The organism is Stenotrophomonas chelatiphaga (assembly GCF_001431535.1).
GTDB classification, from domain to species: domain Bacteria; phylum Pseudomonadota; class Gammaproteobacteria; order Xanthomonadales; family Xanthomonadaceae; genus Stenotrophomonas; species Stenotrophomonas chelatiphaga.
Genome location: NZ_LDJK01000008.1, coordinates 1 through 57022 on the forward strand (window position 1 = coordinate 1; position 57022 = coordinate 57022).

A 57022-nucleotide genomic window follows, 5' to 3' on the forward strand; every position below is an offset into this window, starting at 1 on the left:
GGGGGCGGGGCGGCGATAGAATGCAGGTCACTCCCAACAAGGATGTTGAAGCCATGGTGCGTGCGTCACTTGTCTCTCTTGCCCTGATCCTGCTGCACCCGCAAGCCCATGCAGAAACCACATGGCGGGGTACCAGTGACGTATCGAAGGTGAGTGGCTCGGGCGATGTACTGACGCCTGGGGGTTCACGACTGACCCTGTCATCGGATCAGGAAGGCAAGGAAGCGTTCTTCGGTTCGATCGCCTCGCTGGACGCCGCACCGTACCGCGGCCAGGACGTGGTCCTTTCGGGAATCCTTGAAGTGGAAGAGGGCGCTGGCACTGCCGCGCTGTGGATACGTGCCGATGAGGCCCGCCAGCCCGTTGCCTTCGACAGCACCCGACACACACCCGTGAACCTGCAGCATCGCGCGCAGTCGCGTGAGGTGCGGCTGTACGTCCCACGCACCGCGACCCACCTGAGGTTGGGCGTCACCATGACCGGTGTCGGGCGCATCAAAGCAGCGTCGCTGCGGCTGCAGGCCGAGGTTCCAGCCCATAGCGATGTGTCGGCCTACGACGTGCTGGACGCTGCCATCTCACAGATTGAGACCAAGGCCCTCAACCGGTCCCGGGTGGACTGGAAAGCCGAGCGCGCCCGGTTGCTCACTGAAGATCTGAAGGACCTCCCCGCGCAGGAAGCGCACCCGCGTATCCGCATCGCGCTCTCCAGCCTGGCCGACCGGCACAGCGGGCACCTGACCCGGAGCGGGATGGAAGCGCTTCGGACAAGCGCCAATCCCAGCCAACCGGTGCAGGCAAGCGTGTCGGACAACGTGGGCTATCTGCGGATGCCGGGCCTGAGCGGCACCGATCCCGAAGCCACCCGCCAGTTTTCTGCCAGCGTCTGTCGCAGGCTAGAGGACATGGCCAGCGAGGCAGTGCACGGCGTGATCGTGGACCTGCGCGTGAACAGCGGCGGAAACATGTGGCCGATGGTCAGTGGCCTGCTGCCATTGCTGGGAGAAGGAAACATCGGCGCGTTTCGTGATGCCGACGGGAAGGTCAGCCCGTGGAAGGCCAGGGCGGTGGGCGGCTGCACGGCGGACATGGCCACGACGCCGGTGGCCGTCCTGATCAGCCGCAGCACTGCAAGTTCGGGGGAGGCCGTCGCCACGGCGTTCAGAGGCCGACCTGGAACCCGGTTCTTTGGGCAGCCTACGGCCGGTCTCGCCACGGGAAACGCGCGGGTCCCGCTGCCCGATGGCAGCGCATTGATGCTGACGCAGAGCAACTTCCTCGACCGTACCGGCCAGCTCGTGCCGGACCGGCTGACGCCGGACGTCCTGGTCGAGAAGGGCCAGGATCCCCTCGCGCTCGCCCGTTCTTGGCTGGTTCCAGCACCGGAGTGAGTTGACCGCGCTAGACCGACCGCAGGTCCGTGTGGGCAGGCGCCAACCCGGCGTTGGAAAGCGCCTGGCGGTTGCTGCACTGTCCGCACTCCATGACCAGCCCACCGGAAAGGTGATGAACGGCACCGTCATTGACCGTGGTCACGTGCCCGCATCGCCGGCAGCGGGCGGTAATGGAATCCACGACTTCCTCGTCCATCTCTGGTATCCGGACCATATCGAAGGACAGGATCTGGAACGCACCTGTGTTTGTCATGATTGATCCTGATGACGCATCGTTTCGTGACTGTGTGAGCTCGGACGTTAGGCCTGCCCGCGTTCAGTGGCGGACGCTGCCACGTGAGGGTCGCGCAAAATACCCACCAGCGACGACTTCGCACGCAGCACATGCCACGTGCACCCGGAATAGACGAGCCGAAGCGCAGGGTTGTTGGCAGACGCCCTAGCCGGACCTGCCATGAGCGATTTCCCTGCATCCCGGGCGGCCACGCCGCCGCCCCCCGCTACCACGCGCGCCGCTCTTCTGTATCCGCTGCGCCTGACCATCAACGGCGAGCCGCATACGCTCGAAGTCGAATCCACGGTCAGCCTGCTGGACCTGCTGCGTGACCGCCTGCAGCTGACCGGCACCAAGAAAGGGTGCGATCACGGCCAGTGCGGCGCCTGTACGGTCCTGGTGGAGGGGCGCCGCATCAACAGTTGCCTGACCCTGGCGGTCATGCAGGAAGGTGCGGAGATCACAACGGTCGAAGGACTGGCGAACGGGGATGAGCTGCATCCGCTGCAACAGGCTTTCATCGCCAAGGACGCCCTGCAGTGTGGCTACTGCACGCCCGGCCAGCTGTGCTCGGCGCAGGGGCTGATCAATGAAGGCCAGGCCTGCACCCGTGACCAGGTGCGCGAACTGATGAGTGGCAACATCTGCCGCTGCGGGGCCTACCCGCAGATCACCGACGCGGTGATGGCGGTGCTGGACGAATCCCAGGGCCCGGCTGCAACACCCGAAGCATCCCCCGCGCACTGGACACCCGGCACGGTGCCGGCATGATTCCCGCCACCTACGAACGCGCCGCGTCGCTGCAGCACGCCTTGCAGCAGCTTGCCAGTGCCTCCGCACGCCCCATCCAGCCGATCGCCGGCGGCACCAACCTGCTCGACCTGATGAAGCTGCAGCTGACGCAGCCCAGCGGACTGCTGGACATCAACGCGCTGCCGCTGGACACCATCACCGGCACCGAAGAGGGCGGCCTGCAGCTCGGCGCCACTGCCCGCAATGCCGATACGGCGTACCACCCGTTGGTGGAACGCGAGTATCCGCTACTCTCGGCGGCGATCCTGGCGGCGGCATCGCCACAGATCCGCAACATGGCCAGCAATGGCGGCAACCTGCTCCAGCGCACGCGCTGTACCTACTTCTACGACCGTGCCACGCCCTGCAACAAGCGCGAGCCGGGCAGTGGCTGTTCGGCCGTGGGTGGGCTGACCAAATACCACGCGATCCTTGGCGCCAGCGAACACTGCATCGCCACGCACCCGTCCGATATGTGCGTCGCCCTCGCGGCGCTGGACGCCACGGTGCATGTGGCCAGCCTGCGTGGCACCCGCGCGATCCCGTTCAGCGCGTTCCATCGCCTGCCGGGTGACCAACCCGAGCAGGACAGCACGCTGGCGGCGGACGAGCTGATCACCCACCTGACCCTGCCACCGGCCGGACGGTTTGCCGCGCATAGTGCCTACCTGAAGATCCGCGAGCGCCTGTCCTATGCGTTCGCGCTGGTGTCTGTCGCCGCCGCGCTGGAGATCGGGCCTGACGGACGCATTGTCGATGCGCGCCTTGCCTTGGGCAGCGTGGCGCACAAGCCGTGGCGCAGCACCGAGGCCGAACAGCGGCTGATCGGCAGCCTGCCGGATGCTGCGGCCTTCGATTCAGCGGCCGAGCGGCTGCTGGAAGGCGCGCAGTCGCAGGGTCAGAACGCCTTCAAGATCCCGCTTGCACGCCGCGCCGTGGTGCGCGCCCTGCAGGCTGCCACCGAGGGCACCATCGACAATCGTGGCGGACGCCGCGGCCAACCGGAGCATGCCGCATGAGCGCCTACCCCAAGCAACCGCAGGTTCCCGTCGCAGAGCCGGGAACCGGCCACGTACCGACCGGCACCGGAACGCCACGCATCGATGGCCGGGCCAAGGTGACCGGCCAGGCGCGCTACGCCGCAGAGTGGCCCGCAACGGACCTGGTGTACGGCGTGGTGGTAAACAGCAGCATCGCCAAGGGGCGCATCCTTGGATTTGACCTGGACGCTGCGCAGGCGGTGCCGGGCGTGTTGAAGGTGCTGACCCACCTGAATCGCCCGCACATGCGCGGTGCCGGCATCTTCTACAAGGACATGACGGCCCCCGCAGGGTCGCCGTTCCGGCCGTTGTACGATGCGCAGGTCCGCTATAGCGGCCAGCCGGTGGCGCTGGTCCTGGCCGAGACCTTCGAAGCGGCCCGTCATGCGGCGGGGCTGGTGGAGGTACGCTATAAGACCGAGGCGCATGAAACCAACCTGGTCGCCTCCGTCGAACGGGCACGCGAGCCGCGCAAGATGAAAGCGGGATTCTCCGCACCGCCCAAAGACAAAGGCGAGCCGAACCAGGCCTTCGCACAGGCCGCGCACCGTATCTCGGCCGACTTCTACAGCGGCGTCGAACACCACAACCCGATGGAGCTGTTCGCCAGCACGGTGATCCGCGACGATGATGGCCACCTGACCATCCACGACAAAACCCAGGGCTCGCAGAACAGCCGCTGGTATGTCTCACATGTGTTCGGCCTGCCCAAGCGCAAAGTGACGGTGCGCAACGCCTACGTGGGCGGCGCTTTCGGTTCCGGGCTTCGCCCGCAGTACCAGCTCCCGCTGGCAGTGATGGGCGCGCTGGCGCTGGAGCGCTCGGTGCGGGTGGTCCTGACCCGCCAGCAGATGTTCACCTTCGGTCACCGTCCGGAAACCGTGCAGCGGGTGAAGCTCGCCGCCGATGCCGATGGCACGCTGCGCTCCATCTGGCACGAGGCGGTGGCCGAGACGTCACGGATCGAGGATTACGTGGAGGTGGTGGTCAACTGGAGCGGCCAGCTGTATGCGTGCGACAACGTGCACGTGGGCTACAAGGTCGTCGACCTCGACCAGTACACGCCGATCGACATGCGCGCCCCGGGCGCGTCGCACGGCATGCATGCGCTGGAAGTGGCGATGGACGAGCTGGCCAACGAGGTCGGCATCGACCCGCTGGCCTTGCGGCTGAAGAACTACGCCGAGACCAATCCCGCAGATGGCAAGCCGTTTTCCACCAAGGCCCTGCGCGAGTGCTACCGCCGCGGCGCAGAGCGCTTTGGCTGGGCCGATCGCGCCCCCCTGCCGCGGGCCCGCCGCGAAGGCAACGAATGGGTCGGTTGGGGCATGGCCACCGGCCAGTGGGATGCGATGCAGATGTTCGCGCGCGCCCATGCCGAGCTGCACGCCGATGGCCGGCTGGTGGTCAGCAGCGCCGCCACCGACATCGGCACCGGCACCTATACGGTGATGAGCATGATCGCCGCCGAGGCCTTGGGCCTGCCGCTGGAACAGGTCACCTTCCAGCTGGGCGATTCCACGCTGCCGGTGGCCCCTATCGAGGGCGGCTCATCGCATGTCAGCACGGTGGGCTCGGCCGTGGACGGGGCCTGCGCCAAGCTGCGCCGGCAGCTGCTCGCGCTCGCTGCCGGCACGCAATATTCCGCGTTCAACCGTGCCGGGCTGGATGACGTGGTATTTGCCAACGGCACCCTGGCCCTGCGCGATGATCCGGCAAGCGCCATCGCGCTGACCACGCTGCTGGCCGACGCCGGCAAGGCCAGCATCGAAGCCAAGTACCTGCTGCTGCCCAATGTGTTGAAGCAGCGCCGCTATACCCGCGCCACGCACAGCGCCGTCTTCGTGGAGGTGCGGGTGGACGAGGAACTCGGCACGGTGCGGGTGATGCGCGTGGTCAGCGCCATTGCTGCCGGCCGCATCCTCAATCCCACCACCGCCCGCAGCCAGATCATCGGCGGGGTAGTGTGGGGCATCGGCGCGGCACTGCACGAGCACACCGAATCCGACCACCGCTTCGGCCGCTTCATGAACCACGATCTGGCGCAGTACCATGTCTCGGTGAATGCCGATATTCATGACGTGGACGTGCTGTTCGTGGAAGAAGACGACCGCGTGGTGAGCAGCCTTGGCGCGAAGGGTGTAGGGGAGATCGGCCTGGTGGGTGTGTCGGCGGCGATCTGCAATGCCATCCATCACGCCACCGGCAAGCGCATCCGCAGTACGCCGATCACCCCGGACAAGGTGATGGCGTAGGCTACGCTGGGGGGGCTGCAGGGGTAGGGCGCCGGAAGCGCGCTACTCCTTGGCCCCCTGCGTGTAACTCACCTTGCCATCCTGCTCGATGAACCGAAGCTCCGGATGGCCCTGGTAGGTCGTCAACATAGCGACCGATCCGTTCTGATGGATGACAAACAGCGACGCCCCGGCCTTCTCATTGGCCACCACCTTGAAGACTTCGCTGCCGTCGCCTGCACCATCCAGCGTCAGCACCGCCTCATCGCCGGTGTCGACCGTGAGGTAGCCACCGCGCTCATTGCCGTCTGGACCATTCAGCAGGATGCCGGCTGCAGCTGCCACGCGTTCTTCGCGCTTGCCGAGGACCATCGGCCCGTTCACCGGCGCGCCGATCTCCACGCGGGACACCCCCGATGCGTCCCTGACGATCAGGCCACGGGCTTCCAGGATGCGGGATGGATCATTCGCCTGACGCGCTTCATGCAGGGCGAAGAGCGAGATGGCCACCGCCGTCAGCGAGATGGCGATGTTGAGCAGGAGTCCTTTCATGTCTATCTCCATGAATGTAAAGCGCGTTCGCTCAATGATCCACGATAAGCGATGCTTCAAGCAAACCGGACCGATCCTCAGGCCAAGGGCATTGACTACGCTTGCGTCTGGTCCAATAGTCACCTCGGCCAGAACGCAATGGAGGGCGCATGACCGCAGGTGCAAGCCGGTTCCCGTTCCAGCGCTTGGGTTTGGCGGTAGCGCTGTATGTGCTGGCATCAAGCGCCGTTGCCAAGCCGCCCGCCGAAGCGGCGTTTGATGCCTGGCTGGCGGCGTTCAACAGCAACGAAAAGGCCAGGCTTCAAGCGTTCAACGAACAGCACTTCGCCGACGCGGATCTCAACCTTGATTACCTGCTCGACAGCCGCGAGGAAACCGGCGGTCTCGACGTTGTAGCGGTTGAGCGGAATGAGCCCGGTGTCTTCGTGGCCATGACACGGGAGCGCAGTTTCCCGGCCTACCGGCGGGTCACGATCACCGCTGGCGAGGCTGGCGACATGAAGCTGTCCGAGATCAAGCAGGAGCCGCAGCCGATGCCGGAGGATGAGGCGCTGAAGGCGCTGGATTCATTTGCCACGCACCTTGCGGAGGCCGACCGCTTCTCGGGCGCACTTGTCATCGAACGAAATGGCAAACGGCTGTATGGAAAGGCATTCGGGCTGGCAGATCGCGAGGCCGGCGTGCCCGTGCGGCTCGACACCCCGTTCCTGTTCGCCTCACAAGGCAAGATGTTCACTGCGGTTGCGGTCTTGCAGATGATCGACGCCGGCAAGCTGCAGTTCGATGATCCCATCGGGAAATACCTGCCGGACTATCCAAACAAGGAGATGGCGAAGGTCACCGTCCGGCAGCTGCTCACCCACCAGGGCGGCACCGGCGATATCGGCGTCCTCCTGCCGGAGGAGGGTGGCAATCGTGCCTGGGTCCGCACCATCGACGATCTCATGAAGCTCAACGGTGATCGCGGTCCGTCGTTCGCGCCCGGCGCGGCCTTCGACTACTCCAACTATGGCTTCCTGCTGCTCGGCGCCTTGGTGGAAAAGGTCAGCGGACAGAGCTACTACGACTATGTGGACAAGCACCTCTTCCGTCCTGCCGGCATGGCTGCCACCCACTATCCAGACAAGGAACACTTGTCGGGCATCGCGAGCGGCTACAGCCAGGGGAGTGACGGAATGCTGGTGCCAAGCGTCAGCCAGCTTCCCTGGCGGGGATCGCCCGCCGGCGGTGGGGTTACCACCGTCGAAGACCAACTGCGCTTCGTGGACGCGTTGAAGGCCGGCCTCCTGATCCCATTGCCACTGTTGCAGGAGGCGATCAAGCAGCAGACCGACTGGTATGGCTATGGCTTCATTTCATCCGGCCCGGAGGAGTTCCCGCATTGGGGCCATGGCGGGGGCGCCGCCGGCACCAGCGCGGCGCTTTCTGTCTACCCGAGCAACAACATGAGCATGGCCTGCCTGAGCAACCGCGACCCGCCCGTCTGCGACCGACTGCTCATCAATCTGCATTGGCATCTGTCTCCGCCCGCTGATGAGGACCGCGGCAATGCGCAGATCTCCGATTGAGTGGATGCTTCTGGTCGCCGGTCTCCTCGGCGCGATCGGTTTGGCGAGTTCGGATTTCCAGCCCAGCAGGGGACTGCAGTTCGCCGCCGGCGTCATCGCGGTGCTGACAGCCTTCTGGGCCGTGTGGGCGCAGCCCAGACCCGACGTGGTTTACTCGCCTCTTCAAGGCAGGCGCAGGCAAGTGCGTTCGCTGTATTCCCCTTCATGGGTGGTATTCCCAGCGGCGTTGTTGGCCGGATGGGTCTTCACCGCCCATGGGGCGGGCATGATGCTGGCGTCCGTCGTCGGGGTCGATCACACCCGGAACGGGACCGTGATGTACAGCGCAAGGCATGAGCCTCCTGCTCGCTCGCGCCGGCCTCCCTGCACGGTCCTCTCCGTTGTGGTGGAGACAGGGCGCGGCCCGGTGCACGTCCGGCATTGCGACGCGTCTCTGGGGGGCCGCATCCTACCCACCGGCATGGATGTCACGTACCGCACACGCGAGTCGGCGCTCGGGTTGTTCGTGGATCGTGAGCCCGCGCTGCCGCAACTGGATGCGGCTCTGGAGATGGCTGATCGAGCAGAGCAGCAAGCAGCCCGCGCCGCCGGACGACGCTAGCTCTTGCGAGCCGGATCCGGCTGCTTGCCGGCCTGAGTCCTCAGCCAGAAGGGCAGGGCCATGGCAGGAAATGACGCAACAGCGACATTGTTGCCGTGATGGGATGGGCAAAGAATGCACGCACATTCCCCCTCTACGGCAGCACCATGGCATCCCGCATCTTCCCTGGACGTGTTCTGTGTGCCGCGTGGGCTGCATCCCTGGTGCTGGCAGGTTGTGCAGGGCCGCCGTCCCGAACGACGCGACCCGCTGAGCAGGCGCCGGCTGCATCTTCCACACAAGAGGCGGCAATCCCCGCCTATCGTGCACGGCCTGGCCGCACCCGCGCCGTGATTGCGGTGGTGGGGGAGAACAGCGGCGTGGAGGTCAGCGACTTCCTGGTGCCCTTCGCGATCCTGTCCCGTGCCGGCACCCTGGATGTTTCCGCGGTCACTCTCGAGGCGGGGCCGCTTTCCACCTTCACCGACCTTGGCAGTCCCGGGTTCCGGATCGAAACGGATACCACGGTGGCGCAGTTCGATGCCGTCCATCCGGACGGGGCCGACTACGTCATCGTGCCCGCGCAAGCCGCCACGCCGCGCCTCATCGCGTGGCTGAAGCAGCAGTCCCGGCAAGAGGCGACCATCGTCACCATCTGCAACGGTGCCCTTGTCGCCGCGAAGATGGGGACCTTCGATGGGCGACGCGCCACAGCGCATTGGTCGAGCGGTGCGACGCGGAAAAAGCAGTATCCCGCGATTCACTGGACCCCGAACCAACGCTATGTGGCCGATGGCAACTGGGTGTCGACTGCGGGCGTCAGCGCCGCCATCCCTGCCTCCATCGCGCTGGTGGAGGCCATCAGCGGGCGCGAGAAGGCGCAGCACATTGCACGCGCGGTGGGGGCAACGGCGTGGTCGGCTCAGCATGACAGCGATGCCTTTTCGCCTCGATTGGGCACGACAGCGCTGCCACTGGCAAAAGTCCTCTACACCAATCGATGGCTGCACGGTCGCGACCCTATCGACGTGATGGGGGCGACGGGAATGGACGAGGGCACGCTGGCGTTGACGATCGATGCGTACTCGACCACCGGCCGCAGCCAGGCCTATCTGGTGTCGGCCACGGGCGAACCCTTTGTGACGCGTCACGGACTTCGCGTCCTGCCTGATCGCCGGCGCATGCCTGACAGTGCCGTCCCGTTGGTGACTGCCGCCGATCTGACGCCAGTGATGGCGCTGGATGCTGCGCTCAATGGCATCATGCAGCGATATGGCCGTGCAACGGCCAAGGGCGTCGCGCTGGCGTTCGAGTACCCCGACTTTCCGCGTTGAACGCACAGGACCCCATGTCCGACCCATCCGAAACGCGTCACGTCGTGCTGCTCGCCCACGAGAACATGAACGTGCTTGACCTCACCGGGCCCCTCCAGGCACTGCACACGGCCAACCAGTGCAGCCCGCTGGCCGGTGGCCGGCTGCGATATGAGATCACCGTTGCATCCGAACAGGGCGGACTGGTGGCCACCAGCGCCGGGCTGCAGGTGATGTCGGTGTCCCTGGCCAGCCTGGACGACGTCGCGATCGATACGCTGATGGCGCCAGGTGGCTGCCGCGGTGAGGTGTACGAGGCGTCGGCAGGGCTGGTGGCGTGGGTGGCGGCGCGGGGCCAGGCCGTCAGGCGACTGTGCTCGATCTGCACCGGCGCGTTCCTGCTGGCCGCTGCAGGTCAGTTGGAGGGGCGGCGCGCAGCAACGCACTGGGACTGGGCGACGCGGCTTTCGCGCCTGCACCCCAGCGTGCACGTGGATGCTGACCGGATCTTCGTGCGGGACGGCAATGTCTGGTCCTCAGCGGGTGTGACGGCAGGCATCGATCTGACGCTTGCGTTGATCGAGGATGATCACGGACACCGGCTGGCCATCGAGGTAGCGCGACAGCTGGTGGTGTTCGTCAAACGTTCGGGCGGGCAGTCGCAGTTCAGTGCGCCGCTGTCGGCGCAGTCCAGCACCGGTGGTGACTTCGCCGAGCTCCACGGCTGGATGGCGGCCCACCTGCACGAGGATCTGCGGGTAGAAGTGCTGGCCGACTGGATGAACATGTCCCCGCGCACCTTCGCCCGCGTCTACCGCAGCAGGTGCGGCGTCACGCCCGCAAAAGCGGTGGAGACGTTGAGGCTTGAAGCCGCGCGTCGCCTGCTCGAATCCGGCACGTTGCCGATCAAACGGGTTGCGGCGCTGACAGGGTTGTCCGACGAACAGACCCTGCGACGTGCGTTCCTGCGTGTGCTGGGTGTGGCACCGGCCGACTACCGTGAGCGCTTCCGCAGCAGTGCTCCCATGCGGCCGGCTTGAGCGCGGGATTCGCCCTGCGACTCGGTGCAGTAACCCAGCCCATCGCGGATCTGAAACCTGCGCCGGCTTGTTGGACGAGCCCGGCAGCCCTAGGATTGAGCCGCATCAAGGGGAGAGCCCGGCATACCGGGCTCTGCAGATAACGCGTATGACCGGACCCACGGTTCCGGCTGTCAGGTAGCCAATCCTCATGTTCTTCACACTCGGGCAATTCGCGATCATTGCAGGCCTTGCACTCGCATACATTGCGTTCGTTTTCGCGTTTTCCCGCTCCAGGCAGCGATTGCTTCGGCATGCTCCGACGCTTCTTGGGTGCGTCACGTTCTCAGTGGCCGCGCTCTTCGCTGCAAAGAATCTGCTGATGCTGTTAGGCACAACCAAAGAGGTCAAGGTGCTTCTAGGCCGGAACCAGACCTGGGAGTTCATCGTCAATCCAAGCGATGACCCGTTCTTTTATTTCCTCGGGTTGCTGCTCCAGTTTGGAACAACCTGTCTATGCCTTGTCCTGGCATACAGTGTCTGGTCCAACCGTCCAGTGGATGAGGCCTGACAGATAACTCAAACTGGCTTCGCCAAGCGACTCGACTCAAGCGTTGCCGTCCGCTTTTGGCCGTCAGCGGCCGCTGCCCGCGAAGGCGGCCAACTCCTCCGCCTGACCCTCGGGAAAGGATTCCTTGAGCAGATCAAGCAGCGCCGACACCCTTGAGCTGAGCAGCCGTCGCGACGGATACAGCGCCCATATCTCGATCGGCGGGGCCTTCGCATGTCCCCACGACACCAGTGCACCCTTCCTGAGGTCGTCGGCAACCAGCGAGAAGGGCAGCATCGCCGCGCCGGTGCATGCACGTACGGCATCGCGCACCATGGTCAATGCGCCCAGGCGCAGCACCGGATCCACTGCGATACGCATCTCGCCACGCGGCGTCACCAGGTCCCAGCCGGTGCCATCGCTGGACGGGCGCAACACCGCGGGCGCCGTCTCGCCCATCGCGGGCAGGGGCAGGTCCGGGTGCGCGACCACCACCAGGCGGTCCCTGATCAGCACCCGTCCCACCAGCCGCTCATCCGGGTCCGGATTGACCCTTATCACCAGGTCATAGCCTTCTTCCACCATATCCACGGCGCGGTCTTCAGTGGTCACATCGAGCCGCACCTGGGGGTAGCGCTTCACGAATTCGGCTGCAATCCTGCCCAGCGCCATCTGCGAGAACAGCATCGGTGCGCTCACGCGCAGCCGGCCACGGGGCGTGTCGCCGCCTGACGCGATGGACGTGGCTGCTTCTTCCAGTTCGGTAAGCAGCGTTTCCGTGCGCTTGAACAGCGCTCGACCTTCCTCGGTGAGCTTCAGCGTGTGCGAACCACGCTCGAACAGCCGCACGCCCAGGCTGGCCTCCAGCTCACCCACGCGCCGCGACAGGGTTGCCTTCGGGCGGTCCGCCGCGCGCGCAGCACGACCAAACCCGCCGTGTCGCGCCACCAGATTGAAGTCGGCCAGGGCCAGCAGGTCCATCTGTTCCACCAGCGAGACAGATGGTCCAAGTATAGAGTCTATCGGGCCGCAGGCGGATCACCAATCATGAGGCCTCACCCACCACCCGAAGTACCCCATGACCATTCTTGTTACCGGCGCCACTGGCACCATCGGCCGCCAGGTCGTCCAGCACCTCACCCAGCGCGGCGCGGCCATCCGCGCACTGGTCCGCAGCCCCGCGACCGCCAACCTGCCCGCATCCGTGGAGCTGGTGCAGGGCGACATGCTGGATGTGGATGCCCTCCGCCAGGCGCTCGAGGGGGTCTCCACACTGTTCCTGCTCAACGCCGTGGTCGCCGACGAATTCACCCAGGCGCTCATCACCCTCAACGTCGCCAGCGAGGCAGGAGTGAAGCGCGTGGTGTACCTGTCGGTGATCCACAGCGACCGCTACGTCAACGTGCCGCACTTCGCCGGCAAGTTCGGCGTGGAGCGCATGATCGAGCAGATGGGCTTCAGCGCCACGATCCTGCGCCCGGCCTATTTCATCGATAACGACCTCACCATCAAGGACGTGGTGCAGGGCTACGGGGTGTACCCCATGCCGATCGGCAGCAAGGGGCTGGCGATGATCGACACCCGCGACATCGCCGAGATTGCCGCCATTGAACTGCTCAACCGCGAACAGGCGCCGGACAACAGCGCGCTGACCCGACTCAACCTGGTGGGCCCCGAAACGCTCACCGGAGAACAGGTGGCTGCCATCTGGAGCGATGTGCTGAACCGTCCGATCGCCTATGGCGGCGACGACACGGCCGCCTTCGAGCAGAACCTGCGCCAGTTCATGCCGGCGTGGATGGCCTACGACATGCGGCAGATGGCCGAGCGTTTCATCAGCGACGGCATGATGCCGGGCGCGGGTGACGTGGATCGGTTGGTGCAGTTGCTGGGTCGGCCGTTGCGTACGTATGCCGCGTTTGCGGCAGAGCATGCGTCTGCGGGCTGAGGGCCTAGCCTTGGCAGCGGTTCAACCGCTGCCTCGCAGACCGTTCAGCCTTCGCGATCTGGAACATTCGCATGGCAGGCAGATGCTGCTTCGAAGCCTGGCCGGGCGCTGGGCTTATGACTGCTCCTACTCATTCCATCCTCAGCCACCCGACCAGCGCCGTAAATGCGGGCGAGGGCTGCCGGCGGTTTGGGTAGTAAAGGTGGTAGCCGGGGAAGGGTAGGCACCACTTGTCGAGCACGGCAACCAGTCTGCCCTCCGCGATATGCTCGGCGACCATCGGCTCGGGCGCATAGGCCAAACCCAGGCCGTCGATGGCCGCATTGATGACGTGGGTCATGCTGTTGAAGACCAACGGTCCATCGCCGCGCACGGTGAACTCCTTGCCCTTCTCCTCGAACTCCCATGCGTAAATTGCACCGTTTGGGCGATGCCGGATGTGTACGCAGCGGTGTTGCGTAATGTCTGCGGGCTTCTTGGGCTTCGGATGCTTCTCGAAGTAATCGGGCGATCCCACCACGACCAAGCGCCAATCGGGGCCAACCCTGACCGCAATCATGTCCTTGCTGAGCGCCTCGCCCAGCCGGATGCCGGCGTCGAAGCGCTGCTCCACCACGTTGGTAAAACCGTAATCCACGTAAAACTCAAGCGTGATGTCCGGGTACTCGGCCATGAATCCGGCAAGCCGTGGTCGGATGATGGTCTCCATCGAATCATCCGTGCAGGAGATCCGTAGCGTTCCCGCAGGCCGGTCACGCAGGTCTCCGAGCGCTTCGACGCTGGCACCGATAGCCGCGAAGTGCGGCGCGATGGAGCGCATAAGGCGCTCGCCCGCCTCAGTGGGAGAAACGTTGCGCGTGGTCCGGGCCAGCAGGCGAATGCCCAGACGCTCTTCCAGCAGCCGCATCGAATGGCTCAGCGCAGAGGGCGTTACCCCAAGGCGAACGGCGGCTTTGGTGAAGCTCTGCTCTTGGGCCACCACAAGAAAGGCTTGCAGGTCATTGGTCTTCACGGCGCTCATGGACCAATTGTGAGCTCAACTCAACAATGCATCAACTTTCAGCCGGCTTATCGCGGTGGCGGGCGGAACCTATCGTGGCGACCTCAGTCCCCCAACCGAGGCCGTCCTCGCATGAAATCCACCACGTTGCTGCTGGCGCTGCTTGCCAGCTGCGTACTACCGCTTCCCGCCATGGCTGCGGATGCGCCTCGGACAGCCCGTCCCACCGGGTCGGACAATTTCTACCGCAGCCCTACGGTCACGGGTAAGCGCGTCAGCTTCCGCAACCAGTATCAGATGGAGGTAGTGGGCACGCTGTACCAACCCGAGGGCCTGCCTCGCGGCAGCCGCGCCCCCGCCGTGGTGGTTGGCCACCCGATGGGCGCGGTGAAGGAGCAGAGCTCGCAGCTCTACGCGCAGAAGCTTGCCGAACAGGGCTTTGTTACGCTGGCGATCGATCTTTCTTTCTGGGGAGAGAGCGGCGGCGCCCCGCGGCATCTGGTGGCGCCGGAAATCTATTCAGACGACATCAGTGCCGCCGTAGACTTCCTGAGTACGCAGGCCTATGTGGACCCGGATCGGATTGGCGGCCTGGGTATCTGTGGCAGCGGCAGCTTTGTGATCAGCGCCGCCAAGATCGACCCGCGCATCAAGGCCATCGCCACGGTGAGCATGTACGACATGGGTGCGGCGGCACGGCAGGGGCTGAACAACGGGCAGTCGCTGGACCAGCGCAAGGCGGTGATCCAGTCCGCAACCGACCAGCGCCTGGCAGAGTTCAAGGGCGGGACGGCAGTGTACGTGCCAGGCACGGTCAACAAACTCGATGCTGACACCCCTGCCATCCAACGCGAGTTCTTCGACTTCTACCGCACTCCGCGCGGCGCCTACACGCCCAAGGGCGATACGGCAGAGCAGACGACCCAGCCGCTCTTCAGCAGCCTGGTCAAATTCATGAACTTCTATCCCTTCAATGACATCGAGACCATCTCACCCCGGCCGATGCTGTTCGTCTCCGGTGACGCCGCACATTCACGCGAGTTCAGCGAAGACGCATACCAAAGGGCGGGCCAGCCGAAGGAGCTCCACTGGGTGAAGGGTGCGGGTCACGTGGACCTGTATGACCGTACCAACCTGATTCCCTTCGAGAAACTGACGACGTTCTTCCAGCGCGGCCTGGCCGGGAAATGAGCCACACACACGCGATTGCAGATCGCGCCAACTGGGGCGGCGTGCTGTCGATGACGCTGTGTGTCTTCGCGTTGATCGCCTCGGAATTCATGCCGGTCAGCCTGCTGACTCCATTGGCGGCAGATCTGGGCGTGACCGAAGGGCTTGCCGGGTACGGCATCGCCATTTCGGGAGCCTTTGCGGTGCTGACCAGCCTGTCGATCTCCCGGTTGGGGGGCAACATGAACCGACGAACGATGCTGCTGATCCTCACCGCATTGATGGCAGTGTCGGGTGTGGTGGTAGCTTTGGCTCCGAACTATCCGGTCTACATGATGGGGCGTGCACTGATCGGCGTGGTGATCGGTGGGTTCTGGTCACTGTCTGCCGCAACGGCAATGCGGCTGGTTCCGGCTGCGAAGGTCCCGCGCGCCTTGGCGATATTCAACAGCGGCAATGCGCTTGCAACGGTGGTTGCGGCGCCACTGGGCAGCTACCTGGGCGACATGATCGGATGGCGAGGCGCTTTCCTGTGCCTTCTGCCGGTGGCTGCCATAGCTCTCGCATGGCAGTGGGTTTGTCTGCCCTCCATGCCCGCGGAAAGCGGGCCGTCTCAAAGCGGGCTGGTCGCGCTGTTCCGGCGGCGTGTGGTGGCACTTGGCATGCTTGCCTGCGGTGCCTTCTTCATGGGGCAATTTGCCCTGTTCACCTACGTGCGGCCGTTCCTGGAGCGGGTGACCAGTGGCGGAACGTCTGCTGTACCGCTGGTGCTGCTGGCCATCGGCCTGAGCGGCTTCGTGGGCACGCTCGTCATTGGCGTGTTCATCAGGCGTGGGCTTTACCGAACGCTGGTGGCCATTCCAGCCTTGATGGCGCTCATTGCTGTGGCCTTGGTTCCACTGGGGCCCCAGCTTTGGCCGACCGCCGCACTGCTCTCGGCTTGGGGCCTGCTGGCAACGGCCGCACCGGTGGGCTGGTGGAGCTGGCTGGCCCGCACTTTCACTGACAACGCAGAGGCCGGCGGCGGGCTGATGGTGGCGGTGGTGCAGTGCTCCATCGCACTTGGCTCGACCGTGGGCGGACTGCTGTTTGACAGTCTCGGCTTTGCCAGTACGTTCCTGGCCAGTGCTGGCCTGTTGCTGTGCGCCGCGCTGCTCGCTTATGCCACGGCGTCCGACCGTGCGACCACGTCGCGGGCGGTGGTCGCCGTGGCGGCCCGGGGCTGACAGATTGCTTTCGCAGACTAAGGAGAAGCTATGAACGTCTACTCAAACGCGGGTTCTGCCATCGAACTGGACTCCCGCCAGCAAGCCATCATTCCGATCAGCGCCTCCGCAGCTGCCGGCAACATGGATAGCCTTCGGGAGGCGCTGAATCAAGGCTTGGACGCGGGGCTGAGTCTGGCCGAAGCGCGAGAAATCCTCGTGCAGGTCTACGCCTATGCGGGCTTTCCGCGCAGCCTGAACGCGTTGACCGAACTGATGAAGGTGGCCGAGGCGCGCAGGAAGAGGGGCATCCAGGACGAAGCCGGCCGCGAGCCTGCCAGGCCGATCCCCCAGGGCGACGCATTGCTCGCTGCAGGCACCGCGAACCAGACCAAGCTGGCTGGTGGCCCGGTCTCAGGGCCATTATTCGATTTCGCACCGCAGGCAAACGATTATCTGCGTACGCACCTGTTTGGCGACATCTTCGAGCGCGACAACCTGGATTGGCAGAGCCGTGAGTTGGCCACGGTCAGCATGCTGGCAGCGATGTCCGGGGTGGAGCCTCAATTGCAGTCCCACATAGGCATGAGCATGAACATTGGGCTGCGCCCAGAGCATCTGTACCAGCTGGCGGATGTGCTCGAAGCACACGTCGGCGTGGAGGCTGCGGGACGTGTTCGCGTCGGCATTCACCGTCAGCTGGAAGTGGGGAAAAAATGATGCGCACGCGAAAGAGTTCTTTACTGTCATGCGCACCCGGGAGGATCAAGTGAACAAGATCATCGTCGCCACGTTGCTCAGTATGTTGGCGTGCTCCTTCAGTGTTGGAGCGGGGGAGACACAGATGACACGACTATCAAAGATCACCGTCGATGCAGACTATCTGCCCGCCTATCGAGATGCGTTGTCGGAAGAAGATCGCGCCTCAATGGCGCTTGAGCCAGGCGTGCTGTCGTTGTATGCGGTTTTTGACAAGGAAGATCCGACTCGACTGACGATCCTTGAAATCTATGCGAGTCGTGAGGCCTACGAGCAGCATGTAAAGAGTCCGCACTTCCTCAAGTACAAGAACGGGACGCTGCACATGGTCAAGTCCCTGGAGCTGGTTGATGTTGAACCTCTCCTGCCGGAGCTGAAGATCAAGTAGCAGTGAGCCTGGCTGGACGGACATGTGATATCCCAAGGACTCTCTTACGTGTACGGAATCCGCCGTCAGTGCGTCGGCCCGTCAGCTCTGCATTCACAGATGTGCTGACAGTGTTCGGAGCCCGCTTCTGGCCGGAAGCGGAAGCTGGCGTGTGCATGCAATCCGAGGCAGATATTGCTCAACCCGGCCGGGCGCTACAGGTTGTAGAAACGTCCGGATTGCCTGGCAGGTCGAGTACGGTAACTGTGCCGCCGAGCTGATGTGCACGCGGCAGTTGACAAGGTAGAACGATCGTTCTACTTTGGCGCCATGGATAAGACAACGACCGACACCCGACTGAAGATCCTGGACACGGCGGAGACGCTGATTTACCAGAACGGGATACATGCGACCGGCATGGATCTTCTGGTGAAGACCTCTGGCGTCGCGCGCAAGAGCATTTACCGACACTTTGAAAACAAGGACCAGGTTGCCGCAGCCGCGTTGAACGCGCGGGACGTGCGCTGGCTCAGTTGGTTCAGGCAGGAATGCGACAAGGCCGGCAGCCCGGAAGCGCGCATCCTGGGCATGTTCACGGTGCTCAAAGGTTGGTTCAAGTCCGAGGGCTATCGCGGATGTGCCTTCATCAACACGGCAGGCGAGGTCGGGGATTCCCACGACCCGATCCGCAGGATCGCCAAGCACCACAAGCAGAAACTGCTTGATTACACGCTGGAACTCACCGGGCAACTGAACATCGCGCAGCCGGCAGTGCTGGCGCAGCAGCTGCTGGTTCTGATGGAAGGTGCAATCACCGTATCGCGCGTGATGGGTGACTACGACGCCGCAGACACCGCAAGGGATGTTGCGCAGTTGTTGTTGAAGCACGCCACGCGCTAACGCCGCAGTAACCGAAATCCCGCCGCAGTACCCCGTTCATCCATCTCCATTGGAGGCCCCACCGTGTCCGCTGAAGCACCCCGTCCCCCCCTTCCCCCGTTCACTCTCGAATCTGCGATACAGAAAGTTCGTTTGGCAGAAGATGGCTGGAATTCCCGCGATGCCGACAAGGTGGCGCTTGCCTATTCGCTCGACACCCAGTGGCGAAACCGCGCCGAGTTCACCAATGGCCGCGAGGAAGCCCGGCAGTTCCTTGCCCGAAAGTGGAAGAAAGAGCTTGAGTATCGCCTGATCAAGGAGTTGTGGGCATTCACCGGAAACCGCATCGCCGTGCGCTACGCCTATGAATGGCGCGACGACTCTGGAAACTGGTTCCGCTCTTACGGAAACGAGAACTGGGAATTCGGTGCGGATGGTCTGATGGAGCGCCGCTTCTCGTGCATCAACGACATGCCCATCAAGGACAGCGAACGTAAGTTCCACTGGCCACTGGGGCGCCGCCCGGATGATCACCCGGGGCTGTCCGACCTGGGCATGTAAGTTGTGGAGCCAACGTGAGGAAGGCCTGATGTCCAGCTCCTAGTGCCGCCGTGCAGAGTGAGTACTCGCTCTGGACCCGCAACGTGGAGCTCAATGGCGTGCTGGATACCTGCAATGAGCTGGGTATCGGTTTCGTGCCGTGGGCACCGCTCGGAGAGGGCTTCCTCACCGGGAAGATCGACACGTCCACCACGTTTGATGAGAAGGCAGACTTCCGCGCGGGCTTCCCCAGGTTTTCCAAGGAATTCATGCCGCTCAACCTGCCCATCATCGCGTGGATCAAGCAGTACGGGGCAAAGAAGGGCGTTACGCCTTCCCAGGTCTCCCTGGCCTGGTTGCTGGCGAATGGACCCAATATCGTTCCCATCCCCGGCACCCGCAGCGTAGAGCATCTGCTGGAAAACTTGGGGGCAAGCCGCTTCCGGTTGAGCCAGGCCGATGTCCAGGAAATCGACACGTCGCTGTCCCGGTTCCCGGTATTCGGTGACCGCATGCGCGAAGCCCATATGAGCCAGATCGACTACACGATCTAAGGCCTATCGGCCCCGGCCGGCGTGCGCAGCGCCTTCGGACGGTTTGTTTCGGAATTGCGGCAGGGCGCAGCGCTGCGTTCTGCCGTTGATATCCCTAGCCGGATTTCACCTCTACCCGGAGCTGCACCCCAAGCGCGCGGGTCACCTGCAGCACCGACTCGAAGTGCAGCGGACGCGTGCCGTTCAATTGCCTTCGCATGAAGTCGGTGCCCACGCCACAAGCCTTGGCGACATCGTCCAGCCCATCCAGTTCCGCCACCAGCAGCAAGGCACGCGAGAACGTGGCCTCATCGCAGCCGTCCTTGCGCAGGCGCGCATCCAGGAACTCCGCACGCTGTGCGGCGCGGGCTTCGGGACTGTTGACCGCCGTTCCGGCGAAAGCGTCTTCGCTCATGGCTCGCCCCACATTTCTGCCATCGACGATTTGACCATCTCACGCCCGCAGACGATCAGGCCTTCCACCATCTGCCCGGTGATCTGGGCTTCCGGGTGCCCCTCGGGCTTGGCCACGTGTACCGCGTGCAGGATCTCCAGGACCGATCCCAGCGCCTGCAGGGTGCGGATCGGTACGCCGACCTTGCCGTGTCGCTTTAGTTCGGCATGGCTGTCCGGGCCGAGCAGCGGGGCATCGCTGCCGACGTCAGGTACCAGCCGCAGGTTGACGGTGTGCTCACTGCGCGCGCGCAGCTGTTCGGTCTCTTCGAGCCGATGCTCAAGCCGTTCGATGAAGTAGGGAGGGAACTCGCTGATCCGGTCGCCGATCAGGGCGTACAGGCGCTTGGCGCTGAGGGGGTAGTTGGTTTCCATCGGTCGTCCTTCGCATGGCTTGGGGCCACCTGCGCAGACGCGCAAGGTGGCGGGCGATGCGGGTTGGCATACCGGTGGTTTTACAAGGCAAAAATTCCGGCGGATCAGGATCCCCACACATCGCCCGCCATGGAACCTACGGGCAATGCTGTGCATTCTCCGCCGTGCCCAAGGGGGCAAAACAGAGCCAATTGCCTTCCAAAACCAAACAGGATGCCAATCCCGGCTGTTGCTCTTCGGCTTCAGCACGTCCAGCTTGCGATGGGGTGGGGGAGGCGTCCATGAGGATAGTTGCGAAGTTGGCGCTTGCGACGGGGCGGTAGCCACGGGAGATCGCCCCGTCAGACATGGCGTCACGCTACTATCAGCGGACAGCGAGCCCGCGCACGCAGCCAGCTCGTGCCGCCTACAGACAGACCGAGGAACCCCGCAATGGATATGCAGGTAAGTGACTGCAATGGCGCCGACGCCGACGCCGGCGCGAAGCCCGTAACAGGTGAGCTGACCTTTTCCTGGTTGTTCGAGCAAGTGCAGGGCTACGCGGCCCACAGCATCTATCCGAAGCCTTCACGGCTGGAAAAAGGCGGCACCTGGGTGGGCGTGGTGGCCACAGGACTGGGGCTGCTGACTGCCGCTTTGCCGGGCAGCCTGTTTCCCGCAGGCTCGCAGATACTGATTCTCATGGCGTGTCTTCTTATCGAGGTCACTGGCTTCCTGCTGTCCTTCGTGCTGATGCTCAAGAGAGAAGGTCGGCAGTACCTCAAACCTCGGCTGACCCATGCGGCCGAGATGGATGGTGATTTCGCGTACTGGGCTTATCTGGTTGATCAGCTCCGGACATTCCCGCGTCATGACCGCGAGCAGCGGCTTCGCTTTGCAAACAGCCTGCGTCACTCAATGACCGACCGGATGGGCCTGGTGTTCGGCGGGCTGCAGAAGCTTGGCTTCTTCCCCGTGCTGGTGGCCCTCTACCTGCAGCTTCGTGGCTGGCAATGGGGAGACTGGGCCGGCGCGTTCGACGTCAATCCGGCTGCTGCCATTCTGATTTTCTTGATGGTCCTGCTGTATGCCCTTGGCTGGGTTCTCGTAGGAATTCGTACCAGGCTGGAGACCTATGTGAATCTGCTCGAGGCGTCGCTGGCCGATCAGCCACCGAGTCACTGATCCCCAGCCGCCGCACCGGGGTGTAACACCGACACAGCGTTCCACGCCCAGCCATTCATTTCCAGACTCGCCGTAATACCCCCGGGCGTATAGTGGTCGCATCCTCACCGCAAGGATCGACGCTATGCAGAAGGGCTCGGATCTACTGGTCAAGGCACTGGAAAACGAGGGCGTAGACCGTATTTTCGGCGTGCCGGGCGAAGAGAATCTGGACTTCCTGGAGTCACTCCGGAACTCGAAGATTGAACTCGTCCTCACCCGTCATGAGCAGGCAGCCGCCTTCATGGCCGCCACCCACGGCCGGCTCACCGGCAGGCCCGGCGTATGCCTGGCAACGTTGGGACCGGGCGCACTGAACTTCTCCACCGGCGCGGCGTATGCCCACCTGGGTGCGTGGCCGATGATCCTCATCACCGGCCAGAAGGCGGTGATGAGTGCCAAGCAGGCGCGCTTCCAGATCGTGGATATCGTGGCGTCGATGAAACCGCTCACGAAAATGACGCGGCAGATCGTCAGCCCGGCCTCGATCCCCGCCATGGTGCGTGATGCCTTCCGTGTGGCAATGGAAGAGCGGCCCGGGCCGGTCCATCTGGAGCTGCCGGAGGATATCGCCGGCGAGGAAGTCGAGGATGTCCCGGTCATCCCCATCCACGCACTGGAGCGCCCTATTGCAGCGCCCGCCGCGCTGGATCGAGCAGAGGCGGCCATCCTGGCGGCCAAGCGCCCGCTTGTGATGATCGGCGCGGCCGGAAGCCGGCCATGGCTGACCGAGGCGCTGTCCGCATTCGTGGCGCGCACCCGGCTGCCATTCTTCAATACGCAGATGGGCAAGGGCGCCGTGACCGGTGGCTCCAACCTCTATATGGGCACGGCGGCGCTGTCCGAAGGGGATTATGTCCACGAAGCGGTGGCGCGCGCCGACCTGATCATCGCCATCGGCCATGACACGATTGAAAAGCCGCCCTTCCTGATGAAGAGCAGCGGCGGGCCGAAGGTCATCCATATCAGCTTCCAGTCGGCCACGGTCGAGCAGGTCTACCACCCGGATATCGAAGTACTGGGCGACATCGGCGCCTCGGTGGAGGCCCTGGCCGAGCGGCTGGAAGGCCGCTTGCCTGCCGACGAAGGCATGACCGAACTGCGGCAGAAGATCCTCGCCCGGCTCAATGATCGTGCCGACGAAGACCGTTTCCCGATCACCCCGCAACGGATCGTGCACGACGTGCGCCAGGCCGTGCCGGACGATGGCATCGTCTGCCTCGACAACGGCATGTACAAGATCTGGTTTGCCCGCAACTACCGCACGCATGTGGCCAACACGCTGCTGCTCGACAATGCGCTGGCCACCATGGGCGCCGGGCTGCCGTCGGCGATGATGGCGGCAATGCTCTACCCGCAGCGGCGGGTGCTGGCGGTGTGCGGCGATGGCGGCTTCATGATGAACTCGCAGGAGCTGGAAACCGCTGTGCGGCTGGGGCTGAACCTGGTCGTGGTGATCCTCAACGACAGTGCCTACGGCATGATCCGCTGGAAGCAGGCCGTTGATGGTTTCGAGGATTTCGGCATGCGCTTTGGCAATCCCGATTTCGTCAAGTATGCCGAGGCCTACGGCGCGAAGGGCAGCCGGGTGAGCGCCGTCGAGGAGCTGGTGCCGATGATCGAGGCCGCCTTCGCCGGCGGTGGCGTCCACGTGCTGGACGTGCCCATCGACTATTCCGAAAACACCCGCGTGCTGGTCGATGAACTGCGCAACCGCACGCCGGACGTGGGCTGCGCCTGAGCCTGCCCTGACCCTATGAAAGGAGCCCACCATGCTGACCGTCGTACAGGCCTTCGACCGCGCGCCCATCACGGAAATAGGATTCGACACCGCCGCAGCGCTGGAACAGAAGCTCAGCGCCGCCGAGCGGGTGTTCAAGGACCGCGACGGCTGGCTGCCGCCGCACGAGCGCATCGCGATCCTGCGCAGGCTGGCCGCCTTGATGGATGCCAAGCGTGACCACCTTGCGCTGCAGATCGCACGCGAGGGCGGCAAGCCATTGCCGGATGCCATCATCGAGACCACCCGTGCCATCGACGGCGTCCACAACGCCGCCGACGAACTACGCAACTTTGGCGGCCGCGAGATCCCGATGGGCCTTTCAGCAGCGGCGGTGGGGCGCTGGGCGTTCACCACCCGCGAGCCCATCGGCATCGTGGCGGCGATCTCCGCGTTCAACCACCCGCTCAACCTGATCGTGCACCAGGTCGCCCCGGCCATCGCCGTCGGTTGCCCGGTCATCATCAAACCGGCGTCGGCAACGCCGCTGTCGTGCCTGGATTTAGTGGCGATGGTGCATGAAGCCGGGTTGCCCGAGCCGTGGTGCCAGAGCTTCATGCCCGAAGGCAACGACCTGGCCGAGGCGCTGGCCACCGACAAGCGCGTTGCCTTCCTGAGCTTCATCGGATCGGCGAGGGTAGGGTGGTCGCTGCACAGCAAGCTGGCACACGGCGCCCGTTCGGCGCTGGAACACGGCGGGGTTGCGCCGGCCATCGTCGACCGCAACGCAGACCTGTCCAGGATCATCGAACCCATCGTCAAGGGTGGCTATTACCATGCCGGCCAGGTGTGCGTTTCCACCCAGCGCATCTTCGTCCATGACGATATTGCCGATGACTTCACCGAGGCGCTGGTCGCTCGTGTGGAACGGCTGCGCACCGGCGACCCGACCCTGAAAGACACCGACGTGGGCCCACTGATCCAGCCCCGCGAGGCGGACCGTGTCGCCGAATGGATCGATGAAGCAGTGAAGGGCGGTGCGAAGCTCGCCACGGGCGGCAAGCGGCTATCGGAGACGACGCTGCAGCCGACCGTGCTGCTGGATCCGGCCAGCGACGCACGGGTGACCACGCAGGAAGTCTTCGGGCCGGTGGTGGCGGTGTATCGCTACGCCGATCTGGACGAAGCCATCAGCCGGGCCAACTCGCTGCCCACCGCATTCCAGGCCAGTATTTTTACCCAGGACATCGATATCGCCCTGCGTGCGGCGAACCGGCTGGATGCTTCGGCGGTGATGATCAACGATGCCACTGCGTTCCGCACGGACTGGATGCCGTTTGCCGGCAGGCGCGAGTCCGGCTATGGCACCGGGGGCATTCCGTACACCATGCGCGACATGTCGCAGGAGAAAATGATCCTGATGCACAGAAGCTGAGCGGGCAGGGCGCGCCTTCACGCTGCCTCGACCTCCCCCGGCATCAACTGAACGTCGGTCATGGCTCTGGCGAAAACGCCGCTATAGTCCGAACACCCCAGACGACGGAGACAGTGAAATGTTCCTTACCAAACAGCATCTGACGACCGCACGTACGCTCGGTGTCGCACTCATCGCCGGCGTCAGCCTCAGCGCCTGCGCCACCTACAAAGACGATTTCGCACGCATCGATTCGCGCCTCGACCAGCTCGACGTCAAGGTGCAGGGCGCAGCCCAGAGCGCCGAATCGGCCAACCAGTCCGCGACCCAGGCCAACCAGCGCCTTGACCAGATCGAAGGCCGCGTGCAGCAGCTCGAACAGGCGCCCCGCCGCAAGCCGCGCGGTTGATCGCTTTGCTCACCTCACGGTGAATGGTTGAACCAGGGACCGGTGGCCCTCGCAGGCCACCGGCTTCCTTAGGGCATTGGAAGATGACTCGAAAGAACAGTCCCATCCGCAACAACTCCTCTTTCCGACTACGCCCCCTGTGTGGCGCGCTGGTCATCGCCCTGGCCTTCGCCAGCGTTGGCACGGTCAGTGCGAAGAACTCCGCTGCCCAGTCGGTAACCGCGGTTGATGAGCTTCCGGAAGGGCAGACGGTGTCCGATACCGTGATCGAACTGGCGGGCTGGGTTGTTGCTTCGAAGGACAGCCAAGGTTACCCGTTCGCGGTCATGGACAAGGCTGCTGCACAGGTGCTGGTGTTCGACGGCGAAGGCAAGCTCCGCGGCGCAGCCCCGGCACTGTTCGGCTCTGCGAAAGGTGATCACACCGCCCCCGGCGTTGCGGGCCTGGCGCTTCGCGAGATTCCAGGCCGGGACCGCACTACGCCCGCCGGTCGCTTCATAGGCGGCTACGGTCCGTCGATCGATGCCGGACGCGTGCTGTGGGTGGATTATGATTCCGGCGTTGCGTTGCATCCCATCGCCACGGGCGTGCCAGCGGAAAAGCGCGCTGAGCGGCTTGCTTCGGCTTCGCCGGATGACAACCGGGTCACGCATGGCTGCATCAACATCTCGCCTACGTTCTATGAGCAGATTGTCCGTACTACGTTCGAACGTGGCGGGGTGTTCTACGTGCTCCCGGACAAGGCCTCGATAGCGGAGACGTTCCCTGAGTTCGCGGAAAGTCGTGGTGCTGCTAAAGATGAAGGCGGGAAGAGCGAGCGCTCTGCACGCAAGTAAAGGGCAGGGCGGGCGGCAAGCCTTCAGCCTGCTTCTGCCCTCAAGCGGTCGCACGTTTCCTTTGCGCGCTGCATGCCCATGCCTTCCGGCGAGGCCGGATCGGGGTCACCCAGGGTGAACACTTCCATGCGGGCATCGTGTGCAGCACGCACCTTGGGTGCGGCCAGAACTGCGGCCATCAGCTGCGGCAATGCAACGTCGTCGCGCTGGGCAAGGAAGGCCTTGAGCTCGGCGGCAGTGTAGGACTGGATAAGCACCTGATCGAATGCCGCTTGACCAGCGGGGTCCTGGATACCGTCCGCCAGGCGCTTTACACCGGCTGACAGAAAACCGGCCATGGCGGTCTGGATTGCTTGCCTGCAGGCAGGGGGATCTTCCGGCGATGAAATACCTTCACCGCTGCCAAAGGCGCGCAGGAAGTCCTGGCCTTCGTTGAGGACCTGCCGTGTCACGATCTGTGTGTTGACCTCATGGGCGAGTTCAAGCGGCGTGGCGGCAAATGAGGGCACGCTGGTCACGGCCAGCATCGCCGCGCTGCTCCAGCGCACCATACGGCCCCAGCGCGCTGAGACGACTGGCCTCGCAGCAGCAATCTGTTCTACTTCTTTCATGTGCACCAAGCGTCTCGCGATGAGGCGCGCAAGGATAGCGCATCAACTGCAGGACCATTGAGGCCAAGTCTGGGCTCAGCCGCTGCGCGACAGCTCGCGCGCGAGGAACGGTGCCGTCGTGCTCGCCTTGGCGCGAGCCACCTGCTGGGGCGTCCCCTTCGCCACGATGGTGCCGCCTGCCGCACCTGCGCCAGGCCCCACGTCAATCACCCAATCGGCCTGTGCGACCGCGCGCATGTCATGCTCGATCATCACCACCGTGTTGCCCGCATCAACCAACCGCTGCAGCTGAAGCATCAGCCTGTCCGCGTCCGATGCATGCAGGCCGGTCGTGGGCTCATCAAGCACATAGAGCGTGCGACCGCGCTGGCCGCGCTGCAGCTCGGTTGCCAGCTTGATGCGTTGCGCCTCACCGCCTGAAAGCTCCGTCGCCGGCTGGCCCAGCCGCAGATAGCCCAAGCCGATATCCCGAAGCACCTGCAGCGGGCGGGCAATCGCATCTTCCTCGCCGAAGAACGCGTGCGCCTGGTCGACCGTCAACTGCAGGACCTCGGCGATGTTGCGGCTATTCCACAGCACCTTCAGCGTGGCCTCGTTGTAGCGCGCGCCGTGGCATGCAGGGCAGGGCGCATAGACGCTGGGCATGAACAGCAGCTCGACGCTGACGAATCCTTCGCCCTCGCAGGTCGGGCATCTGCCCTTGGCCACGTTGAACGAGAAGCGGCCCGCATCGAAGCGGCGTCGGCGTGCGTCGGGCGTGCTGGCAAACAGCTTGCGCACGTGGTCGAACAGCCCGGTGTAGGTGGCCAGGTTGGACCGCGGCGTGCGGCCGATGGGCTTCTGGTCCACCTGGACAACCCGCTGGATGGCATCCACATCGCCTGCCAGCCGGCCGCGCGTTGCTTCGATGACGGTTGGCCCATCGGTGGGCGCGACATCGGCGCCATCGTCCGGCGGCTCGTGGCCCAGATGCAGCAGTACCAGCTCCGGCAGTGCCTGCGCCATCAGGCTGGACTTGCCCGACCCTGAAATGCCGGTTACGGCCGTCAGCAATCCCAGCGGCAGCTGCGCATCCACGCCCTGCAGGTTGTGGCGGTGGATACCCTTCAGTTCCAGCCAGCTCTCGGCGTTGCGCTTGCGGCTCGCAGGCGCAGGCACCTGGTCGAAAAGATACTGGGCGGTGCGCGAATCCCGCACCTGGCGCAGGCCATCGGGCTCGCCACTATAGAGGACGCGCCCGCCATGCTCGCCCGCGTGCGGGCCGACATCCACCAGCCACTGCGCGCGGCGCATCAGCTCCAGATCGTGTTCGACGACGAAAACCGAGTTTCCCCCGTCGCGCAGCTGGCCAAGCGCATCGTACAGCGCCTCGCTGTCGGCAGGGTGCAGGCCAGCCGATGGCTCATCCAGTACGTACAACACGCCGAAGAGCAGCGAGCTCAGCTGGGTACCCAGTCGCAGGCGCTGCAGTTCGCCGGCCGAAAGCGTGGGTGTCGCGCGATCCAGGGACAGGTACCCCACGCCGAGCGAACGCAGCTGCGACACACGCGCCATGATGCCGCCAGCGAGCCGCTGGGCCGCCATGCGCTTTTCCTCCGACAGGGCCGAAGTCAGGCGTACGTCCGGGGCGGCGGCATGGGCGGCGGCATGGGCGGCGCCCCCGCTTGCCACACGCTTCGCCCGGTCGCGGCGTGTCGCGCTGCTGCTGCGTGAGCCCCGGCTGTGTGCGCTGAAATCACCTTGCGCCACAGGTTCCAGCAGCTCCGCCAGTTGATCCAATGGCAGCCGCATGAACTCGCCGATGTCCACGCCGGCGAAGGTGACCGACAGCGCTTCCGGTTTCAGGCGCTTGCCCTGGCAGGCAGGGCACAGCTTGCCTTCCATGTAGCGGGAAACCCGCTTGCGCATCAGCGCGCTCTGGGTCGTGGCAAAGGTGTGCAGTACGTAGCGGCGGGCGCCGGTGAAGGTCCCCATGTAGCTGGGTTCGAGCTTGCGCTTCAGCGCGGCGCGGGTTTCGGCCGGGGTGAAGCCTGCATAGACCGGCACGCTCGGCGCGTCCTCGGTGAACAGGATCCACTCCCTGTCCTTCTTCGGCAGCTTCTTCCACGGCACGTCGATGTCGTAGCCCAGCGTGACCAGGATGTCGCGCAGGTTCTGGCCGTGCCATGCAGGCGGCCAGGAGGCGATCGCACGTTCGCGGATGGTCAGCGACGGGTCCGGAACCATCAGCGCTTCGGTTACCTCGTAGACGTGCCCAAGGCCATGGCAGGTGCTGCAGGCGCCCTGCGGGGTATTGGGTGAGAAGTCCTCGGCGTAGAGCATGGGCTGGCCGGGCGGGTAGGCCCCTGCACGCGAGTACATCATCCGCACCAGGCTGGACAGCGTGGTCACACTGCCTACCGATGAGCGCGCATTGCTGGCCCCGCGCTGCTGCTGCAGCGCTACCGCCGGCGGCAGCCCGTCGATGGCATCCACATCGGGCACGCCGGCCTGGTCGATCAGGCGCCGTGCGTAGGGCGCTACGGACTCGAAATAGCGCCGCTGTGCCTCAGCGAAGACAGTGCCGAAGGCCAGTGATGACTTTCCCGAACCCGATACCCCCGAGAACACGACCAGTGCATTGCGCGGAATGGAGACATCGACGTTCTTGAGATTATGCTCGCGCGCTCCGCGGACTTCGATGCAACCGCTGGCTACGGCAGCGGAGGATGACGGATCGATGGGCGGGTGGGGCATGGCGGCGTTCCTGCGGGCAGTGAGCGGCACGCATCACAGCGCGCCCGATGGCTCATTCTCGCTGCTGTGGGGTGAACGTGGGTGAGGGCGCCAGAGAAGCTTCTTTCGTCAAGCAAGCCGGCCGATCACGGCTCAGACATCTCGGGCTGGAGCGCTGCACTCGAGAACGCCAGGCATTGGCGCTCAAGATTGCGCAACACCCTCACTGCAATCTGACCCTCCACGTCGTCCATTCCGGCAAGCAATTCGGTCCGTAGGGTGTCCAGTGCCTCAGCGAGTTTGAGTGACAGGGCGCGCCCTCGCTTGGTCAGATGCAAGGTCTTGGCGCGGCCATCGGATGGATCCCGCTGGCGCTTCAACAAACCATCGCGCTCAAGCTGCGTGACCGATCGCGCAATGGCTGCCGGATCCAGCGCCGATTCCTCGGCCACGTCTCTCTGGCGGATCCCATCGCCCAGCCGGGCAATCACCAGCACGACCGCCGCTATGGACAGCGAAACACCGGACTGCGCAAGCGCTATCCCGGCTGCACGCTGCCATGCGCGCCCGGCGGGCAACACCGTCCAGGTCAACGTAGTTCGCCAGTCCTCGCCGTCCTGCATCGACATATCGCGTAAGCCCCAATGGTGACGGTCCGGAGCCAGGCGCCCCGGTTCTGCTTGCTCCCCCGCAGCACCGCAGCACCGCAGCCTGGTGCCGAGCATCTCGGCACTACGGGTGACGCGTCATTTGGATCTTATCCTTCCCACCTGCCTGGATCAATTCACAGGGGTCATGCTTATTGGGCAAGCAAGCCGCCGTCAACGACGTGCTCGTGTCCGGTTATGTAGGACGATTCGTCGGATGCCAGGAAGAGCACGAGGTTGCTGACTTCACTGGCCCTGGCGATACGTCCAAGCGGAATCATGGACACTGCCTCGCCGCCGTTTTCGTCAGTACCCTCTACCATCATCGGTGTCTGGATGAAGCCAGGGTGGACAGAGTTCACGCGAATATTATCGGCGCCATACTCGATTGCCGTAGCCTTGCTCATCCCTCGCACGGCGAACTTGCTGCCTACATACGCCAAACTCGGGAATCCGTAATTTGCGGCCATTCCAGCGATCGACGAGACATTTATGATCGATCCACCCTTGGCCTTGAGCATCGATGGAATGACAGCCTTCATGCCGAGGTAGACGGCATTCTGGTTGATCGCGCAGACCTTCAGGAAATCTTCTTCCGAGATATCCGCAGTCTTGGCGATCGGGCCAAGAATTCCCGCGTTATTGACCAGGATCGTAACGTTGCCGAAGGCCGTCTCCGCCTCGGCCACTACCTTCTGCCATGCGTCCCAGCTCGTAACGTCCTGCTGGACGAAACGTACGTCATCTCCAAGCTCCGACGCCAGAGCGCGACCTCCCTCGGCATTGACGTCGGTGAAAACAACCTTCGCCCCTTCTGCGACGAAATTCCGCACATGTGACGCACCCATGCCCTGTGCGGCACCAGTGACGATAGCTACTTTGCCCTGCAATCTGCTCATCGTTCATCTCCTGTGATTGACACGGCGTCGCTGCCGCCAGTGAAGCCAGTCTGGCTTCCGATAGATGACGCGTCAATGAATTGGATGTAGGCTGGAGCGCCTGAAGAGTCCTGTCATTCCTGCAATGGTGCGCAGCATCCGCTTGGCGAAGGTGATCGAAAGGCACGGGCGGGGGCGCGGGGCACACTGGTGTGGCGGGAGCCGAGTGTGGACGGCCTCGGCGCTGCCCTGGTTTTATCAGCGCGGTAAGCCGTGTAATGCCTGCACCAAGAGCAGCGGAGTAGACCTGTGCAGCTCTGCATTCTTCACCGTGCTGCTGCGCCTGCCAGGTGTAATGTCCTGAGCGACCGCAAGCTTTGCGCCCCTTCCGCCTTTGTTCTAAGTACTACAAAAAAATGATCACTAAGCCTGTCAAGAATCACGCGAAAAGCCCTATGACTCTCTTGCGGCGGCGCTCGCTTGCCTTGATGACGACCTTCGTCATGAGCAGCTCGGTGGCCATTGCCAGCCCTTGCAGCAGTCCTGCAAACGGTGCAGCAATGCTGATCGACGCGACATGTGTGGATCCTGAGTTTGCCAAGCCGATCATAGATGCGAAGGAAAACATCTCCACACCCATCAAGGGGCTGCGAGTGTCAGGACATTTTGAGGGCTCGAATGCGAGGTTCCAGTTCGTGTTCCCTGAAAAGGAACAATGGGACGGTCGCTTCTACCAGCAGGTTTATCCGAATACACCGACCGTGGCAGATGAGGTGGTGAAGTTCGGCGCCAATGACGGCGCGTACACCGTGCACACTGCTTCCAGCGGCGGATACCGCCTTGATGCGGCGGCGGCCAAATTTGCCAAGACGATCGCGGCAGACTACTACGGAACCTCGGGGAGAATCTTCGGATATGTTTACGGAGGCAGCGGCGGCTCGTACCAGGTGATAGGTGCCGTTGAGAACACCGTGGGTGTCTGGGACGGTGGCGTGCCATATGTCATGGGCACGCAAACGTCCATTCCCAACAACTTCTTCATCCGCGCATTTGCACGGCTCGTGCTTAGCCGGCACGCCAGCAGGATTTCTGACGCAGTGGCGCCGGGTGGAAGCGGAGACGTCTACAGCGGCCTGAGCACCACCGAACAAGGCGTTCTTTCCGAGGTGTCTGAGCTGGGGGTGCCGCTTCGAGGCTGGGAAGACGCGACCTATCTGTTGGGGCTGGAGGAAGGGGGCGGACTGCTGGGGTTCCTCGGTAGTGTCCAAGCCGCCGATCCTACCTACGTAGAAGACTTCTGGAGTAAATCGGGATATCTGGGGGCCGAGGCATCGGAGCTGGGGAACCTGGTTCGCGCTTCGCGAGTCCGCTACGACAGTGTGCTGAAGAGCGTGCAACCCGGCAATGGTGATGGCGTGTTCGAGGTGCAGGTCGAGCAGGCACCTCCTGAGTCGGCATTCTTTCCTGTCGAGCTCACGGTTCTGAAGAAGGACGGCACGCAAGCGGGACGTATTCTGACGATGTACGACCGCGTCAATCGATCCTTCCGTATCGAAACCGCAGGGCACCCAAGCCTTGCAGAAGCGCTCCTGGTGGGTGCACGGGTCAGGCTGGACAACTCCTGGCCTTTGGCAGCCACCACGTATCATCGCCACCAAGTGCCGGAAAGCAGTGATTTTACGGCCTGGAACATCTTAAGGGACTCACGGGGCCAGCCTCGATATCCCCAGCGAACACCTGTCCTGGCAAGTGGTATTGCTCAGAGCGTGACGGGGGGCTCGACGTATTCCGGTGACTTGCGCTTCAAGGCCATCATTGTTTCCAACCTGCTGGATGTCGACGCATTCCCTTGGCACGGGGCTTGGTACCACGACAGGGTCAAATCCACGTTGGGCGCCCGTGCTGATCAGATGTCCCGGCTCTGGCTGAATGACAACGCCGATCACCTTGATGGGCAGGTCATAGCCTCCGGCAGCGCAGATGCCCAGCGATTGCGGCTGATCAACTACACCGGCATCGTCCAGCAGGCGGTGAGGGATGTCAGCGCATGGGCTGAAAAGGGCACGCCGCCGGCGAAATCCACCGCGTACCGGTTCAGCAAGGGGCAAATGTCCGTTCCCGCGAACGCATCGGCTAAAGGCGGTATCCAGCCCGTCGTAACGCTTTCTCTCCGCGGTGCCCGGCAAGCACGCGTCCGTACAGGCACCCCCGTCGAGTTGAGGGTGCAGGCCCGCGTACCCGCTGGTGCGGGTAACGTGATTGCAGTGGAGTGGAGCGACACCGGGGATCATCAGCTGGTATCTGACAGAGTTGCTCCTGCCCAGAAACGGATCACTGCTGTTCGAACCGTCACGTTCGACAAGCCCGGCACCTATTATCCGGCCGTGATGGTTACAAGTACCCGCCTCGGCAACGACTCCAGGTTTGGTCGCGTATCAAACCTTGCTCGTGTCCGCGTCGTAGTTGAGTAGGCAGGGTGGGTTGCCGACCGTCGCGGTCTGAGGGCGTTGCGGGCTGCAGCTGCCATTGGTCGGTTTGGGCTCGGAGGGATAGTGTTGCGGCCAATCGCTACGCCAGCCCGCGGCAACGCGGGAACTGGCTGCATCCGTGGAACTGCTCGCCGGTTCGGCGATTGGTCCTTTGGACCAGCGCGCTTCCGCACCTTCTGCAGGCAGCTGCCTTGGGGGTGGGGCAACGTGCAGGCTCAAGCTGCGGTTCGACACGATTCGCTGCTGGCTTCTGCACTGCCCGGATCATGCCGAGCAACGCCTCGCCACGAATCAGCTCGATGGGCTTTCCCGCGGCAAAGGCTTCGGCATCACGGGTGAACGTGCCGATGCAAACAATCTTGACCGCATCACCGCGGTGGTGCGCCAGCAGCCCTGCCATCTCGCGAACCACGCTTACCCCAATCTGCCGTGACCGCCACTGCTTGCATTGGACGAGAACCTTCTGACCTTGCTTGCGCAGGATCAGATCGATACCTCCATCCGGGCCGCCCAATCCGATTTCTTCCACCGTATAGCCGTGGCGTCGGAATGCTTCACCCACCAACTGCTCGAATTGCGCCCAACTGCCGGAGGCAAGGCTATCGAGCGAATCCCGGGTATCCAGCAGGCGTCGGCGGCGACGGGAGCCCAGGTAGGAGGCCAACGCAGCCGCCCAGCACAACCCCAGAAGCAGCCATGCCAACGGCGCCAAGATGTTCGCCAACTGTGCGCCGAGCCCGACGGCCAGCGGACCGTTCTGCCTGGTCAGCCACCAGGGGACGACCTGTTGGATCGCAATGAAGCCGACGACGCCTGCGACGATGCCTACTGGCCAAGGCAGCTGGGCCAGTACCTCGAACCCGCTTTTCTTCCCTCTACGCGCCATGCAGGAGCCTCCGTCCCATCCGTCACGATAGCGGCTGGGAAGACGGTTGTCAGGGGGAGGCGGGCGATACTTTCGTGCTGGGCTTAGTTGTCTTTGCAGGAGTACGCGGCACTGCCGGCACGATGCCAAGCGCAGGCAGCAGCAGGCAATCAATGGCTTGAGTCAGGAACTGCAGCTCGAACGGCTTGCGCTGAATCAGGGCGCGATACGCCGCCATCGACGGGACCAGCTGCGAGGCGACATCGATATTGGCGTCGGCACGGACTTCACCGCGGGCAAGCGCACGTTGCATGAGCCGCAGGTTGGCATTCACCCACGGATCGACGATAGCGGCGTTTCCCGCTTCTGCCAGTTCGGGGTGCTGGGAAAGCACAGAGGCCAATGCGGCCATCACCCGCATCTTCTGTTCACCCTCGCGCGCACTGGCAGGCTTGAACAGGCCCAGCAGATCACCACGCAACGTTCCGGTATCGGGCAGGGCGTCCAGGTCCACCTGGGTGCGCTTGAGGTGTGCGACAGCATCGATGACCAGGTGCGCTTTGGACTTCCAGCGGCGGTAGGCAGCCGCTTTCCCGGCCTTGGCCCGCAGCGCCACCATGTCCATGGTCATGCGCTCGTAGCCCACCTCGGCAATGACTGCGATCGCGGCTTCCAGGATCGCGGTATCCACTGCCGGGTCACGCCTGCGCCCGCGCGGGAGCGCTTCAACGACCGGCCCAATTTGAACCGGGGTGCCGGCTGATGGCGCGCCTTTCTTGTTCATCACCTTGCCTCCCGAAGTCAGGTAACGATACCGGCACATTCCGGAACTTGCACGTTCCGTATGTCTATGGCTTGATGAGGGCATTCGAGACAGCGCCGAGCGTCGGCCTGCGCCCCCGCCAGGCAGGCCGGGCACCCGATCAGGCAAGGGCATAGGACTTCAGAATGTTCCACATCGTTTTTTCGCTGCCAGCGCTGTATGTCATCGCCCGGTTCCTGTGGCCTTTGCCGCTGGCGTTGCCGATAAAGCTTGCGCTTGCGTTGTTCATCCTCATCGGCTCGCAATACCACCTGGTCTGTCGGTTGTCCTCGGGCAGTGTCTTCTCGCCCGAGATGCCGCGCAGCCTTGTCATTGCGTTCAATTGGGTCTTCATCTCGATCCTGATGCTGTTCTTCCTGCAGTTGCTGATCGATCTGGTACGAACCGGTGTGAGGCTCGCAGCAGGAATCACCTTCGTGGTGCCGGTCGCGGTGTCCTGCAGCTTGGGGCTGGTGATTCTGGCAATCGCGGCGCTGGGCGTGCGGAACGCGATTGCCGTGCCCGCCATCCGGAACGTCGAGATCGCGGTCAGAGACCTGCCGGAAGAGTTTTCCGGCTATCGCATCCTGCAGCTGACCGACCTGCACATCAGCCGCCTGTTTGACCAACACTGGACGCAGGCGGTGGTCAGCGATGCCAATGCGATCGGCGCCGACCTGATCGTGGTAACCGGTGATCTCATCGATGGGTCGCTGACGGATCGCAAGCGCGACGTCAGTCCATTGCAGCAACTGCACGCCCCCGACGGGATCTATTTCATCACCGGCAACCATGAGTTCTTCTTCGAACACGCAAGCTGGCTCAACGAGGTCCAGTCGCTGGGCATGACCGCGCTGGAGAACCGGCATGTCGTGCTGAGGCGAGGGCAGGGCGCGCTTGTCCTGGCCGGTGTCACCGACCTGTCAGCCAAGGAAGCCGGGTTCCCCGGGCCCGATGTACGCAAGGCCTTGGAAGGCGCACCCGCCGGCGTGCCGGTCGTGTTGCTGGATCATCAGCCCAAGCTGGCGCGCGATGCGGCGGGCTTGGGCGTGGCGGTGCAGCTTTCCGGACATACGCATGGGGGCTTGGCGCCTGGCGTGGATCGTCTGTTCGCGCTCGCCAACGGGGGCTATGTTTCCGGGCATTACGACGTCGGCGGTATGCAGCTCTACGTCAACAACGGAACGGCGCTTTGGCCCGGGTTCGCTATTCGGCTGGGACGGCCGCCGGAGCTCACTTGCATCACGCTGAAGATAGCCCCACGGACGAGCTAGATGGCCTTGGGCATAAGCGTGACGCGTCACGCCTCGCGAGCAATGAGTGGGGCGTGGGGGCGGGCCACCGGCAGGGAACACTTCAGCCTGCAAGGCCAACAGAATCGCCAGCTTCGCAGGCGCTTACGCAGACGCTACGAGCATGGCACGCAAGCGAGACCTCTGCCGGTCCAGCATCTCGATCTGCTTGTCTAGCATCGCCAGCCTCTTGCGCTGTGTTTCGCTGGTCTCTGGGCACGCCAGGGCCCCTTCGATCAGCAGCATGCATTCCGGGAAGCTACGGATCTCTTCCAAACTGAAGCCTGCCGCAATAAGGCGCTGTATCTGCTTCACCTGGTTGACCGCCACCGTTTGAAACGCGCGGTAGCCATTTCCTGATCGGGAAGATGCCAACATCCCATGCTGATCGTAGTGGCGGATCGAACGCACGCTGACGCCGCTAGCCTCGGCCAGCTCACCAATCTTCATCAGGTCATTGATGGGTTGCTTGGACATCGCGAAATCCTGGAAACGTCCACTTGACTCTAACACTAGTGTCAGCGTTTAGCCTCTGCATTCCGCTCTATGAGGTTCGTTGACCATGGTCTTTTCCCCAGTCTCAGCCATTCGATACGGCTGGCTCTATTGCATCGTTCTGTTGCTGGCACCACTGCTTGCGCACGGCACAAACCGGGCTTACACGGTTGAGTCGCTGGACGGAGTCAAAATCGCCGTTCAAGAAGCGGGGAATCCCCAGGGGCAGGCCATCATCTTCGTCCACGGGTTGCTGGGCAGTCACCTCAGCTGGGAAAAACAGCTCAATAGTCCTGAGTTGCAGCGCTATCGGTTGATTACCTTTGATCTGCGCGGACACGGCCTGTCCGACAAGCCAGTGGACTTGGACGCTTACCGCGAGGGCCGTCACTGGGCAGATGACCTCGCGGCTGTCATCAAGGAGTCCGGAGCACACGAGCCGGTGCTGGTGGGGTGGTCTCTCGGGGCTGCTGTCACCACCAACTATCTGGCAGCGTTTGGCGACGAACAGATTGCGGGCGCGGTGTATGTAGGCGGGGTCATCGAGCTCAAGCCGGAACAACTCGTCGCTCAACCCGCCGCTTACAGCGGCATGGCGTCATCGGACCTGCGATTGCATCTTGAAGGCGAGAAGGAATTCGTTGCGCTGTGTTTCAACACGGCGCCTGACGACGCAACGTTCCAGCGCACGGTCGCCGCGGCGGCCATGGCATCAAGGGAGATGCAGAGCGCCGTCCACGGCATGTCAATCGATGCTGCCAAAGGACTTGGTTCGATGCATAAGCCACTCCTGCTCATCTACGGTGGGCAGGATGCGCTTGTTCAGCCAAGCACCTCCGCAGCGCGGGCGAAGGCACTTTATCCCCGAACCGAAGTTGAACTGTATGAAACGTCAGGCCATTCGCCCTTCTTTGAGGAGTCCACACGCTTCAACCGGGATCTCTCTGCATTTGTGGATGCAGCGACCGGGCACTGAGCGAGGTCGCTACCGACCCGGATGCGTTCAGACCCAACACGCAATGGAAACAGCAGGCTTACGCAGGTTCAATGCTTGCCTTGGTCGTATCGCATGCACGCGGCTTCAAGCTCACCGCCGTTCTTCAAGGCCCAGCTGCACAGCGCTTCAAAGGGCTGCTTCAGGGAGTGACCAAGAGGAGTGATCGCGTACTCGACGCCAATTGGTGCGGTTGGCAGTACGGTCCGCGTTACCAGGCCATTCCGCTCGAGGCGCTTGAGCGCATCTGCGAGAGACTTGTGGGTGATTCCGTCCAATCGGCGCTTGATCTCGTTGAAGCGGGACGGTTTTGGGCAGATCACGGTAAGAATCATGATCGTCCATTTGTCCGCGATCTTCTCCAGCATCGGTCGAACCTGCGCCATGTCGGAGAGGACTTTCGCAGAGCTTTCAGCCGAACAGGTATCAGCACGTATATCTAGGCTAGTCATGGTGCGTTCTTGATACGTGATTTACAGCGTATATCTTAGCAGCACTCTTGGTTTTTACAGGTGCTAACAAATGAAGATGGAAGGGAAAGTTGCCCTGGTCGTTGGCGGTGCAAGGGGCATTGGCTTGGCAGTGGCTGCTCGGATCGCCGCGGAGGGCGCAACGGTGTTCATCACCGGGCGAGACCGCAAACAGGTGGAGGAGGGCGTCGCAGCAATAGGCCCAGGTGGCCGTGGCATCGTCGCCGATGCAAGCGTCCGTGAAGACATCGATCAGGTAATGAGTGAGATTGGCAGCCAGTTCACTCGCCTCGACGCCCTTGTACTGAATGCAGGCCTGAGTGAGCCGGCATCGCTTGCCGAAGTGACCGAAGAACACTTTGACCGACACTTTTCGGTGAACGTGCGCGCCCAGATCTTTGGCCTGCAGAAAGCCCTCGGCCTGCTTCAAGAGGGCGCAGCGGTGGTGCTGATGGGGTCGGTAGCGAGCTCACTCGGCATCCCAAACTACGGTACTTACGCCGCAACGAAGGCGGCCCTTCGCTCGTATGCTCGCACATGGGCGGCAGAGCTGGCCCCCCGCGGCATCCGCATCAACGTGGTGGCGCCAGGGCCTACAGATACGGAGATGATGGCGCGAGTCCCTGATGAGGTGCGTAGATCAATCGTCGCCCCCATTCTTCTCGGCCGAATGGCCAGGCCCGACGAAGTCGCCGCTGCGACGTTGTTCCTTCTCAGCGACGAGTCGAGCTTCATAACAGGTGTGGAATTGTGCGTGGATGGAGGCATGGGCCAGATATAGGCACCAAACGGTTATGCAGCACCGTGCGAAGCCACCTTATGTGGCTTCGCAGATCCACGTCTCTGGCCGGTTACGCGCCTTGGGGCGGTGTGTCCGGTCCCAAGCCGCTCGGTCAGCGCCATTTCGTCGGCGATCCGGGTGATTCATCGGCGGCTTCTGTGGCTTGATCGCAAACGCGTTGCCACGCCCCCGCGCGGATGGCAACGTGCAGCGGCGATCACCTCGACCTGGAACCCCGCATGACCCCCGTTACCCTGTATTCGCCCGATCCGGCCCGCGGCTGGCTGCCCTGGGCCTGGCTGACGCCTATCCTTATGATCCTGTTCAACGCGGTACCGGTGATCGCGCTGGACGGGTGGATGCAGTCGCAGCATTGGTCGACGCCGAGCGGCGATCCGATCGGACTCGCTGGCTTGCATGCGCTGCTATGGATCGGCTTCGCGCCGACGCTGGTGGCCGTGCTCGCCTGGGTACGCTTCGTCGAACGGCGCTCGCTGGCGAGTATCGGGCTGACCGGTCCGGCGCCGCTGAAAACCTTCCTGCGCGGACTGGCCGTTGGATTCGGCACGATCGCGCTGGTCGTAGTCGCGATCTGGATGGCTGGCGGCATGCAAGCGGCGGGCGTGGGGCAGGCCTGGCGGTCGCCCGTCAGTCTGCTGCACATCGGTCTGCTGCTCTTGAGTTTCATGTTCCAGGCGAGCGTGGAGGAAGTCATCTTCCGCGGCTGGATGCTGTCGGCGGTGGCGCGCAAGACCAATGTCACGGTGGCAGTGCTGCTGGTGTCGCTCGTTTTCTGCTTCCTGCATTTCAGTCCGCACCAGCCGCCCCTGGTCATGCTCAGCACGTTCCTGTTCTCGCTGTTCGCCTGCGTCTGGGCGCTGCGGACCGGCAATATCTGGGGCGTGATGGGCTGGCACACGGGGTGGAACTGGTTGCTCGCGACCGGCTTCGAACTGCCCGTCACCGGCATGGATGCACACTTGCCGGCGCTGCTGGTGGCGCTGCGCCCGCAAGGCCTCGACACCCTGACCGGTGGCGCGCAAGGACCGGAAGGCAGTTATCTGTGCAGCGTCTTCCTCGTCATCGCGATCGCGTGGATCCAGTGGCGAAAGACGCGCGGAGCTCAGAACTTCTCGCCGACCAGCAGGTAACGCCACTGCCCGGGCGGCTCGCCCGTCCGGGCCCTCCAAACGGAGGTTGCTGCGAAGCTGCAGACGGATGCGGATCGCCCATATGTCCAAGAGCTGGAGCGGCGCCTTCTGGCAGATCAATCAGCTGGCAATTGATACTGTTCGCAATGATGGATCGGGTGCTCCAGGTCGACAGACCGGAAAGCACGCATGGCGCAGGGATCTATGACACGTAGTGGATCCGCGCCCAGCCATCGCACCATCTGCATGAACTGCCCGTGGCAGAACACAACTACCATTCCGGAGCCAAGGCCCCTCGCCAGTTGCAGCGCAACCTTCGTGCGTTCGACAAATTCTCTGAAGGTCTCTGCTTCAGGTCCATCACGGAAATCCGGGTCACTTGCCTTCCAATACTCAGCTACCCAGGACCGACGTTCCGCAGCGGTGGTGCCGGCGCACTTGGCAGGACATAGGTAAGTGAACTCCTGCACCGGCGCCGTCATGACCATCAAGTTGAACTTGGACGCCAGAGGCTGGGCAGTCTGCATTGCACGTAGATAGGGAGAGCTCACAATCCGGCTCGGCCGGCTTGGCCACGCCCTCGCGAACGCGGCCGCTTGTTGGATGCCTGCTTCGGTCAGGGCAATGCTGTCAGGGCTTTCTGTTGACTGGCCTGCATTGGCAGCGCTTTGTGCGTGTCGTACGAAGATGATCATTGTTAATGTGCTGTGTCAGCACGGCTGGTCAGGTACGTCCCGCCAGCCACCCTCTATGCGCTTCAGCCGGTGTCCTGAGATGCAACGTTCCCCAGGCCTCAAGGGCAGGGGGGCATACTGTTCCGCTGGTGCACTGAGCCTCACACTGCGCGGCATTACAGCTTCGAGATCACGCGCTAGCTGTTCATCCAACTTCGACATTTCTCGATCAAATGCGGCTTGCTCTGACTTTGTCATGGGCCGCATAAGCTCGGCTGTCATGGCCGCCGCCTGCCGCCGCGCGTTCCATTCTATGAGACCCATTGCGATGCCTACGGCTGCCGCTACGCCAAGCGCCATTGGCACCCAAGGGATCCGGGGCTCGTCTCTTGTCCTCGGATAGGCTCGCGGGCGTGCCCGGAAGTGCAGTTCTGCTATTTCCTGTTTGCCAAATGTCGGCTCATGCCGTTCGCGTTCCATACGATTCCCTGTGCGTGTCCCGGCTCGCATTGTAGGGGGTGTAGGGGCGTCGCCCCCACGGTCAACGCTTCACCCGTGCTGTCGTGGCTAGGGCCGGTTAGATCTGTACGGTCGTCCGGGTCTAACTTGCTCATGGGGCAAGCTGGTCCTTGCCAGTAGACCTGGAAGGGAAGCAAGAGCCGATCCAAAGCCTGAGCCAGTGCCAGCCAGAGCGGACGAAAGCCACCCAGCGACGGCCATGCTTGATTGCGCATAATGTATATTATGTTCGACACGAGTTGCTTCAGTTGCTGTCCGCAGCACCCTACCGATGTCATCTGCTCCTTAACCATGACATGCCCCTTAATGATGTCATCCCCTAAGGAATGTGCTCTGCAAAATCAATAAGCTAGCCGACTCAAAGGCTCTTGCTGGCGAGGTCGGGCTTATTGGCGATTTCCCTTAATCGTGTCGTGATCCGATATCGTGTCATCGCCCCGCACCATCACGGCTTCTTCTTACTTCCAAGACTTGGCGGCTTGTCGTTGGTCCTATTTGATGTCCTTCGATGAGCGCCAAGCAAGCCGGCACTCCTATTTCGTGGCCTTGGATGAGCTCTTCTTAGCCCGCTTTTGGGTGCTTGTCTTCCGTAGATCAGGAGTCACCTGGCTTCGCCTAAGCGCAGCCTCTAGATCCGCTGGTAAGTTCTGGAGCTTGGCCAGCTGATCTTCTAGAGCTTCACATCTGCCACGCTGCTTGTCCGCCATCTGTATTGCCGCCGCGGTGGCTGAGCGCGCCTTTTCAAGGCTTTGCCGCATCTCTGTTTCAATCGACGCATTCCTTTTTACTGCGCTGGCAAGCTTCGTCTGCAATGTCTTGGCCTCTTGTCTAGCGCGATCGAGATCACCCAGCGCTCGATTTTCGACAGATCTGACGTGCTCAGCCAGGGTCTCGCGCTCGGATCTCGCCGATTCCTCGGTCTCTTGCAGCCTGTCGTAGAGAACCTGCCGTGAGGCCTCCACTTGCTCAAGTCGCTGAATAGCGGAAGTTCGCTGCCCAGCGAGTTCCGCAGCCTGCAGCTGAAGCTGATCGACCAAGCGCTGCAATTCCGTGGCCCGGGCGCAGGCTAGGCGTTCGGCGACAAGGGCCGCCTCCGACTTCGCATGGACAGCGCTCATCTCACCTGCGAGTGCTTGGGCCCGGACAAGGAGTTCCTCTTGTTTGAGTGTAAGCTCCTGGCGCACCTCGGAGAACTCAGCAAGGACGACATCACGCGCATGTTCTAGCGCCAACGCCCACCATTGCCCAGCAAGCTTCCCCACCACAGCCGGAGCGTCTTTCACGCTTGGCTTCTCAGGATGCAACCGACTTCCAAGGCTTAGCCACCAAGTCTCAAGCAAGCGGGTAACCGTGTTGGGGGAGCCCGTACCCAGATGGGCCCGAACGCGCTCCACTGTCGGGCGCTCACCCTTTGCGACTAGCGCGTCAGCGGCGCCGTGCACGTCTAGTTCCGTGATGCCGCGAGCCATTGAATAGTCTCCTGTGCGGGCGCCCTGCCCCGTTGATTCCTTACTAGTGATAAGTGATGATTATCGTGGGTATGTGCTCACTTTCGTAGTATACATTACATAGTATGAAAGATAATTCCACGATTCCCGTGCTCGCCGCGACGGCTACCAGCCTGGTGCTGCCGGCACAGCTGGCTCGCCAGGCTGCCGACGCGGTGCGCGAATTGCTGGCCGAAGCGGCGGCCGAGAACACCACCCGTAGCTACACCAGCGCCCTACGCTACTGGGCTGGCTGGCACGCGACACGGTACGGCATCGAGCTAGCCTTGCCGGTATCCGAAGCCACCGTGCTGCAGTTTGTGGTCGACCATGTGCAGCGCCGCTCATCCGACGGCGAATTGGTCTGCGAACTGCCGCCGGCCGTCGACCAGGCCTTGGTGGCCGCTGGCCTCAAGGCCAAGCTCGGCCCGTGGACCTTGGCCACCGTGCGCCATCGCGTTGCCGTGCTCTCCACCGCGCACCGACTGAAGCAAGTGGCCAATCCCTGCGAGCAGCCGGCGATCCGTACCGTGCTCAGCCGCGCGGCGCGGGCGGCGGTCAAACGCGGCGAGCGCCCGCGGAAGAAGACCGCGATCACCCTCCCCGAGCTGGAAGCCCTGCTGGCCACCTGCGACGACAGTTTGGAAGGGATTCGTGACCGTGCCCTCCTCTGCTTCGGGTTTGCTAGTGGCGGACGGCGGCGCAGCGAGATCGCCGCCGCCGACCTGCGCGACCTGCGCCGCATCGGCGAGGCTGGCTATATCTACCGCCTAGAACACAGCAAGACCCAACAGGCGGGCGTCACTGCCACATCAACCCCGGACAAGCCGGTGCTGGATAGGGCCGCTCTCGCGCTACAGGATTGGCTGGAGGCGTCAGGGGTCACCGAGGGGGCGATTTTCCGGAGGCTATGGAAGCAGCGCGTCGGCCCTGCCCTCTCCCCGGCCGCGATCGGCGAAATCGTGCAGCGGCGGGCCCGACTGGCGGGCCTGGAGGGGGATTTTGGGGGGCACAGCCTGCGGTCGGGGTTTGTGACCGAGGCCAGCCGCCAAGGTGTGGCCTTGCCGGCGATTATGCAGCTGACCGAGCACCGGTCTGTAGCTAGTGTCGTCGGGTACTTTCAGACCGGCGGAGCCACAGCTAACCCCGCTGCTCGACTGCTTGAAGACTAAAGGACCCCGCCATTGAGGCTCGCCGATGGCGCGGGTAAAGGGCGCCCGCCCCAAGCCCGCCCAATCATTTGATTGCAAGAAACGAAAATGCTGTGTCTCTCGTTCCCCTGCTGCGTCAGCGGCCCCGCCTCGAACCGCTGTAGAAGGTCGTCAGCCAAGCCGCGAGACTATTCAAGGCGGTAACGTTCATGTAATCGCTTTTGGGAAGCTCTTTCCTGCTATCGATGCTTCCTTGACCATCGTTATGATATCGCCCAGGGCGCTTGCATGCACAACATTCCCGAGATTCATCATGGTTTGGACCACGGGCACGATGCTCGTGGCCGTTGGGATGTCCTTCTGAATGAGCTTGCCTTCGCTGGTGTAGAGGGGGCCTGACGCTAAGATACCTAGCAACTGCGCCTTCGTTCCGGGCGTGTATGCGTTGTCTTTGGTTCTAAACATCAAATCCTCGAAGAGGAAAACAGGAGACCCACTTGAGCCAGGGAAGCAGGCTGCATCAATCACAAACTCAACTTTGCCATTCCACTTTAAGAACGGGTGGGAAGCAGTGCTTCCCCGCCTCGCCAAAGGGCGATTATTCTGTTCATCCCAAAGCCCACTTGGATAGCCAATCATCATCACCGGCTCGATAGGCCTGATGTTCTTTCGCTCGTCATCCGGAACTAAAAAGCTAGCATTTAGAAATGTATTCCTAAGCTGCTGTCCGGCCGACTCGATATCACTCATGATATCGCCAATGAAGAATGCGCAAAGGTCCACCTGAGGATCGGGATGTAAGAGCATTCGTTGCTGACACCCGGGGATGAGAACATTTCGGTGTATATCTCCGGGAGCCACGACGATTTCACCGATTTCCGCGCTGGGCTGACGAACTGTCAACGTCATTTTGATTTCTTCGCAGCCCGCAACAACATGCTTGTTTGTGAAGATTAGCGGGACCTGCGCTTTCCCCTCAGAAACATCAAACTCCCCGACATAGAAAAAACCGGTTCCCACGGACGTCGATACGCCGGCACTGCCACAAAGTAGACGAACCGTGGAGAGCGAAATGAAAGTTGCTGGATTCATTCATCACCTAAGTGGGATAACAAGCGTCCCCAGCTTGAAAAAAGCGGGGGCGTCTTAGCCGGCCAAGTTCTTATCATGTCCATCAGCAAACCCGAAGCACGCTCGCTGAGCAAGCCCGGTAGTGCTGGGGCTCGCCTCAACCGGTCGGCGAAAAGCTAGCGGAGGGGCGGGGGGGTGACCTAGACACCGTGTTTCAGAATGACTGCACCACTCCCTTTGAAGGGGTCTCTTCGTTAAAGATAGCACCACGCTACCAACTCAGGGAACGGCCATGAACTACGCCCTATCCTCCGCCACCTCAGTTACGCGGCTGTACAGCGCAGCGTTGGTCACTTCAATGTGGGCCAACTGTGGGCAATCACGACCTGCGGCATCTGGCGCTTCATCGGGCTCATCGTCATGGTTCCGATGCTGGCGATTCTTGCGCTGACCATCATTTCCTGACATGGGGAAGCTCAGCTGCGGATGGGTGCGAGCAACCAAGAGGGCATCACTCTGGATATGCGTTTGACAGGGCCTGACGATATTCATCAGTGACGCCCGCCTCTAGGTCGTCCAACCAGCCATGGAACTCTTCGAGGCGATTAAGGCTAAAAACCTTCACTCCGAAGGTCTGCTCCAGGTCCACCCCTCTTTCACCCATCAGCTCTGCCATCGCCTGGTCCAGCGCTATGGCATCGCAATATGGTGCGTAGAACGCCGCATGGTCCACATCTGAGTAGAACCCGCTCAGCTTCCCGCGAGCACGCTCTAGATTTACATAAGCGCCGTTCCGAACCATCCTCTGAAGTGTTGCGTATGAGCAAGCACGCACATGCTGAAATGGAAGCTTCGCGAAATGCTCGGAATCGAAGAACGAAGCGCAGGCTCGTACTGATTCCTGGAGCGTTTGCTCTGGCGGGAGGAGATACCGCATCTGCTCCACCACCTTCGAGATTATTGGAGAGTCAAACAGAGCGGAGAAATCCCCCTGCCCCAACCTTGTGAAGTAGGTGAGGAAGGCATCAAGGTATAGCTTTTTGGCTCCGGCCAGCTCTCCGGCAACGCACTGCTCAAACGAATCTTCAGACGCCCGCCAGCCGTGGAAAAGGTTAAGCAAACCCTCCAACGACTGCCGCTTGAACTCTCGCTGAGCCTCGTTGTCTCCTGGCTGGTGCTGGATCCCCACCACAAAGTAACCATCCCAGTCGTGCACCTGCTCAGACAACGCCTCTCGCTGGGCCAATGGGTATGCTGAGACATCGCCATCGAGCCAGCGTCTGAACCCTGTCAGTATCTGCCGGCGTTCGACGTTGTATGCCCTCTCAAACGTGTGGCCACGACTTGTCCGCTTGATGAACTCCAAGAGCTCGTCACCGCGTTCCCACAGTCGAGTCTCGTAGTCGTGTATCGAAGAGCGGGGGATGGTGACCAACTGCGCCGAGGCTGCGCGTTGTATGTGGTCTGCGAGCTCGACATAGTGGCGGTTGCGCTCCCCTCCACGAAACGCCCCGCTGAAGAACGATTGGTCCAGATATAGGATCTTCTTGCGAAGTGGAGGAAGCCAGACCTGCTCTGACACCCCGCAGCGCTCGCATCCTCGAAGGACGTGATTGCCGTATACGTCCACATTGCCGTATCGCCCGTGACCGCAAGCGGGGCACTGGCCTAAAACCCTTGTTACGAGCACTTTCGTCTCCTACCAAGTATCGAACCGGCCTTGCTTAGGCCTTGCCGAGGGCCACACGCGCAAGAATAATTGCTTTAGCCGCAACGACGGAAGGATGGAGAATCCTTGTGGGTCTGCGACTTGGAAGGTGCTAATCCAGACTGTAGCGAACGTCGCTTTCGCCCTTGTGGTCTATCTCTATTTTCCTCATCTGCGGGCTGAGTATGGACCAAGCGCGCGGGAACTCGTGCCTCATTGAGTCGCTCGATTCATTCCAAAGGGCGATTATTTTCTCATCCGAGAGGTGGTTTCTTAGGGTTTTAAGCGCGGCTGGACCCGCCATCAGCATCACCAGTGAGCTCTGGTTAACCGCCCAATCGTCGCTGCTTTGAACTACGCCATCAAAGTGCCCCGCGTCGGAAGGTGAGGTCCAAACGTCGTGATTGTGCTGTTCGTATCCACGGGCGATGAGTCCGGCAGTAGCGCGGTTACGCTTAGCACACGCGGTTTCATCTTCGGGATTGCCACGGCAAGCGTCCTGGGCAAGCGACCACTGCTGCATCAGCGCGTCATCGCTGATGGATCCAACGGTTCCGCCGACGCCTACTGGCGCGATGGGTTCGCTAGCTTGGGCAGAGCCGACGGACGAAGGGGCCATAGCCGCCACGACAAATAGCAACAAAATATTGCGTAACAAGTTCGCCTCCGTATGTGAACTAGATGACGCCCCGCGCTTGACATCGGCGCGAGGCGTCAGAGGTTTAATAAATGGCCCCCGAGTTTGAGACCCCGGAGGCAAGCATGGTACGAGCGAACTACCGAGCCGAGGCACGTGGCCCCTTGAGGTCACCTTAGCAAGCCTAGCCTGACTCGCAAGCCCCTCCCACCCCCCTCCCCGCTCGCCAACGCCATGGTCGTTGGTAGCCGTATTACGTCGTCGGCGGAATGACGGCTGCGCACAAGGAATCTAGGAGCCCGCAAGGATTACCCCGCGTGCCCGCCGAGCAACGCTTTGTGGTACTCCGGCGTTTCAAGCTCGACGCTGTCAAGACGCATCCAATTGGCCGAGCTCACGCCAAAGAGACGAAATTTCGTTCCCGATACGGTTTCCGGCGCAAGAAATGCATTGAGTAGCGCTCGTAGTGCCCATCCGGAAAGCCAGCGCCCTGTCCTCACCAAGGCATTTGTTGCTGGAAGCCACAATAGATGTCCTGCCTACCCTCGATAAATCTCCCTAATCGATCAAAAAAGCAGTCCTCGTTGGGAGCAATGGTCGCTTACTTCTGGCCAACTGATGGGTGATAAGGCATCTAATAACGAGTCTGCCCTGTGTCCCTGTTCGCCAATGGCGAAGAATGCTGAAGGCTACACCATTTAAGAAGTTATTAGCTGGGTGGCTATCTCGTAGGTTTCTCTTAAAGTGCTTAGGGCGCTCAGCATTTTTGTAGCTCGCCGGCGATGCTCAACAGCGCAGCTGCTTGGGCGTGCAGCGCGGTCGTGTCAAAAAGCGGCACTGTGGCATCCGACTGGTCCACAAGTAGCGATATCTCAGTACACCCTAAGATGATCCCTTGTGCGCCAGCTCCGCTCATTGAACTCATGATCTGACGATAAATTGCACGTGATTCGTCTCTGATGACGCCCTGGCAAAGTTCGTCATAGATGATCCGATGGATGTTGTCACGGCCGTCCTCATCAGGAGTGATCACCTCAAAGCCCCGTGTGCTGAGGCGCTCTCTATAGAAGTCTTGTTCCATCGTGAAGCGTGTGCCGAGTAGGCCGACGCGGGTGACGCCGGCCTGGGCCAGCGCATCGGCAGTGCTGTCGACGATGTGTAACAGCGGCAAGGGGGTGGCCGCAGTGATCTGATGGGCCACTTTATGCATTGTATTTGTGCACAACACGATAAAATCGGCGCCACCGGCGTGCAGCGCCTGTGCGGCACCAGCCATTGCCTCGCCTGCCGCAGTCCAATTCCCGGCATGCTGGAGCATCTCGATCTCATGGAAGTTCACACTTATCAGCATCAACTTGGCTGAGTGCAGGCCGCCGAGAGTGCTGCGCACGGTCTCATTAATCAAGCGGTAATAAGGCACTGTCGACTCCCAACTCATGCCGCCGATTAGACCAATTGTTTTCATCACATGTCCTTTGTCGTGTAAGTGTGGAGTAATGTAACGAACCCAAGTGACCGATGATTCAGGACACTCGTCACATACGCTGCTAGAAGCATTCCGCGAGGCGCTTGCCGGAATAACCAAGCCATTGCAACCACCGGTGGCGAGAGGCATTGAAAGCCACGCTATGATGCGTACGCTCAGCTTGCTCCGACCGTGAAGTGGCGCCAACGTCGTGGCCTTCTACATTCCATATCAATATCAATTGCTGCGCTTCCAACTCAGGACGGCCGCGAGCGCCAATGAGAGGGCAATGGCGAGCGATGCGGCTGCAAATCCGATTTGAACCTTGGTTTCACTTGCGCCGTCGGGTGCAAGCGTGAAAAACAGTCCACCGATCAGTGCCACCGAGACTGCGGCGCTGATTTGCAACGTGGCATTCACCAACCCGGATGCCAGTCCAGCCCAACGCGCATCCACGTGCTCGACCGTTAACCTGACCAAGGCCGGAAGCGCGATGCCCTGCCCTAGCCCAATCACAAATAGAGGCCCCGGAAGCCAGGTTGGCAGACCTATGGCAGCCAGCGACGCCGCTATCGCAAGTCCGGCTACCTCCAATGCCATGCCCAGCACCGCCGAGCGCGGGCCAAACCATCTTGCAAGACGCGGACCGCACAGCGGGCCTAGAAAGAAGCCCACCCCGAGCGGAAGCACCGCCAGTCCGGTCTTCAGGGAATCGTGCCCCAGTCCAACCTGTTCATAAACTGCAAACACTAGGAAGAAGGCCGCGAGCGCGTAGAAGAAGAACGTTGCCAGCAAGCGTCGTTGCAATCCGCGCGCCAGCAACAATGACGGCAGCACGAGAGGTGTTTTTCCGGCACCCTCCAGATGCTTTTCATAGCGCCAGAATGAGAAAAGTAGTGGCACGGTCAATATCAACATCGCGACGCACCACCAGGGCCAGCCGCGCCCGCGGCCTTCGATGGCCGGCACGACGACAGCTAGCAAACCAGCGGCTAGAAGAAACGCACCGAGGATATCTATTCGAGCTGAGCGTTCTGCCCTGCTTTCCCGAAGCAGCATTAGGGCCGCCGGCACAGCGAAAAAGATGATGGGAAGATTGATAAGGAAGACGCTACGCCAGCCAAGTCCAAACGGGCTCATAGAGACCAACACGCCGCCCAACAGCTGTCCGCCAACCGAGGCAAGGCCGAACGTGGCGCCGTACAAGCTAAGCGCGCGGCCCTTCTCGCTCGCAGGGAAGATGGCGTGGATCGACGCGAGCGACTGCGGCGCCATGATGGCCGCAGAAACCCCCTGCAATAGACGCCCAGCCACCAGAAAGCCGGGAGTCGGAGCCATGCCACACAGTGCCGAGGCCAACCCGAAGCCCAACATGCCCCCCACGAACACGCGCTTTCGCCCGTAAAGATCCCCTAAGCGGCCGCCGAGGATGAGCGTAACCGCATACGCTGCCGCATAGACCGACACGACCAATTGAGACACATCCGACGAGGCGCGGAAGTCGGCGCGGATAACAGGCAAGGCGACGTTGACGATAAAAAAGTCGAGTGGCGGTAGCAGCGTGCCGGTCAATAGCACCACTAGCGCAAGCCAACGACGTGCATCGGGTGCTGCTTCCTCTATTTGATGTAGCGAGGTATTCATAGACTTTCCTCTTGCCGCGCCCGCACGTGAGCGGCGACGCATGTTTCGCTTGGTGCTTCGTAGGTAGCGCCGCGGCAGGGCGACATATGGTCTGTCAGCCAGCCAAGCACCACGCCCAGCACCTGGTCCGAATTCTTTTCGTAAATCATTCCGTGGCCATTTCCATGGATTACAAACGATGGCATGTGGAGGTGATCGACTTGCGCGCCGGCTTGGCGAAGAAAATCCGCAACTGATGGTGCGAAGGTAGAGAACACGGACGTCTCTCCGGTCACTAGCGCTACGGGCATCGCTGCCAGTGATGGAATGCGCCGTGTCTCAGGCGCCGCAGCCTTTAGGCCTGCGGGCGTCGCATGTGGAGGAGAGAATTTCATGGGTGCTGCGGTCAAGCCCCAGGTAAGCGTGCCGATTCCGGGCGTGTGTCCGAACGCGGGCCCCATGGGTTCGATGGCGACAATTGCCGCTACAAGCTCCGGACGCTGGTCTGCTACGAGCCAGCCATCCGGTCCAGATGCAGAATGCGTCACGATGATCGCCGGGCCGATGCGATCCAACAGTCCAGCAAGCCTGCTCGCATCGAGCTGTTGCGAATAGGCCAGGTCGGCGGGCATCGGTCCGTACGCGGCAATGAGTGCATCGAATGCGTTGGCATCTTCAATGTCGAATGGCCACTGCGTTTCTCCTCCGCCTTCCGGGAAATACACGGCTCGCCCGCGCTCATATGAGAACGGAGGGCTGGTCGGCCCCATAAGATCCGGGTGATACGGAGATCGGCCATGTCCGGGTCGGTCAACGACGAAGACGGCGTAGCCTGCCTCGACCAATCTTTGGGCCCAGCCCGGCCGGCCATCCGGCGTTTCGCTCCATTCGGTACCCTGTAGCGTCCCTCCATGCACTAGCACCACTGGCAGGGGCTGAGTCACTGCGACAGGTGCCTCCCATTCCACATACATCGGTCCTGCCTGATAGCTCAGTCCCTCCTTGCGCACGCGTTCACCCGTTATCCAAAAGTGCCCACGCCGCGAAGTGCGCACTCGGACGCCAGACCAAACCGGCGTCCGGGGCGTCCCTTGTGTTTTGCTCTTAGCTTCCATAAGTGTGCTCCGCCTCAAGACGCCAGAGGCACCTATGGGCCTGCCAGGATGCGTCGTGTCGGTGCGATGTCGGTGAATCGCTCGATGTCTGACATGATCGCTACCGTTTCTGGCGCGCTCAGTGCAGCATGCATCGCGCCTTCAGTCTTGAATTTGCAGAGACAAACGGCTGCAATTTCCTGGTCGCCGTTCGCCGAAAACAGAACGTCGGTGGACTGGAGACCCAGCGGCATCCAGGCCTCTTCGACCATGGGTATGTGGCGGGTCATGTAGTACTCGCGGTCGAAGCGATCTCCGAGCCTGCCCGCATAGCTCACCAGCATGTGCGTCCCACTGGAACCTTCGGCGTCCTCTCGCGACACCTGGCCCTGAGCGAAGCCTTCAAGGACCGGCTCGACTCCATGGTCCGGTGGCGAGCCCTCCGATACAGGATGGTCGGCCAAGGCGTGCACCGAGAGTGTCATCCAGGGATACAGCGGCAAGGAAGAAACAATGTCGTGGAGCTCGGTCGGGTGATCGACCTCCCAGATGCTCCAGTTGCCTTGCTGCGCAGGTGTCCGCCAGATATGGCGAAGCCTTCCCGCGGCCATATGCTCCTTGGCAATGGCGTGCTCTTTCGTGAGCAGATCCAGGCGCCTATCTTGATCCACGGTGGCGTCAAATCGAACAACGATGTTTAGGAGAAAGATCATCGCGACCTAATCGGGTGACTGGTTTACCATGGTGCTATGGACAGTATTGTCTGTGGACTGCCATTGCTGCATATTCTTCGTGCATTTTTGAACGGGAAGACGATATGGAGTGGAGTGATGTCCGCATCTTTCTTGCTGCCACTCGCGGCGGATCCTTTGGTGAGGCCGCTCGCAGTCTGGGAGTCAGCCATCCAACGGTTGGTCGTCGGGTCAAGGCGCTCGAAGATGAGGCCGGTCAGCCGCTCTTCCGACGAACGAAGGATGGCCTTGTCCTGACTGACGCCGGCGACGCGGTGCTGGCGCTGGCCGAGTCCATGGAAAATTCAGCGCTCTCCATGGAGCGTCGTCTCGCGGGAAATCAGGAACGCCTTGAGGGGATTCTTCGAATATCGTCAGCGGACTGGTTCGCTGGATATGTATTAGCTCCGGTCTTGGCAGAGCTCGGACGCCGTCACCCGGATGTTGTGCCAGAGGTGATCGCCAGCTATCGGCTGCTTGATCTCTCACGTCGTGACGCAGACGTCGCCTTCCGCATCGTGCCATTTAGCGAGCCGGACATCGTGCAGCGCCGCCTGATGAAAATGCCTTACGGCCTCTACGGATCGTCAGAGACGGCCCGAAAGATGCAGGACGATCCGGCGTCGGTGGGGCTGATCCTAATGAATGCGGCGCAGTCGCATTTCCCAGATGTTGCCTGGGCGCTCGATACTTTTCCCGGCTCACGGCGCGTGTTTACAAGCACCAGTCGGACGGTTCAGGCCCAGATGTGCTTACAAGGCGCCGGCATTGCGGTGTTGCCCACACCGCTTGGCGATGCATTGCCTGGACTTCAGCATATAGAGACGGCAGCTCAGCCACCTCCGAGCAGGGAGATATGGGTGGGCTATCACCAAGATTTGCGACATATGGACCGCTTGCGCGCGATGCTCGATCTTGCCGATGCCATGCTGTCGGACTCTCTGGCTGCGCCACGCTGAGTCCAACGTCGGTCAGACCGTGGTGGGCGCCGATTCAATGGTCGGTCGGCCGGTGTGTTCATCGTGCGGATCGAGATGCCGTGGCGTGCACGCTCCTTCAGGCGTGATCCAGCGACTTCGATTTCCGTGGATCTATAGGGATCGGCCAGCGTGCGGCCCAGGACGCCTTCGAAAATCGATGAACCAATCGCTGCACGATCGGGCCGAGGGTCTCTAGCTTCCGATAGGCACCAGGCGATCAACGCCTCTTGGGCCGCATCCGCTGCATGAACGCATCGATGATGGCATTGAACTTGTTGGGGTCGTTATACGCCCGCGCCATCACCATCGCCCCATAAACCGTTGTCTGGAAGAATTGCGAGGAGATGCGAGGATTCATTTCCAGCTCGATTGTGCCCTGCTTCTTGCCGAGCACCATGACGCGCTCAAGCCACTGTGCAAGGTCATTGAAATGGCCTTGCACTGCTACGGCGACTTCTGCCGGCAAACTGGGCAGCTCGACGGCAAGAACCCCGGCCAGACAGAAAGGGGATGATTGGTCTTCAATACAGCGCTTCCAATAATCCACGTAGGCACGCAACTGCAGCATTGCATCAGGCGTCCCATGTTCTAGAGCGTCGACCTGAGCACGGATCGCGGCACGCCTTTGCTCCACCACCGCAACCACCAGATCCACCTTGGAAGGAAAATGGTGATGAATACTTGCCTTACGAATCCCAATCGCCTCGGCTAGGTCGGCGTAGCTAAACCCGTTGTAGCCGGCATCGACGATCAGCCGTGCAGCCTCTTCGATCAATCTGGTTGCCGTGTCTCTCAAAGCATCACCAATCTACCTAATGGTAGGTAAATATAAGTTCCAGTGACCAGCGTTGCAACCACCGTCCGACGGCAGGGCCCGAAAAAATCCTGCTGCCAACGACAACGCAGACAAGAACACGCGCTTGACACCTACCTACTAGTAGGACAGTATGCGTCTCATCGGCGGCTGGCGCCGACGGCGCGCTCGACGTCACGAGTGCTCCTGCTATCAAAGGAAAACGATATGTCTGTAGACGTGAAGTACCGCGCTGTCGCTACTGCAACCGGCGGCCGAGAAGGAAGCGCCCGCACAAGCGACGGCAATCTGAATGTTCGGCTGGTGACGCCCAAAGAGCTGGGTGGAGCAGGCGGCGACGGCACCAACCCTGAGCAGCTATTCGCTGCGGGCTACTCCGGTTGTTTCCTGAGTGCCATGAAGGTCGCCGCGTCCAAACTAGGCTTGACGGTACCGGCCGACGCGGCGGTCACCGCAACGGTGGGGATTGGTCCACGCGCTGCGGGCGGGTTTGGCATCGCCGTGGACCTCGCGATCGACCTGCCGGGCGTGGATCAGCAGGACGCCACCAGGCTGGTCGAAACCGCCCATCAGAGCTGCCCCTACTCCAATGCAACGCGCAACAACATCGATGTCACGCTTTCAGTGATCTCGCAGCAGCGCGGCGAGAGCGAGAGCGCGGCGGCCCGACTCGCATGAGCAGGTCCGGGCGGGCCGCATTCAGCCTCCGCACCGTCCCCTCGGGTCATCGCTGACCGCTGCGCACCTCTCTTCCTAAAAAAGGCCCGGCCTTTTTTTTTAAACGTTGCACCCCTACCACCTAGTTGGTAGATAACATTCCCGTTTTGTCACCAACTCAAAAAGGTGTTTTAACATGTCAAGTTCTACTTCGATCGCTAGCAGGACCAATTCCTGGCTTCAAACCTATTATTTCCTGCGAACCATCGTGTCGGCTGTATGGATCCTGCTTGCGGTATTTATCGGCAAGAATGACCCGAAGGTCGGTGCTGCCCTGCTCATCGCCTATCCCGCATGGGATGCGTTGGCCAATCACCTGGATGCCCAGAAGAACGGCGGCCTGCGCGCCAACCCTACCCAGGCGCTCAATTTCGTTGTCAGTGTGCTCACCGCGATCGCGATCGCCGTCGCGCTCACCAAGGGCATGCCCGCTGTCATCTCTGTCGTTGGCGCTTGGGCCATCCTCTCAGGCGTGCTGCAACTGGCCACCGCCGTGCGTCGCTGGAAGACCTCAGGTGGCCAGTGGGTGATGATCCTCAGCGGCGCGCAGTCCGCGCTCGCTGGCGTGATTTTCTTCAAGCAAGCAACCTCCGGCATGCCGCTGGATGTCGGCACGGTGGCTCCCTACGCCGGCGTTGGTGCGTTCTATTTCCTCTTCTCGGCGATTTGGATCACCGTGAAGAACGCACGCCAACGCCCCAAGTCTTTTGCCCGCTGAGTACCGCCTGGGCCGGACCGTTTACGGCCCGGCTTCGGGCACCTTGTCGTCTCCCCCATGCTCGGAAATACCCGGTGACCCCGCCTGATGTCGCTTGTCCAGTTACCAGGCGCTTTCCTGTGCTTCAAGACCGCGATTGCAATGCACGCGCTCACACGAAACGGCTCGCCGCTCCATTACGCGCTGGGGATCGAGCGATCCACTCGATGCCTGATGCCGCCTGGCTGGAATCGCCGGCCAAGGCGATTGGAGGGCGGCACGCATCGGGCTATCGCAGTCCCAACGTTCGCCGTCTTTCTGATCTCTGCATCCTGATTCACATTGACAAGATCGCCGGCGACTCTTGCGGTGTCATCCATTTAATCGCCCTCCCCCTCCCGGGCAGGGCAAAGGTAGGAAATCAGTGTCAAACGATAACCCGATTCATGATGCTCAGCCGAGCGTTCACCAATTCGATGCCATTATCATCGGCGCCGGACAGGCTGGACCATCGCTCGCCGGCAGGCTTAATGCCGCTGGAAAGCGTGTGGCCATTATCGAGCGTCACCTTGTCGGCGGCACCTGCGTTAACACCGGCTGCAAGCCGACCAAGACGCTTGTTGCCAGCGCTTATGCAGTCCACACGGCAAGAAGAGGCGGCGAATACGGCTTCTCGACGGGAGAGGTCGATGTGGACATGCCAGCTGTCGCCGCGCGCGCAAGGCAAGTGATCGATGATTCGCGTGGCAGCAACGAAGCCTGGCTTGACGGCATGCTCAATGTTGAGCTCATCCGCGGGCACGCGCGCTTTATTGGATCAAAGTTGGTGGAGGTCAACGGGCAGCACTTGACCGCTCCCAACATCTTTATCAATGTCGGTGGTCGCCCCGGTATCCCAGATCTTCCGGGCCTGATGAATGTGCCATTCATGACCAATGCCGGCATGGTCGCACTGGACGTCCTTCCTCGGCACCTGATCGTGATCGGTGGCAGTTACATCGGACTCGAGTTTGCTCAGATGTACCGTCGATTCGGCGCTGAGGTCACGCTCATCGAGCGAAGCGACCGCCTCATTCCCCGTGAGGATCCAGACATCTCTGCGGCAGTCCGCCGGATCCTGGAAGGAGAGCACATCAAGGTGCTCACGAGCGCAAGTCGGATCGAATTTCGCTCTGATGGACAAGACACGACGATCTTGCTTGAAACCGAGGCAGGTCCGACCGCTATCGTTGGCAGCCATGTACTGGTCGCAACCGGGCGAGTGCCCAACACCGATGCGCTTGGACTGGACGCGGCCGGTATCGCCTGCGACGAGCATGGTTACATTCGGGTAGACG

At 62.2% G+C, this 57022-nt stretch carries 55 protein-coding genes and 1 pseudogene (1 of these 56 cut by a window edge); 33 read left to right on the forward strand and 23 right to left on the reverse strand.

The window, feature by feature from the left end; all coding sequences use genetic code 11:
* The 5 genes from ABB28_RS02820 to ABB28_RS02840 all read left to right on the forward strand — a co-directional run.
* The coding region (locus ABB28_RS02820) for a S41 family peptidase (RefSeq protein ID WP_211260346.1) at positions 1-1391 on the forward strand (1391 nt) is incomplete at its 5' end.
* A 115-nt stretch (positions 1392-1506) separates the two neighbouring features.
* The gene (locus ABB28_RS18090; RefSeq protein WP_161809842.1) at positions 1507-1653 is read left to right on the forward strand and encodes a hypothetical protein; all 147 of its coding nucleotides are present in this window, start codon (positions 1507-1509) and stop codon (positions 1651-1653) included.
* A 195-nt stretch (positions 1654-1848) separates the two neighbouring features.
* The gene (locus ABB28_RS02830) at positions 1849-2439 is read left to right on the forward strand and encodes a (2Fe-2S)-binding protein (protein WP_057507172.1); all 591 of its coding nucleotides are present in this window, start codon (positions 1849-1851) and stop codon (positions 2437-2439) included.
* A complete protein-coding gene (locus ABB28_RS02835) occupies positions 2412-3479 on the forward strand; it encodes an FAD binding domain-containing protein (RefSeq protein ID WP_057507173.1) in 1068 nt (355 codons plus the stop codon). The genes ABB28_RS02830 and ABB28_RS02835 overlap by 28 nt, the downstream gene beginning before the upstream one ends.
* Entirely contained in the window at positions 3476-5755 is a 2280-nt protein-coding gene (locus ABB28_RS02840) for a xanthine dehydrogenase family protein molybdopterin-binding subunit (protein WP_057507174.1), read from the forward strand. Before ABB28_RS02835 ends, ABB28_RS02840 begins: the two co-directional genes overlap by 4 nt.
* Positions 5756-5797: 42 nt before the next feature.
* Here the strand turns inward: ABB28_RS02840 and ABB28_RS02845 are convergent, their stop codons facing one another.
* On the reverse strand, positions 5798-6286 hold the full coding sequence (locus ABB28_RS02845; protein WP_057507175.1) for a hypothetical protein: 489 nt from the start codon (positions 6284-6286) through the stop codon (positions 5798-5800).
* 149 nt (positions 6287-6435) lie between these two features.
* On the opposite strand from ABB28_RS02845, the gene ABB28_RS02850 reads away from it, so the two are divergent.
* The 5 genes from ABB28_RS02850 (at position 6436) to ABB28_RS02870 (ending at position 11337) form a co-directional block, all read left to right on the forward strand.
* On the forward strand, positions 6436-7854 hold the full coding sequence (locus ABB28_RS02850; RefSeq protein ID WP_057507176.1) for a serine hydrolase domain-containing protein: 1419 nt from the start codon (positions 6436-6438) through the stop codon (positions 7852-7854).
* 4 nt (positions 7855-7858) lie between these two features.
* The gene (locus tag ABB28_RS02855; protein WP_057507177.1) at positions 7859-8455 is read left to right on the forward strand and encodes a hypothetical protein; all 597 of its coding nucleotides are present in this window, start codon (positions 7859-7861) and stop codon (positions 8453-8455) included.
* 329 nt (positions 8456-8784) lie between these two features.
* Complete coding sequence (locus ABB28_RS02860; RefSeq protein ID WP_057507178.1) at positions 8785-9768, forward strand: DJ-1/PfpI family protein; 984 nt, start codon at positions 8785-8787, stop codon at positions 9766-9768.
* The gene (locus ABB28_RS02865) at positions 9765-10787 is read left to right on the forward strand and encodes a GlxA family transcriptional regulator (RefSeq protein ID WP_245625255.1); all 1023 of its coding nucleotides are present in this window, start codon (positions 9765-9767) and stop codon (positions 10785-10787) included. The genes ABB28_RS02860 and ABB28_RS02865 overlap by 4 nt, the downstream gene beginning before the upstream one ends.
* A gap of 190 nt (positions 10788-10977) precedes the next feature.
* Positions 10978-11337, forward strand: a complete 360-nt coding sequence (locus tag ABB28_RS02870; RefSeq protein WP_057507180.1) for a hypothetical protein — start codon at positions 10978-10980, stop codon at positions 11335-11337.
* A gap of 63 nt (positions 11338-11400) precedes the next feature.
* Here the strand turns inward: ABB28_RS02870 and ABB28_RS02875 are convergent, their stop codons facing one another.
* Positions 11401-12297 (reverse strand): LysR family transcriptional regulator, encoded by an 897-nt coding sequence (locus tag ABB28_RS02875; protein ID WP_057507181.1) that lies wholly within the window; start codon positions 12295-12297, stop codon positions 11401-11403.
* Between the two features lie 97 nt (positions 12298-12394).
* On the opposite strand from ABB28_RS02875, the gene ABB28_RS02880 reads away from it, so the two are divergent.
* Entirely contained in the window at positions 12395-13264 is an 870-nt protein-coding gene (locus ABB28_RS02880) for an SDR family oxidoreductase (RefSeq protein WP_057507182.1), read from the forward strand.
* A gap of 130 nt (positions 13265-13394) precedes the next feature.
* Here the strand turns inward: ABB28_RS02880 and ABB28_RS02885 are convergent, their stop codons facing one another.
* A complete protein-coding gene (locus ABB28_RS02885) occupies positions 13395-14285 on the reverse strand; it encodes a LysR family transcriptional regulator (protein ID WP_057507183.1) in 891 nt (296 codons plus the stop codon).
* A gap of 111 nt (positions 14286-14396) precedes the next feature.
* On the opposite strand from ABB28_RS02885, the gene ABB28_RS02890 reads away from it, so the two are divergent.
* The 7 genes from ABB28_RS02890 to ABB28_RS02920 all read left to right on the forward strand — a co-directional run bounded on the left by ABB28_RS02890 (position 14397) and on the right by ABB28_RS02920 (position 19738).
* Positions 14397-15455, forward strand: coding sequence for an alpha/beta hydrolase (locus tag ABB28_RS02890; protein WP_057507184.1), 1059 nt, complete (start codon positions 14397-14399; stop codon positions 15453-15455).
* Positions 15452-16660, forward strand: a complete 1209-nt coding sequence (locus ABB28_RS02895) for an MFS transporter (protein WP_057507185.1) — start codon at positions 15452-15454, stop codon at positions 16658-16660. The genes ABB28_RS02890 and ABB28_RS02895 overlap by 4 nt, the downstream gene beginning before the upstream one ends.
* Positions 16661-16690: 30 nt before the next feature.
* Entirely contained in the window at positions 16691-17359 is a 669-nt protein-coding gene (locus ABB28_RS02900) for a carboxymuconolactone decarboxylase family protein (RefSeq protein ID WP_057507186.1), read from the forward strand.
* A gap of 49 nt (positions 17360-17408) precedes the next feature.
* Complete coding sequence (locus ABB28_RS02905; RefSeq protein ID WP_057507270.1) at positions 17409-17786, forward strand: putative quinol monooxygenase; 378 nt, start codon at positions 17409-17411, stop codon at positions 17784-17786.
* Positions 17787-18095: 309 nt separating this feature from the next.
* A complete protein-coding gene (locus tag ABB28_RS02910; RefSeq protein WP_057507187.1) occupies positions 18096-18665 on the forward strand; it encodes a TetR/AcrR family transcriptional regulator in 570 nt (189 codons plus the stop codon).
* A 63-nt stretch (positions 18666-18728) separates the two neighbouring features.
* On the forward strand, positions 18729-19205 hold the full coding sequence (locus tag ABB28_RS02915; protein WP_025875918.1) for a nuclear transport factor 2 family protein: 477 nt from the start codon (positions 18729-18731) through the stop codon (positions 19203-19205).
* A gap of 50 nt (positions 19206-19255) precedes the next feature.
* Positions 19256-19738, forward strand: coding sequence for an aldo/keto reductase (locus ABB28_RS02920; RefSeq protein ID WP_083491880.1), 483 nt, complete (start codon positions 19256-19258; stop codon positions 19736-19738).
* A gap of 94 nt (positions 19739-19832) precedes the next feature.
* Here ABB28_RS02920 and ABB28_RS02925 read toward each other — a convergent pair whose 3' ends face one another.
* Positions 19833-20132: a helix-turn-helix domain-containing protein gene (locus ABB28_RS02925; RefSeq protein WP_057507188.1), complete on the reverse strand. Its 300-nt coding sequence runs from the start codon at positions 20130-20132 to the stop codon at positions 19833-19835.
* Positions 20129-20545: a hypothetical protein gene (locus tag ABB28_RS02930; RefSeq protein ID WP_057507189.1), complete on the reverse strand. Its 417-nt coding sequence runs from the start codon at positions 20543-20545 to the stop codon at positions 20129-20131. Before ABB28_RS02930 ends, ABB28_RS02925 begins: the two co-directional genes overlap by 4 nt.
* A 432-nt stretch (positions 20546-20977) precedes the next feature.
* Here ABB28_RS02930 and ABB28_RS18320 point away from each other — a divergent pair, with 432 nt between their 5' ends.
* The 5 genes from ABB28_RS18320 (at position 20978) to ABB28_RS02955 (ending at position 26127) form a co-directional block, all read left to right on the forward strand.
* Positions 20978-21709, forward strand: coding sequence for a hypothetical protein (locus ABB28_RS18320; protein WP_057507190.1), 732 nt, complete (start codon positions 20978-20980; stop codon positions 21707-21709).
* 124 nt (positions 21710-21833) lie between these two features.
* On the forward strand, positions 21834-23489 hold the full coding sequence (locus tag ABB28_RS02940) for an acetolactate synthase large subunit (protein ID WP_057507191.1): 1656 nt from the start codon (positions 21834-21836) through the stop codon (positions 23487-23489).
* A 31-nt stretch (positions 23490-23520) separates the two neighbouring features.
* Positions 23521-24903, forward strand: a complete 1383-nt coding sequence (locus tag ABB28_RS02945) for an aldehyde dehydrogenase family protein (protein WP_057507192.1) — start codon at positions 23521-23523, stop codon at positions 24901-24903.
* Positions 24904-25021: 118 nt separating this feature from the next.
* Positions 25022-25291, forward strand: coding sequence for a hypothetical protein (locus tag ABB28_RS02950; RefSeq protein WP_057507193.1), 270 nt, complete (start codon positions 25022-25024; stop codon positions 25289-25291).
* A gap of 155 nt (positions 25292-25446) precedes the next feature.
* Positions 25447-26127 (forward strand): L,D-transpeptidase, encoded by a 681-nt coding sequence (locus ABB28_RS02955; RefSeq protein ID WP_123699295.1) that lies wholly within the window; start codon positions 25447-25449, stop codon positions 26125-26127.
* A gap of 23 nt (positions 26128-26150) precedes the next feature.
* On the opposite strand, the gene ABB28_RS02960 is transcribed toward ABB28_RS02955, so the two are convergent.
* The 4 genes from ABB28_RS02960 to ABB28_RS02975 form a co-directional block, all read right to left on the reverse strand.
* Entirely contained in the window at positions 26151-26738 is a 588-nt protein-coding gene (locus ABB28_RS02960; RefSeq protein WP_152983368.1) for a hypothetical protein, read from the reverse strand.
* A 75-nt stretch (positions 26739-26813) separates the two neighbouring features.
* Positions 26814-29474, reverse strand: coding sequence for an excinuclease ABC subunit UvrA (locus ABB28_RS02965; RefSeq protein WP_057507195.1), 2661 nt, complete (start codon positions 29472-29474; stop codon positions 26814-26816).
* 125 nt (positions 29475-29599) lie between these two features.
* Positions 29600-30082, reverse strand: coding sequence for a MarR family winged helix-turn-helix transcriptional regulator (locus tag ABB28_RS02970; protein ID WP_057507272.1), 483 nt, complete (start codon positions 30080-30082; stop codon positions 29600-29602).
* Between the two features lie 170 nt (positions 30083-30252).
* Positions 30253-30999 (reverse strand): glucose 1-dehydrogenase, encoded by a 747-nt coding sequence (locus ABB28_RS02975; RefSeq protein WP_057507196.1) that lies wholly within the window; start codon positions 30997-30999, stop codon positions 30253-30255.
* Between the two features lie 467 nt (positions 31000-31466).
* On the opposite strand from ABB28_RS02975, the gene ABB28_RS02980 reads away from it, so the two are divergent.
* Positions 31467-33449: a hypothetical protein gene (locus ABB28_RS02980; RefSeq protein WP_211260347.1), complete on the forward strand. Its 1983-nt coding sequence runs from the start codon at positions 31467-31469 to the stop codon at positions 33447-33449.
* A gap of 97 nt (positions 33450-33546) precedes the next feature.
* On the opposite strand, the pseudogene ABB28_RS02985 reads toward ABB28_RS02980, so the two are convergent.
* Both ABB28_RS02985 and ABB28_RS02990 read right to left on the reverse strand, forming a co-directional pair.
* Positions 33547-34176: pseudogene (locus tag ABB28_RS02985) on the reverse strand (restriction endonuclease); the annotation flags it as partial.
* 226 nt (positions 34177-34402) lie between these two features.
* A complete protein-coding gene (locus ABB28_RS02990; protein WP_057507273.1) occupies positions 34403-35116 on the reverse strand; it encodes a TetR/AcrR family transcriptional regulator in 714 nt (237 codons plus the stop codon).
* A gap of 164 nt (positions 35117-35280) precedes the next feature.
* Between ABB28_RS02990 and ABB28_RS02995 the strand changes: the two genes are divergently transcribed.
* On the forward strand, positions 35281-36408 hold the full coding sequence (locus ABB28_RS02995) for a metallophosphoesterase (RefSeq protein ID WP_057507199.1): 1128 nt from the start codon (positions 35281-35283) through the stop codon (positions 36406-36408).
* Between the two features lie 123 nt (positions 36409-36531).
* Here ABB28_RS02995 and ABB28_RS03000 read toward each other — a convergent pair whose 3' ends face one another.
* Positions 36532-36903: a MerR family transcriptional regulator gene (locus ABB28_RS03000; RefSeq protein WP_057507200.1), complete on the reverse strand. Its 372-nt coding sequence runs from the start codon at positions 36901-36903 to the stop codon at positions 36532-36534.
* An 85-nt stretch (positions 36904-36988) separates the two neighbouring features.
* Here ABB28_RS03000 and ABB28_RS03005 point away from each other — a divergent pair, with 85 nt between their 5' ends.
* A complete protein-coding gene (locus tag ABB28_RS03005) occupies positions 36989-37897 on the forward strand; it encodes an alpha/beta fold hydrolase (RefSeq protein WP_057507201.1) in 909 nt (302 codons plus the stop codon).
* Positions 37898-37965: 68 nt separating this feature from the next.
* Here ABB28_RS03005 and ABB28_RS03010 read toward each other — a convergent pair whose 3' ends face one another.
* Complete coding sequence (locus tag ABB28_RS03010; protein WP_245625257.1) at positions 37966-38283, reverse strand: winged helix-turn-helix transcriptional regulator; 318 nt, start codon at positions 38281-38283, stop codon at positions 37966-37968.
* A 154-nt stretch (positions 38284-38437) separates the two neighbouring features.
* On the opposite strand from ABB28_RS03010, the gene ABB28_RS03015 reads away from it, so the two are divergent.
* Both ABB28_RS03015 and ABB28_RS03020 read left to right on the forward strand, forming a co-directional pair.
* The gene (locus tag ABB28_RS03015) at positions 38438-39166 is read left to right on the forward strand and encodes an SDR family NAD(P)-dependent oxidoreductase (RefSeq protein ID WP_057507203.1); all 729 of its coding nucleotides are present in this window, start codon (positions 38438-38440) and stop codon (positions 39164-39166) included.
* 239 nt (positions 39167-39405) lie between these two features.
* Complete coding sequence (locus ABB28_RS03020; protein WP_057507204.1) at positions 39406-40317, forward strand: CPBP family intramembrane glutamic endopeptidase; 912 nt, start codon at positions 39406-39408, stop codon at positions 40315-40317.
* Positions 40318-40433: 116 nt separating this feature from the next.
* Here ABB28_RS03020 and ABB28_RS03025 read toward each other — a convergent pair whose 3' ends face one another.
* The gene (locus ABB28_RS03025; RefSeq protein ID WP_083491881.1) at positions 40434-41012 is read right to left on the reverse strand and encodes a histidine phosphatase family protein; all 579 of its coding nucleotides are present in this window, start codon (positions 41010-41012) and stop codon (positions 40434-40436) included.
* A gap of 1031 nt (positions 41013-42043) precedes the next feature.
* The gene (locus ABB28_RS03030) at positions 42044-42979 is read right to left on the reverse strand and encodes a DNA-binding protein (protein ID WP_057507206.1); all 936 of its coding nucleotides are present in this window, start codon (positions 42977-42979) and stop codon (positions 42044-42046) included.
* Between the two features lie 104 nt (positions 42980-43083).
* On the opposite strand from ABB28_RS03030, the gene ABB28_RS03035 reads away from it, so the two are divergent.
* A complete protein-coding gene (locus ABB28_RS03035) occupies positions 43084-44169 on the forward strand; it encodes a site-specific integrase (protein ID WP_057507207.1) in 1086 nt (361 codons plus the stop codon).
* A gap of 186 nt (positions 44170-44355) precedes the next feature.
* Here ABB28_RS03035 and ABB28_RS03040 read toward each other — a convergent pair whose 3' ends face one another.
* From ABB28_RS03040 to ABB28_RS17645, 7 genes are all read right to left on the reverse strand, one after another.
* On the reverse strand, positions 44356-45240 hold the full coding sequence (locus ABB28_RS03040; protein WP_083491883.1) for a S1 family peptidase: 885 nt from the start codon (positions 45238-45240) through the stop codon (positions 44356-44358).
* 490 nt (positions 45241-45730) lie between these two features.
* A complete protein-coding gene (locus tag ABB28_RS03045) occupies positions 45731-46801 on the reverse strand; it encodes a hypothetical protein (protein WP_057507209.1) in 1071 nt (356 codons plus the stop codon).
* A 238-nt stretch (positions 46802-47039) separates the two neighbouring features.
* Entirely contained in the window at positions 47040-47585 is a 546-nt protein-coding gene (locus tag ABB28_RS18325) for a hypothetical protein (RefSeq protein ID WP_245625258.1), read from the reverse strand.
* Positions 47586-48321: 736 nt separating this feature from the next.
* The gene (locus tag ABB28_RS03055; RefSeq protein WP_057507210.1) at positions 48322-49029 is read right to left on the reverse strand and encodes an aspartate/glutamate racemase family protein; all 708 of its coding nucleotides are present in this window, start codon (positions 49027-49029) and stop codon (positions 48322-48324) included.
* A 237-nt stretch (positions 49030-49266) separates the two neighbouring features.
* Positions 49267-50673 carry an MFS transporter gene (locus ABB28_RS03060; protein WP_057507211.1) on the reverse strand — a complete coding sequence of 469 codons (1407 nt, stop codon included), beginning with the start codon at positions 50671-50673 and terminating at the stop codon, positions 49267-49269.
* The gene (locus ABB28_RS17640) at positions 50670-51767 is read right to left on the reverse strand and encodes an alpha/beta fold hydrolase (RefSeq protein ID WP_161809843.1); all 1098 of its coding nucleotides are present in this window, start codon (positions 51765-51767) and stop codon (positions 50670-50672) included. The genes ABB28_RS03060 and ABB28_RS17640 overlap by 4 nt, the downstream gene beginning before the upstream one ends.
* A 32-nt stretch (positions 51768-51799) precedes the next feature.
* Positions 51800-52459: a muconolactone Delta-isomerase family protein gene (locus ABB28_RS17645; RefSeq protein ID WP_083491884.1), complete on the reverse strand. Its 660-nt coding sequence runs from the start codon at positions 52457-52459 to the stop codon at positions 51800-51802.
* A gap of 104 nt (positions 52460-52563) precedes the next feature.
* On the opposite strand from ABB28_RS17645, the gene ABB28_RS03070 reads away from it, so the two are divergent.
* Positions 52564-53436: a LysR family transcriptional regulator gene (locus ABB28_RS03070; RefSeq protein ID WP_057507212.1), complete on the forward strand. Its 873-nt coding sequence runs from the start codon at positions 52564-52566 to the stop codon at positions 53434-53436.
* A gap of 238 nt (positions 53437-53674) precedes the next feature.
* Here ABB28_RS03070 and ABB28_RS03075 read toward each other — a convergent pair whose 3' ends face one another.
* Positions 53675-54232, reverse strand: coding sequence for a TetR/AcrR family transcriptional regulator (locus ABB28_RS03075; RefSeq protein WP_211260349.1), 558 nt, complete (start codon positions 54230-54232; stop codon positions 53675-53677).
* Between the two features lie 246 nt (positions 54233-54478).
* Here ABB28_RS03075 and ABB28_RS03080 point away from each other — a divergent pair, with 246 nt between their 5' ends.
* The 3 genes from ABB28_RS03080 to ABB28_RS03090 form a co-directional block, all read left to right on the forward strand.
* Positions 54479-54949 carry an organic hydroperoxide resistance protein gene (locus tag ABB28_RS03080; RefSeq protein ID WP_057507214.1) on the forward strand — a complete coding sequence of 157 codons (471 nt, stop codon included), beginning with the start codon at positions 54479-54481 and terminating at the stop codon, positions 54947-54949.
* A 175-nt stretch (positions 54950-55124) separates the two neighbouring features.
* A complete protein-coding gene (locus tag ABB28_RS03085) occupies positions 55125-55706 on the forward strand; it encodes a DUF308 domain-containing protein (protein ID WP_057507215.1) in 582 nt (193 codons plus the stop codon).
* A gap of 403 nt (positions 55707-56109) precedes the next feature.
* On the forward strand, positions 56110-57022 hold the 5' portion of the coding sequence (locus tag ABB28_RS03090) for an FAD-containing oxidoreductase (protein WP_245625259.1). Its footprint extends 506 nt past the window's final position; 913 of the gene's 1419 nt are visible here — the first part of the coding sequence; it begins with the start codon at positions 56110-56112; its stop codon lies beyond the right edge, outside the window.

Excerpts from the sequence above, each read along its gene's own strand:
- ABB28_RS02850 (WP_057507176.1), top strand. The coding sequence starts at position 6,436 with ATGACCGCAGGTGCAAGCCGGTTCCCGTTCCAGCGCTTGGGTTTGGCG.
- ABB28_RS18320 (WP_057507190.1), top strand. The coding sequence starts at position 20,978 with ATGGATATGCAGGTAAGTGACTGCAATGGCGCCGACGCCGACGCCGGC.
- ABB28_RS02945 (WP_057507192.1), top strand. The coding sequence starts at position 23,521 with ATGCTGACCGTCGTACAGGCCTTCGACCGCGCGCCCATCACGGAAATA.
- ABB28_RS02875 (WP_057507181.1), bottom strand. The coding sequence starts at position 12,297 with ATGGACCTGCTGGCCCTGGCCGACTTCAATCTGGTGGCGCGACACGGC.
- ABB28_RS02980 (WP_211260347.1), top strand. The coding sequence starts at position 31,467 with ATGACGACCTTCGTCATGAGCAGCTCGGTGGCCATTGCCAGCCCTTGC.
- ABB28_RS03030 (WP_057507206.1), bottom strand. The coding sequence starts at position 42,979 with ATGGCTCGCGGCATCACGGAACTAGACGTGCACGGCGCCGCTGACGCG.
- ABB28_RS02895 (WP_057507185.1), top strand. The coding sequence starts at position 15,452 with ATGAGCCACACACACGCGATTGCAGATCGCGCCAACTGGGGCGGCGTG.
- ABB28_RS03035 (WP_057507207.1), top strand. The coding sequence starts at position 43,084 with ATGAAAGATAATTCCACGATTCCCGTGCTCGCCGCGACGGCTACCAGC.
- ABB28_RS02855 (WP_057507177.1), top strand. The coding sequence starts at position 7,859 with ATGCTTCTGGTCGCCGGTCTCCTCGGCGCGATCGGTTTGGCGAGTTCG.
- ABB28_RS02830 (WP_057507172.1), top strand. The coding sequence starts at position 1,849 with ATGAGCGATTTCCCTGCATCCCGGGCGGCCACGCCGCCGCCCCCCGCT.
- ABB28_RS02950 (WP_057507193.1), top strand. The coding sequence starts at position 25,022 with ATGTTCCTTACCAAACAGCATCTGACGACCGCACGTACGCTCGGTGTC.
- ABB28_RS03015 (WP_057507203.1), top strand. The coding sequence starts at position 38,438 with ATGAAGATGGAAGGGAAAGTTGCCCTGGTCGTTGGCGGTGCAAGGGGC.
- ABB28_RS18090 (WP_161809842.1), top strand. The coding sequence starts at position 1,507 with ATGAACGGCACCGTCATTGACCGTGGTCACGTGCCCGCATCGCCGGCA.
- ABB28_RS02880 (WP_057507182.1), top strand. The coding sequence starts at position 12,395 with ATGACCATTCTTGTTACCGGCGCCACTGGCACCATCGGCCGCCAGGTC.
- ABB28_RS02890 (WP_057507184.1), top strand. The coding sequence starts at position 14,397 with ATGAAATCCACCACGTTGCTGCTGGCGCTGCTTGCCAGCTGCGTACTA.
- ABB28_RS03010 (WP_245625257.1), bottom strand. The coding sequence starts at position 38,283 with ATGCTGGAGAAGATCGCGGACAAATGGACGATCATGATTCTTACCGTG.
- ABB28_RS17640 (WP_161809843.1), bottom strand. The coding sequence starts at position 51,767 with ATGGAAGCTAAGAGCAAAACACAAGGGACGCCCCGGACGCCGGTTTGG.
- ABB28_RS02885 (WP_057507183.1), bottom strand. The coding sequence starts at position 14,285 with ATGAGCGCCGTGAAGACCAATGACCTGCAAGCCTTTCTTGTGGTGGCC.
- ABB28_RS02845 (WP_057507175.1), bottom strand. The coding sequence starts at position 6,286 with ATGAAAGGACTCCTGCTCAACATCGCCATCTCGCTGACGGCGGTGGCC.
- ABB28_RS03060 (WP_057507211.1), bottom strand. The coding sequence starts at position 50,673 with ATGAATACCTCGCTACATCAAATAGAGGAAGCAGCACCCGATGCACGT.
- ABB28_RS03055 (WP_057507210.1), bottom strand. The coding sequence starts at position 49,029 with ATGAAAACAATTGGTCTAATCGGCGGCATGAGTTGGGAGTCGACAGTG.
- ABB28_RS03085 (WP_057507215.1), top strand. The coding sequence starts at position 55,125 with ATGTCAAGTTCTACTTCGATCGCTAGCAGGACCAATTCCTGGCTTCAA.
- ABB28_RS02970 (WP_057507272.1), bottom strand. The coding sequence starts at position 30,082 with ATGTCGATGCAGGACGGCGAGGACTGGCGAACTACGTTGACCTGGACG.
- ABB28_RS03040 (WP_083491883.1), bottom strand. The coding sequence starts at position 45,240 with ATGAATCCAGCAACTTTCATTTCGCTCTCCACGGTTCGTCTACTTTGT.
- ABB28_RS02995 (WP_057507199.1), top strand. The coding sequence starts at position 35,281 with ATGTTCCACATCGTTTTTTCGCTGCCAGCGCTGTATGTCATCGCCCGG.
- ABB28_RS03000 (WP_057507200.1), bottom strand. The coding sequence starts at position 36,903 with ATGTCCAAGCAACCCATCAATGACCTGATGAAGATTGGTGAGCTGGCC.
- ABB28_RS03080 (WP_057507214.1), top strand. The coding sequence starts at position 54,479 with ATGTCTGTAGACGTGAAGTACCGCGCTGTCGCTACTGCAACCGGCGGC.
- ABB28_RS02960 (WP_152983368.1), bottom strand. The coding sequence starts at position 26,738 with ATGAAAGAAGTAGAACAGATTGCTGCTGCGAGGCCAGTCGTCTCAGCG.
- ABB28_RS02965 (WP_057507195.1), bottom strand. The coding sequence starts at position 29,474 with ATGCCCCACCCGCCCATCGATCCGTCATCCTCCGCTGCCGTAGCCAGC.
- ABB28_RS02940 (WP_057507191.1), top strand. The coding sequence starts at position 21,834 with ATGCAGAAGGGCTCGGATCTACTGGTCAAGGCACTGGAAAACGAGGGC.
- ABB28_RS03070 (WP_057507212.1), top strand. The coding sequence starts at position 52,564 with ATGGAGTGGAGTGATGTCCGCATCTTTCTTGCTGCCACTCGCGGCGGA.
- ABB28_RS02910 (WP_057507187.1), top strand. The coding sequence starts at position 18,096 with ATGGATAAGACAACGACCGACACCCGACTGAAGATCCTGGACACGGCG.
- ABB28_RS02930 (WP_057507189.1), bottom strand. The coding sequence starts at position 20,545 with ATGGAAACCAACTACCCCCTCAGCGCCAAGCGCCTGTACGCCCTGATC.
- ABB28_RS02900 (WP_057507186.1), top strand. The coding sequence starts at position 16,691 with ATGAACGTCTACTCAAACGCGGGTTCTGCCATCGAACTGGACTCCCGC.
- ABB28_RS02975 (WP_057507196.1), bottom strand. The coding sequence starts at position 30,999 with ATGAGCAGATTGCAGGGCAAAGTAGCTATCGTCACTGGTGCCGCACAG.
- ABB28_RS03020 (WP_057507204.1), top strand. The coding sequence starts at position 39,406 with ATGACCCCCGTTACCCTGTATTCGCCCGATCCGGCCCGCGGCTGGCTG.
- ABB28_RS02840 (WP_057507174.1), top strand. The coding sequence starts at position 3,476 with ATGAGCGCCTACCCCAAGCAACCGCAGGTTCCCGTCGCAGAGCCGGGA.
- ABB28_RS02925 (WP_057507188.1), bottom strand. The coding sequence starts at position 20,132 with ATGAGCGAAGACGCTTTCGCCGGAACGGCGGTCAACAGTCCCGAAGCC.
- ABB28_RS02990 (WP_057507273.1), bottom strand. The coding sequence starts at position 35,116 with ATGAACAAGAAAGGCGCGCCATCAGCCGGCACCCCGGTTCAAATTGGG.
- ABB28_RS03005 (WP_057507201.1), top strand. The coding sequence starts at position 36,989 with ATGGTCTTTTCCCCAGTCTCAGCCATTCGATACGGCTGGCTCTATTGC.
- ABB28_RS03025 (WP_083491881.1), bottom strand. The coding sequence starts at position 41,012 with ATGATCATCTTCGTACGACACGCACAAAGCGCTGCCAATGCAGGCCAG.
- ABB28_RS02870 (WP_057507180.1), top strand. The coding sequence starts at position 10,978 with ATGTTCTTCACACTCGGGCAATTCGCGATCATTGCAGGCCTTGCACTC.
- ABB28_RS17645 (WP_083491884.1), bottom strand. The coding sequence starts at position 52,459 with ATGATCTTTCTCCTAAACATCGTTGTTCGATTTGACGCCACCGTGGAT.